This is a genomic window from Caballeronia sp. AZ1_KS37, from assembly GCF_023631165.1.
GTDB lineage: Bacteria > Pseudomonadota > Gammaproteobacteria > Burkholderiales > Burkholderiaceae > Caballeronia > Caballeronia zhejiangensis.
Genome location: NZ_JALQDP010000048.1, coordinates 110,152 through 160,248 on the forward strand (window position 1 = coordinate 110,152; position 50,097 = coordinate 160,248).

Below are 50,097 nucleotides of genomic sequence, written 5' to 3' on the forward strand. Positions count from 1 at the left end.
GCTATCAGGACGAGGCACACCATCCAGGGGATCTTCTCAAGATCTTTGTGCTGCCCCATTTGGGCCTCTCGGTGAGCCAGGCGGCCCGAGATCTCGGCGTGGCTCGTCAAACGCTTCACCGGATCTTCGACGGCAGCGCGAGCATCACGCCCGAAATGGCGGTGCGTCTCGAGGCCTTTTGTGGCGTGCCGGCGATGCACTGGTTGGAACTGCAATCCGCGCATGATGTCTGCGACGCTCGTACTTCGCTCGAGCAGGCGCTGACGAAAATTCCGAAACACAGGCTCTCCCGTGTTGCAATGAAGCAGCTTGGAGCAACAGATGAACGATAGTACCGTAATGCCCCAATACGCTCGCACGGGCGTCCCGGGGCTCGACGACATTCTCGTTGGCGGACTGAGCCGGGGCAACTTGTTCCTTCTCGAGGGAAGTCCGGGCACGGGCAAGACAACCATCGCGCTGAGTTTCCTGCAGGCTGGCGCCGAACTGGGGGAGCCATGCCTTTACATCACGCTCTCCGAGACGATGGAGGAACTGCGCAACGGCGCTTTGTCGCACGGATGGCGGCTCGGTCCACAGATCAGCATCTTCGAAGTCAGCCCGTCCGAAAATCTGCTTGACGCCGATCAGCAGCAGACGCTGCTCTATTCCTCCGACCTCGAGCTGGGCGAGACGACGCGGCTCATCCTCGGCGAGTTCGAGCGCGTGAAACCGAAGCGCGTGGTCATCGATAGTCTTTCGGAGATTCGCTTGCTTGCGCAAAGCTCGCTGCGCTACCGCCGGCAGATCCTGGCATTCAAGCATTACTTCGCGGGCCGCGACGCCACGGTGCTCATGCTGGACGATCTCACCTCCGATGCGGCGGACAAGACCGTGCACAGCGTGGCGCACGGCGTCATCAAACTGGAGGAGTTATCGCCGCAATATGGCGCCGAGCGCCGGCGCCTAAGGGTGCTCAAATACCGCGGTCAGCATTTTCGTGGCGGCTATCACGATTTTGCGATCCGACACGGCGGGGTGGCGGTGTTCCCGCGACTTGTCGCCGGTGAGCACCGAACCAGTTACGCGCGCACGCAAATGACAAGCGACGTCGCGGAACTCGACGCTTTGCTCGGCGGGGGTGTCGAGCAAGGATCCAGCACGCTTATCCTTGGTCCCGCAGGGACCGGCAAGAGCCTCTTCGCGATCCAATTCGTCACGGCGGCCGTGCGGCGGGGCGAAAAGGCTGCGCTCTTCGTCTTCGATGAAGAGCTCGGCCTACTGTTCGACCGTGTGCGCCCAATGGGCATCGACCTCGAAGCCATGAGAGATGCCGGTGACCTGCACGTCGAACAACTGGACGCGGCAGAGCTGTCGCCGGGCGAGTTCGCGCATCGCGTGCGTGCGAGCGTCGACCGCGCGCGTGTAAAGACGGTTGTCATCGATAGTCTGAACGGGTATCAGGCCGCCATGCCTGAGGAAAACGCGCTCGTACTGCACGTGCACGAGTTGTTGCAGTATCTGAATCGGCAGGGCGCGAACACCTTTTTGACTGTCGCCCAGCACGGCCTCGTCGGCGACATGAAGGCGCCGGTCGACGTGACCTATCTTGCTGACACGGTCATCCTGCTTCGTTACTTCGAAGCGATCGGGCGCGTTCGACGTGCGGTGTCGGTCATCAAGAAGCGCACCGGGGCTCATGAGGAATCGATCCGCGAGTTCCGTATCGGTTCGGAGGGGCTCACGCTCGGAGAGCCGCTGGAAGATTTCCAGGGGGTGCTTCGAGGCGTGCCGACGTTCGTCGGAAAGTCGGCGCCTCTGCTGACGCCGAAGACTGCAACCAAGGACTGACGATCGCATGGCCGAAACCGAGCGATGTCCCGTGCTGCTCCTCACCCCGTCGGGACGCGACTGCGTCGTTGCGCAGGCGCTGTTGGGGGCGGCCGGGATCGACGCAGAGCCGTGCAAGAACGTAGCGCAACTCGGCGAGACGTTGAGAGACGACGTCTGCTGCGTTATCGTCGCCGACGAAGCGTTGAACGGCGCCGACCTCGCCACGCTGGCGGGATGGGTGTCGTCGCAGCCGCCGTGGTCGGACCTTCCATTTGTCGTACTCACACAGCGCAGCGGTCCCGTTCGCAGACCGATGGCCGAGCGGTTGATTACGGCACTCGGCAACGTCACGTTCATCGAGCGTCCGTTTCATCCGACGACGTTCGTAAGCGTCGTCGAAACAGCGGTGCGGGGCCGGAATCGCCAGTTCGAGGCTCGGGCTCGAATCCGAGAACTCGATGAGGGCGAAGCGCATCTTCGCATAGCACTCACGGCCGGACACCTCGGCTCCTGGAGCCTCGATCTTTCCAGCAACACGCTGACAGCATCGACGACTTGCAAAGCGATATTCGGCCGCTTGGAGACCGACAATTTTACTTATGAAGAACTGATTGCAAGCACTCATCCCGAGGATCGCGAGCGGGTGCAGGCAGCCATCGCGGTCAGCGCGGAAACCGGCTGCGACTACGCGATCGAGTATCGCAACGTCTGGCGGAACGGGACCGTGCACTGGGTTGAAGTCAGGGCGCGTGTCGTGCACGACGACCGGATCGTTCGGCTCGTCGGCGTTTGCTCCGACGTGACGCTGCGCAAAACGTCGGAAGATCAGCTGCGCCGGGTGAACGAATCGCTCGAAGTCAAGGTGCTGGAGCGCACCGCGCAACTGGAAGACGCGCATCGAACGGTGCTCGAGGAAATACGGCAGCGCGAGCATACAGAGAAGCTGCTGCGGCAGGTCCAGAAGCTCGAGATGATCGGCCAGTTGACGGGCGGCATCGCGCACGACTTCAACAATTTGCTGATGGCGATCATGGCGAATCTCGAACTCGTGCGAAAGGAAGTGCCGCCGGAAGAGCGAGTGGGTCGGTTGGTCGATGGCGCGCTGAAAGGCGCTCAACGCGGCGCCGCGCTCACTCAACGGCTGCTCGCGTTCGCGCGACAGCAGGTCCTTAAGGTCGAGCCTGTCCAGATGTCTGCGCTGGTTCACGGCATGGCCGACCTTCTGGACCGGTCGATTGGCTCGATGATCGAACTCGTCATCGATACGCCCGAAGAAGTGCCGTTCACTCGCGTCGATACAAATCAGATTGAACTGGCGATACTGAATCTGGTAGTCAATGCGCGCGATGCGATGCCCGATGGCGGCGCAATCCAAATCAGCGTCGATACCGCGCATTCTGCGGGCGATGGCGACCTGCGAGCCGGCGACTACGTGCGGGTGACAGTGAGGGACACAGGCACTGGCATGGACGCCGCGACACTCGCCAAAGCGACGGAACCCTTCTTCACGACCAAGGAAGTGGGGAAGGGCACGGGGCTTGGCCTTTCGATGATTCACGGTCTCGCGCGTCAGCTACAAGGCGCGCTTCGTCTAGAAAGCACGTATGGAAAGGGCACGCGTGCATCGCTCTGGCTTCCTGTCACGGATCGCCCGGCTGCCGAGGAGCGTATCGCCGATGACCCGAAGGACGACGGTCCGGCCGCCGACGCCAGCGAGCTGCGCGCCACCGTACTAGTCGTCGATGACGACCCACTTATTTTGTCAAGCACATCTTATCTCCTGCAGGACCTTGGACATGAGGTGATCGAGGCCGCATCAGGGGACGCCGCGCTCCAAGTCCTTCGCGCAGGCCAGAAAGTTGACGTTCTGCTAACTGATTTCTCAATGCCCAAGATGACCGGCGTTGAATTGGCCAATGCGGCGCGGGCACTCAGGCCCGTCCTGCCTGTCATACTCGCAACCGGCTACGCGGAACTGCCGGAGGGCACCGGAGCGGATCTACCGAGACTACGCAAGCCGTATCAACAGAGCCGGCTTCTGCAAGAGATCAGGAACGCCGTGAAAAGCTTGGAATCGCCGCAATCCGGGGCGCAGTAAGCTGTCCATCGCACGAGCCAGCGAACGGGCCGCCTTCCGGACACGTAACAGCCTTGACGAACGAACGACGTCTGCAGAGACGGTTGCCGCTTAACGCATATGGCTGCACGAATTTACTTCCTCACCCTTTCGTTAGCTGGTTGGCCGTTGTGCTAAATTCCGCAACCGGCCGGTTTCTGCCGTTCGACCAAGTCGCAGTGTGACCGCTCCAGCGGCCGGTTCAGGTCGAGACCGGACCGACGCCGGACCGGTGTACATTGGGTTGCATCAACCGGTTGAAACGGCCCCGAACGCGTTCGTTGACAGACGACTGCCAGCTAATCAGCGGATCGGCACGCCAAGATCCTCCTCCAGGAAGCGCAGAATCGCCTCTGCCAGCGCCTCGCGAGGATACGCATTCTGTGTAACGAAGAGCGCCCCGATCGTAGGGTGGGTCCGCGCAACAGGCACCGCGAGCGCCCAGTGATCCGCATTGACGTAGGCGAGAAGCGTGCTGCCGGGGACAACCTGATCGTAAAAGATGACCTGACTGTCGTTCCGCGAGTCGACGCGCGCGAGCTTGTCATAGCTCGACTTCAGGATCGAGGAGATTCGCTCGGGCTGCGGGAACGTCACGACCGAGTAGTAATGCAGATCAGCCGGAAGCGGATGCTGCGCGAGCCACGCTTTGCGAGTCGCAGGTCTCAAACTCTCTACGGCACCACCATCGCCCGATGTGCAGGTTGCGCCCGGAACATATCGCAACAAGTCGGCCTGATATTGGTCGGCGTCGTTGGCGAGCGGGGAGCCGCCGATTGCACCGGCGGCACTCACCACCGCCGCCACGCGGCTTCGTATCTCAGGATAGGCGACCAGTGCTTCCAAAATGTCGGGCGCCCCCTTCGAATAACCAATCAACACGAGCCGCGGCGCGTCCTCCGATGCCGGCATAGCCATGATCGCGTCGCGAATTTGCCGTGCATTGTTAGTGGAACTCGACAGCGCGTCGACGTTGATGAGCGCTGCATCGAAGCCATACTCGCGAAGATGCGTCACGACGGTATCCGGCGTATCCAGCCAGGGATCGAAGCAATCGTAGCCGACGCCATGCACCACCGCCCCAATCAGGTGCCGCCTGGACTGGCCAAGTTCGACGGGCTCGCCGGTGCCAGGGGACTCTGCGCCGACCCGCGTCAGCGCTTGCTCGCACGGGCGGTAGTCGGGTAGCGCTGCACCGCGTGCTTCGAGGACCGCGCAATAAATTTCCCGAAAGCGCCCTCGCTTATCCATGACGCCAGCCTGAGACGCGGGCATGAGAACCATCGGGGGTGTATCGGCCGAGTACGGGATAAGCGGCTTCGCCGCGCATGCGCCGAAGAGAACGCACGACGTGATCGTCGCTAACCAAGCGCTGATCTGGCGGCACGCATCGAAGGCAGCGGCAACCTGACGCTTGAATTGAATGAGCGCCCATCTCGATCTCGAGTCACTGACTCGCATTGCCGGTTGCTCCAGTTTGACGAGTATCTGGCTCTTCCAGATAGGGGACCCACTCAAGAAAATCGACATCCGACAGACTCCGCGGCCGGGTGGCGAAGAACACGACCGCGCGCAATCCGTCCGTATAGTAAGTCGCACCGTCAAGGGTTATACGAGGACGAGTCGGCGGTGCGGGGCCAACACCGTTCACAAATCCGAGCTTTTCGAGGCCGCTCGAATACATCAGGTCCTGCATCAGAAAGTTGCGTGCCTCGTCGACGTTCTCGTGGAGAGTGAGGCGTTTTTTATCGCGGGGTGCAAAGCGCCCGCCGACAGGGCGGCCGACCTGCGCGACGTAGACCAGTTGTCCCTGAAAGCGGATAGGAGCGAGCCATCCCCGGATCCAGTTTGCGGGCGCCCCGGCCTGCGCCTGCTTGCGCATCACAAAGTCCGGTTCCCGACCGAAGACGCGCTGCGCGAGGTCAAACTCCCGCGCATCGCGCCGATAGTCGCGCCGCACCAGCGCTGCGCCGATGTCGGTGAGCTGGCCAATGCCAATGGCATTTAGCGGATCGGCCTGAATAGTCCCGCTCGGGTCGGTGGCACAGCATGGTAGGCGCTCGAGCGCCGCGCGCAGCGACGCCAGGTCCTGGTAGTCCGTGATTCCAGTGGCAGAGGGTGGCAGAGGGATCTGCGACAGCCGTGGATCCATCGTGCCGCCTGGCACACGCAGAAAGATCGAGAAGGGCATCAGCGTCTGGTTTCCCAGCAGATCGACATTGACGAGCTTGATGCCTTGATCGGGGTTGGTGAACAAAATGCCCGATCGTGTCTCCCCCGACGGGATGGGGTTGTTGAACCTGAGATCACGGAAATAGTCGTCCATGCGCTTGTTGCTTGCGCCGCCAAACAGCGTATGCATTGACCATGCGACTTCATGAGGTGAAAAGTAGTCCGGGTCCGTGCCCGAGCGTAAAAGCCACAGCGCCTGCGACGTCCCATTCTGCACTTCGAGCCAAAGCGGCTGCACTCCCGTTCTGTTGACGTCGGCACCATACATCCGCTTGCTGTCTTCTTCGCTAAGCACCGTTGCGCTCACGCGTACGCCGCGACTGGAGGCGCTGACCTCGCGCTGACGCAACGGCTCAGCGTCCGCCTCGGGCGGAACTTGCCATGTCGAGCAGCCGGCCAGCGCGAGCGCCAGGCATAGCGCGAGTCCTGCATTAGACCGTCGCCTGCGCAAGGTCTGCTGGATGGTCATGGCCTCGCTCCTGGCGTCACCCGCAGTACCTTGTACGGAGTGATCCACGGGAAGATTTCGATCTGCGATAACGGCCTCGGCGTGCGATCGAACACCAGCACGACGCGGAAGCCGTCGGTGTAATACGGGTCGGTCGTCAAATTCCTTCGCGGCGCAGCTTCCAACACGGCACCCACTCCCGTCACTAGTCCCATCTTGAACAGGTTCTGGGAATACGCCATGTCTTCGGTCAGCGCAGTGCGTGCCTCATCCACCTCCGGGTCGATCTTGTGTGTCGTGAACGTTGACGAGTGCCACGTCAGGCGAATCCCGATATCGCGGCTGATCTGTCCAACCCACACAGGCTTGTCGTGATAGCGCATCGTGCTGAGCCAGAGCCGCATATGGTTGCGCTGGTGAATGTCGCCCCGCGCCTTTTGAAGCGCGAGGTCTTGGGCGCGTCCGAACAGATGAAGGTCGCTCACCGGCGCGTTGACGTACGCTTGGCCCGACAACGCGGCGCTGATCATCCGCTCGATTGCCCCCGACCACTTTCGTTCCGTGAGGCTCCAGCCCCGCCGCACCAGTGCGGGAAAGGCGTCGTCGAGGCTGCCGACGATCACCAGGTTGAGCGGGTCGCCCTTCTTTGAGCCGTCCTCGTCAGTTGCGCAACAGGGCAGTGCTTCGAGCGCTTCTCGAAAGCTCGCGTCGTCCGTGTAATTTACAGTGGGCTCCTGCGGATCGGTCGCCCGTCTGAAGACCTGACTACGCTTGTAGTCGGCTTCAAACCCAGGTACGGATACGAAAACGGAGAACGTCCGAGCGTGCCCGCTCGCGACGAGATCCAGTTGCACCAGCTTCGCGCCCGCGTTGAAATTCGTCAGCACAAACCCCGCGACCGTCTCTCCGGGACGCACGGGGTTATGAAAAGCGAGACTACGGAAGCGGCGCGCGAGCTCGGAACGCTGGTCGGGCGAAGCATCGCTGCTGAAAGCCTCTGCCGCCTCCGATGCGGGAAAGAAGTTTGGATCCAGGCCGGGTGACAGGAGAAAGTAGTTGTGGCCCTCGCGATTGCGGACCTCGATCCAGACGGGCTGAATTCTTCTTTCGGCAAGCGGGACACCGTACACCGCCGCGCTTTCCTCTGAGGACAGCACGGCTGTTGAAACCTCGATGCCGGCCTCGTCGCGTGTCACGGCCCGGTTTTGGTAAGCCGGTATTGCGGCTTCTGGCGGAACCGCAGCGCAACCGACCACTAGATAGCCGACGGAAATCGCAATCAGCATCCTGGTAACGACGCTGTTCATCAAGTCAACTCCGGGGTTGACACCGTGGCGTTCGGTCGCGCGGATCGGCTAGCTAACTGCGCGCCGCCCTCACTGAGCTTGCAGGAGTACGCTACCCAGTTTAGTAGAGGTTGGGGCGCCGATGGGGTAGCGACCGTGGATCGCATCCGTGCAGCACGGAGTTGATGATCGCAAAGTCTTGATTGCTTTCCGGCCGCGTCCCTAAGCGGCTTGCACGGATCGGCGCCGGCCAAATCAAAGCAGATGGCCCGCGGCGATTTCCGGGGGCGGAAGCACCGGAAAAAGATCGATCTGACAAATTCACTCACTAAGCACTGGCAAAACGCCGCCGACGCGACAGGCGTCGGTTGTCGTGGCTATGCGACAGACCGTCTGCGGATAGCAAAGCGTTGAGAGGGCGAGTGCAGGACGGCGAGTTCGCCGGCTTCCCGTCCCGACTCTGCTACAAGCATTCCTGCGCTTGCTCAGGTAACGCGCACGAACTACCCTTCGGCGAAGAACCACTCCGACATCGTCCGCGCTAGTTCGCGCACGACCTCCGCGTCGGTCCGGCCGGAGGATGCGCGCACGTGAAACGAATGATCTGCGTCGTCCACCACATGCAGCGTGGCGCGCGGCCCCAGCGTCTCGACGACCGACCTCAGCAGGTGAAGCTCGGCCAGCTTGTCGCGCGTGCCCTGCAGGAAGAGAATCGGCACCGTGACGTCCGCCAAGTGCCGCGCCCGCTCGACGCCGGGCGCCCCAGCCGGGTGCAGCGGGAACGCGACGAAAGCGAGGCCACGCACGCCATCGAGCGCGGAGATGGCTTGGGCCTGGGACGTCATGCGGCCGCCGAACGACCTGCCGCCCGCGAAGAGCGGCAGGGCTGGCAGCCGCCGGCGGGCCTCTGCGACGGCTGCCTGCACGGCAGCATGTGCCACGGCCGGCGAGTCCACCCGCCTGGAGCCCCGCTCCATGTACGGAAACTGGTAGCGCAATGTGGCGACGTTCGCCGCGGCAAGCGCGTCGGCGAAAGACGACATGCCGGCGTGCTGCATGCCCGCCCCAGCGCCGTGCGCGAAGACATATAGCGCTCGCGCGTGCTCTGGCACTTGAAGGAGCGCAGAGACCTTAGAGCCGTCGGGTAGTGCGAGCGAAAGCGATTCTGCGTCGTCCATGGTATTCAGGTCGTGTCGGTGTGGTCTTTGCGCCGATTCTGCATCAATGAGGCATCGGGAGACGCTTGTGGCAGCTTCCGGCAAGGCATTGCTCGGGCGGACTTTGCCGGCCGATCCATGGAGCGCGCCCATTGCGAAGGGCGCCGCAGTCGCGATGTGTCGGTTGACGACCGAAAGCCCGACAGCAATGTGATCTGCGCTTCGAGACGTTCGCGTAATAGCACGCCTGCATCATTGTTAGCGAGCTGTTACGACACTGCAAGCAGCGTCAAAGGAAGTTCTCGGAGAGCGGTTCATTTATCGGGCTCCCTGAAAGAGCAGGTCCGGCAGCAAGAAGCTCTTAGTCGACGCATGGTTGGCTGCGTATGGCCGCGACGCGGGTACGTCGCTCGCTAACGCCGGGACCATCGAGCGGCAGCGCGTTCGACGCTGCGCTAGCGTCGGCTCGATCCCGCCTGATGTGCCGCGAACAGACACAGCATCTCGTACATCATCGTTGCGGCGACGAGCGCGGTGTTGCCGCTCGGATCATACGGCGGCGACACTTCAACCACATCGCCGCCGACCCAGTTCAACCCGTCGAGTCCGCGCAGCAACGCAAGCGTTTCGCGCGTCGTCAATCCGCCGATTTCCGGCGTGCCGGTGCCAGGTGTGAACACCGGATCGAGCCCATCGACATCGAGCGAAAGATACACGGGCGCATCGCCGACCACGCGCCGCGCTTCTTCGACGATCGCCGCCGGGCCGCGTTCCTCGAACTCTTCGATGAACACCACGCGCATGCCGTGATCCAACGAATAACGCCAGCCTTCGTCGGTATTCTGCGCGCCGCGTATGCCGATCTGAATCGTGCGCGTGGGATCGAGAAGACCCGCTTCGACCGCGCGTCGGAACGGCGCGCCGTGCGTGAATTTCGAGCCCTTGAACGCGTCCCACGTGTCCGTGTGCGCGTCGATATGCACGAGCGCGAGCGGCTGCTGCGGCGCGATCGCCTGAAAGACCGGATAGGTGATCGAGTGATCGCCGCCCGCGATCAGCGCTATCTTCCCCGCGCGGAATACCGGCTCGAAAAAGCGGCGGATATCGGCGTGCGCGGCTTCTAGATCGTAGAGATGCTCGAAGGGCACATCGCCGATATCGGCCACGCGGCACGCTTCGAACGGATTGAATCGCGTGACGTGATGAATCGCGCGCATCATCGTGGACATGTTGCGGATCTCGCGCGGCCCGAAGCGTGCGCCAGGACGCGCGGTGACACCGCCATCGAAGGGCACGCCCGCCAGCGCGATATCGAGCGCCGCGAGGTCGCGCTCGAACGGCACGCGCATGAAAGTGGGAATGCCGGCGAAGCGCGGCAACTGCATCTGCGAAACATCGGTGCTGGCCATGATGAGTTCCCGCTGATCAGAACGTGGGCGGCGTGTTGACCCAGAGTATGCGCGTGACCGCATCGCCCGGATTGCGATAGCTGTGCGGCTCGGTGCTCGGAAAATAGAACGAATCGCCCGCCTTGAGCGAATAGCTCTGATCGCCGAGCGTGAGTTCCAGTTCGCCTTCGAGCACATAACCCAACTCTTCGCCGACGTGATGAATCTGCTCGTCGCTGCGGGCAAGCGGCTCCAGTACGTGGATGTCGCCCTGAAGCAACTGGCCCGGACTCGGCACGACAAGGCGTTCGAGCATGATGGAGCCCTCGGCACGTCTGCGTTTGCCGGCCGCCGGAGCGGCCCGCGCGCCCGGAAAGCGCACCGAGGGCCGCTCGCTCGCACGCTGAACGGGCGAAGCCGTGAGGGTCGGCGCGGACAGCAGTGCCGCGATGTTGGTGTCGAGCGCAATGGCGAGCTTGTGCAGCATGGCGAGCGAAGGCGTCGCGTGGCCGCCTTCGACCTTCGACAGAAGACTTTCCGAGCAACCCGCCGCTCCCGCGAGCACCTTGAGCGTCATCTGTCGCACCATGCGCGCATGACGCAGACGCGTGCCGAGGCCATCGGCGGCGGACGCCGGCGCGGCGTTGGCTTTAGGTGAAGTACGCGCTGCAGTTGAGGAAGGTCGTTTGCTGGCCACGAATGAACACCATCGAAAAGAAGAAGGGCGCGCTTATGCGAGCACCGTGAACTCGACTTCGAGCGGGTTGAGCGCGTTGATCGGAATGATATCCTGCGGGCACGCCGACATGACCACGACGCAGTCCATCGCGGCCCTGATATCCACGTAATCGCCGGACTTCGACACGGGCGGCAGCCAGTCAATCGAATAATCCGGCTTGACGGGAATGTTCATCCAAAGATTGAACGGCTGGGGCACTTCCTTCGTGCGCAAGCCAATAGCCTTCAGCGCAAGCCGCAGGTTGTCCGCGCAGTTGTCGTGATAGTGCTCGACGCCGAGATTGCGATAGCGGTACAGATCGCACGCGGCGATGAGCGTATCGTGCACGCCCGGCGACGTATCCGTGACGAGTTCGGCAATCGGGCGGCGCTGGTTGGTCACGAGCGGATCGCCCGGCTGCGGAATGATCTTGTCGATGAACGCGCGCGTATGTTCGAACGACAGAAACTCGTTCAGATGCTGCGCGTTGAAGATCCACGTATCGCACACTTGCGTGCCGTGCGGATTGGCGATGCGGATGGTCTGCCCGGCCTTCACGCGCACCGCGCGGCCGCAGCGCGCGGGCACCGTATACGTCATGCCGATTTCAGGCGTGCCGTCCGGCGAGATGGGTTCGTTGAGCGTGGCGTTGACGCCGGTTTCCTGGCCGTTGTCTTCGGTGCTTGCAAAAGTCGTTGCGGATGCGTTCATGTGGGCTCCTTCAGTCGTTGCAGAGTGTGGTGAGGCAATGAGCGAGCGCGCGTGCGCCGAGCACGAGAGGTCCGGCGTCCGTCGCTTCGGCGGGGTTGTGGCTGATGCCGTCTATGCTGGGCACAAAGATCATTCCGCTCGGGCAATGTTTCGCGAGATACATGGCGTCGTGGAATGCGCCCGAGGTCAGATGCAGCGCGCGGGTATCGAGCGCGCGGCAGGCTTCGTCGATGCGCGACAACACGGACGGATTGAACGCGACGGGCGCATGGGCGAATAGCGCTTCGATGCGCGCGCCATGAGATTGCGCGATGGCCTGCGCGTGTTCATCGAACGCGCCGAGCACGCGCGCGTCCGGATGGCGGAAGTCGACGGTGAAACTCACCGCCGACGGAATCGTGTTGATCGAATTCGGCGCGATGTTCCAGCGGCCGAACGTGACGCGCGTATCGGCGCGGCCGAGTTCATGGGCGATGACATCGAGTTCCCGATGCAGCGCGATGGCGAGCGTCATCGCGTCGCGGCGCAGTGGCATCGGCGTGGTGCCCGCGTGGGCGGCGATGCCCTGCACATGGAACGCGTACCAGCGCACGCCCTGAATGCCGCTGACGACAGCGAGCGGCACCTCGGCCTTTTCGAGTTGCGGACCTTGTTCGATATGCAGTTCGACGAAGGCATGCGCGGCGTCTTGCTGCGCGCGCGGCGGCAGTTCGGGGAACGCGCTGACGTGGCGTTGCAGCGCCGCGCTCAGGGTTGTGCCTTCGGCGTCCTGCACGTGCGCATAACGCGCCATCCGCGACGGCTCCACGAAGGCGCTCGATCCCATCGCGCCCGGCGAGAAGCGCGTGCCTTCCTCGTTGGTCCAGATCGCGACTTCGAGCGGGCGGCGCGTGGGCACGTTCGCATCGTTCAACGCGGCGAGCACTTCGAAGCCCGCAAGCACGCCGTAACATCCGTCGAGCTTGCCGCCGGCAGGTTGCGTGTCGATGTGGCTGCCGGTCATCACCGGCGCAAGTGCTGCGTCGCCCTCGCGGCGGAAAAACAGATTCGCGCACGCATCCACATGCACGCTGCAGCCGAGCGCACGCGCGCGGTCGATCAGAAAGCGCCGCGCTTCGATATCGCGTTCGCCGAGCGCGGGGCGGTCCACGCCGCCGTCATCGCGCGCGCCGAATGCAGCGAGGGCTTCGATCGATTCGAGCAGGCGCGCCGCGTTCACGGCATCCGCCACTTGTCTTGCGCTCACGATGTCACTCCTTCGCTCACGAAATCGAGGCTGCGTTCCAGCCACGGTTTGAGAAACTGCTGCAAGCGCGGTGTGCGCGTATTGCCGAACAGTTGCGCGGGCGGTCCGGCTTCGACGATTTTCCCGGCTTCCATGAACACGACCTTGTCGGAGATCTTCGCGGCGAAGCTCATCTCGTGCGTGACCATCACCATCGTCATGCCTTCCTGCGCGAGCGAACGGATCACGTTGAGTACTTCCTCGACGAGTTCGGGATCGAGCGCGGATGTGGGTTCGTCGAGCAGAATCACTTCCGGTTCGATGGCCAGCGCCCGCGCGATGCCCACGCGCTGCTGCTGCCCGCCGCTCAGCCGCGCGGGATACGCGTCCGCCTTGTGCTCGAGACCGACACGCGTGAGCGCGGCCAACGCTTTCGTGCGCGCGTCGCGCCTGCTCATCTTCTTGGCGAGCACGAGCGGCGTCGCGACGTTGTCCAGCGCGTTCATGTGCGGCCAGAGATTGAATTGCTGGAAGACCATCGAAATAGGACGGCGCACGTCAGCGATGCTGGCTTCGCTGTCACGATCTTTCGCCGTGCGTCCTGTCGATCGATAGCCCAGCAACTGGCCTTTGATCCACACTTCGCCTTCGTCATAGGCTTCGAGAAAATTCATGCAGCGCAGCGCGGTGGTCTTGCCCGAACCGGACGGCCCGATCAGCGTGACGATCTCGCCGCGCATCACATCCAGGTCGATGCCCTTGAGCACGCGGTTCTCGCCGTAGGACTTGCCGACGGCGCGCAGCTTGAGTATCGGAAGGTCGCTCATGATGTCTTCTTCAGAAACGGAATGCGGGAAGTCGCGGCCTGCGCGATCAGCGACACGGCTTGCGTCAGCAGCCAGTAACATGCGATCAGCAGCGCATACGGACCGATATACGTGTAGCTCGATGCGACGATATCGCTGGCCGTCATCGTCAATTCGGGCACCGTGATGATCGACGCGACCGCACTCTCCTTGATGACGAGAATCGTCTGGTTCGCGATCAGCGGCGCCGCGAACGCGAGCGCCTGCGGCAGTTCGATGGAGCGGAACGCGTCTCGCCGGCTCACGCCGAAAGCGGCGGCGGCTTCGAGCTGACCGCGCGGAACGCTCGCCCATGCCGCGCGAAAAAGCTCCGCGAAATAAGCGCTCGAATAGAACGCGAGCGAAAGGATCGTGGCCTGCACCGCCGACAACGTCACGCCTAAAACCGGCAGCCCGAAGTACACGATCACGAGCTGCGACAGATAAGGCGTGCCGCGCACCAGCCACACGAACGCGCCATAGACGAGCGCGAACGGACGGCCGAACGCGAGCCGCATCGCATTGATCGCGAAGCCCGCGACGATGCCGATGAAGGCCGCCAGCACGCTCACTTCGAGCGTGATGCCCATCGCTTCGATGAAGCGCGGAACGAGTGCGATGAAGTTGTTCATGCCGATGCCTCACGGACGCCGTGCCACACGCAGCGCGTACACATGACCCGCGCCCGCGAGCAGCGACGTGATTGCCAGATAGAACATCGCCGCCAGCGCGTACACTTCGAGCGGCCGATACGTCGATGACGAAAGCTGCTGTCCTACGCGCATCAGATCCGTTACGGATATCACCGACACCACCGCCGACGCCTTGACGATATCGATCATTTCGGAGACGAGCGCGGGCAGTGTCGCGCGCACGACTTGCGGCACTTCGATATGCCACAAGGTCTGACGCCGCGTGAGATTGAAGGTCGATGCCGCCTCGATTTGCCCCGGCGCGATGGAGCGAAAACCCGCGCCCAGAATCTGCGACTGATACGCGCCCGTGTTGAGCGACAGCCCGATCGCGGCGGCAGCGAGCCCCGGTAACTCGAGCCCGAGCGCGGACGGCACGTAGTAGAACACCAACAGTTGCGCGAGTACGGGCGTGCCGCGCAGCAGGCTCACGTACACGCGCGCCGTGCCGCGCATTAGCCGGCTGTCGCTGACCGACATCGTGTAGACGAACACGCCGACGAAGAAGCCGCAGCCGACGGCAACCGCCGACAGCACGAGTGTCGTCAGCGCGCCGTCGAGCAGTTGCGGCAAGTAGCCGATGCAGCGCGTAAGCAGATCGGGACCGTTCATCGCGATGTCAGATAGACGGTGCGGGAAGCGTGGCCGGAACGTCCATCGTCGAGCCGAACCATTTCTCCTGAAGCTTCTTCATGGTGCCGTCGCTGTTCGCTCTCGCGATGCCATCGCTGAAGAGCTTGAGGAGGGCAGCGCTGTCGGCGTCCTTGCGTGCGACCCAGGCGAAGTAGCTCTTCGGACCGATGGTCTGCGGCAACACCGCGAAAACGCCCGGACGCGACTTCAGCAATGGCCCGAGATTGGCGACGGACTGCGCGACGGCATCGAGCCGGCCGACGGCGAGGTCGGCATAGGCTTCGTCGAACGCGACGTATTGCTTGATCTGCTTGATGCCGGGACCGCCTGCTTCCTTCAGCTTCTTGTCGAGCGCCATCAGCGCCTGCAATTGTGCAGAGCCGGTCTGCGAGCCGACCACCTTGCCGTTCAGATCGTTCGGCGCTTTGATGGAGGTATCGGCGGACCGGGTGAGTACGCCGGTGGTCGCGTCGGCGACGGGAACAGTGAAGGCGAAATGATCGGCGCGGTCCTTGTTGACGGTCACGGCCGTCACGACGAGGTCGAAGCGCTTTGCATCGAGACCGGGCAGCAGACCCTGGAAGGGCAGGTCGAGCTGCTTGACCTTCACATCGGGCAGAGACTTGAGGACGTAGGCCATCAGATCGGCGTCATAGCCGACGATCTTGCCGTTATCGACGTATTCGAAGGGCGCGTAACGCGCTTCCGTCGCGATCGTGATTTCCTTGTTCGATTTGATGCGGGCGAGCAGATCTTCCGCGTGCGCAAGCGACGGCGCGGCGGCGTTGAGCGCGAGCGCGCCCGTCAGTGCGGCCAGCAAATGGCGAAGACGTTTGTTCATGACACTCCCCTTGCGTATGGGCTATGTTGAAGGCAATCGGAATTTCATTCAAGCAACTTGAATGGAATTCATTAGGCATGAAGTGTGCCAACGCGAAGCGCCCGGACCTGCGGGGCTTCGTCTTCCGACATGCACTGAAAGGGGGGTGTCGAAGCGGGCGAATGCACCGCCGCGCACGGCGATGCACCGGTTTGAAGTATGAAGGGAGTGATTGCGAGAGTCAGTGGGGTCCGCAATAGCGACGCAAGACGTCACACGAGCGACAGGGCGTCCGGCGGCCGCGGCTTAACCAGCAGCGGGGACATGGAGATGGATCCTCGATGCGTCGCGCGCAAGGGTTCGACTAGCAAGCTCGCAACGTTTCGTCAGTCTGGAGATTGCGAACTCGGGTACCCGGCGTACGATCGTACGTTCCGCGCGATCGACGCCCATCGTCCTGCTGCAAAATTGGCACTCGGCCGAAAGCTCGGCCGCCGCCAGGGCGGTCGCGACCAGCCGTGCTTGTTCCCGACGATGCGCCGCGACGGAAGAATGCGCGCCGGCTGGTGTCGCGGTGCGGCAGACATCGCGTAAGGCGCAATCGGCGGGAAGCACGGTCTCCAGTTCGTCGCGAACGAATCGCCATGCGCCCTGATTGCGGTCTTCCTCCTGCGCCCAAACGATGCTGCGCAAGCTGGTGAACCGGGCGAGCACGCGCCGGAGTGGGTCATGCGGGAACGGATAGAGCTGCTCGATGCGGATGATCGCCGTCGATTCGTCGCCGGACCCGTCGCGAGCATCGCGCAATTCGTAGTAGAACTTTCCGCTGCATAGGACGACGCGTTCAACCGCACTTGCATCTGCGATGCGTTCGTCGCCCAGTACGCATTGAAATGCGCCATCGATCATCTCGCGCAGCGTCGAGTGCGACGCGACGTTGCCGTAAAGCTTCGACTTCGGAGACATGACGATGAGCGGCGTCCGACGTTTGGTCGTCGCCTGCTGGCGAAGCAGATGGAACCATTGCGCCGAGGTCGAAGGTACGACAATCCGCATGTTTTCGTCCGCGCAAAGCTGCAGGAAGCGGCCGAGATAGCCGCTCGAATGCTCCGGACCGACGCCCTCATGGCCATGCGGCAGCAATACGGCGAGCGCCGACTCATAACCCCACTTGAACTCGCCGGCCGCGATGTACTGATCGATGAAAACCTGCGCGCCGTTGACGAAGTCACCGTACTGCGCTTCCCAGACAGTCATCGTGGTCTTCGTTTGAACACTGTAGCCATACTCGAATCCAAGCACGGCCTCTTCGGTCAGCGGCGAGTTCACGATGTCGAACCGTCCCTGCCTTGCGGCGATGCCACTGAGCGGCACATGACGGTGGTGAGTGCACGTCAAGCACGAAGACGCGGCCGAAGCGCGCGCCCAAATCGCCATAGAGCTTCCCGGTGAGCAACAATTTCAAACAGGAAGCGCGGCTAATTTCCATCCTTGGCTTTACATAATCAACATTATCAGAGTTTTAAGTGTAGGTCCCAAGTTCAAATGTCGTGTTTCTGCTAAGTAGAGATGTCGCGTTTTGGCGTAGGTTCGTCGCCACACAAGCGTTTCAGGAGCGCGGGCGATGAACACGATTGGGACCATCACGATGTCGATGCGTGAACTGGATCGACTCAAGGCGATTCAGGCGGTCGCCGACGCGCGACTCAAACCCGAGCGTACGGCAAGTCGAACGCCTGGTGTGGCGTTACCACGCGGCCGGCGTGGCCGGTCTGGTGTCAGGCAAACGCGGACGCCCGAGCAACCATCAATTGCCCAACGGCGTGGCACAGCGCGCGCTGGCGTCGATCCGCGAACGCTACGAGGACTTCGGGCCGAGCTGGCCGAGGTCGAAGCGGCCTTCGACGCGTACGAGACCGCACTCGTCACGAACGACGTCGCGATGCTCGAACGCTGTTTTTCGATACGCCGCATACGCTGCGCTACGGCGCCACGGAAAACCTCTACGGTTACAAGGCGATCCGCGCGTTCCGGGCTGCACGACCGGGCAAGACACTGGCGCGCACGGTGACCGCGCGCGTCGTGACCACATGCGGCGATGCCTTCGCGTCGCGAACATCGAGTTCCGGCGCGATGGCGATCCGCGCATCGGCCGGCAGACTCAAACGTGCGTGAAGATGCCCGAGGGATGGCGCGTCGTCAGCGCGCATGTAAGCTCGATGGGCGCGTAGCGGCGCGCCTGGCCGACTGCCTGACCAGCAGCGGCCGTTGCGCATCACCGTGAAATGCGTCATTGCGAGGTCAATTCCGTTCGCGCGACGCAACCCGATGAATATTCGATCTGCATCGGAAGCACGTCACTTGCTGCGCAAAGTCCAGCGACGATCGGAAAGAGGGTCGACGTCCGGCAAGTCACGTCGATGCTGTGGCCGATGACCGGCTCGCCGACGTCAATCCAACGCCACGACCGCATCGAGCGCGCCGCCGACCATCGCGCGCAGCGTCGGCTGGATAGCGTCGGCTTTCCCCGGCAGATACACGAACGGCGGCGCTTCATCCATATACGCGGACTGACACATTTCCAGTTGGACCGCGTGAATCCCGTCCTGCGGCGCGCCGTAATGGCGCGTGATGAAGCCGCCCTTGAAGCGCCCGTTCGCGACCCACGTGTAATCGCTTTGCGCGGCCGCATCTGTCACCGCCCTCGTCACCGACTCCGCCGCCGTCCTCCCATCCTGCGTGCCGATGTTCAGGTCTGGCAGCTTGCCGTCGAAAAGACGCGGCAGCACGCTCGCGATCGAGTGCCCTTCCCACAGCAGCACGTTCCCGTGCATGTCGCGCAGACGCACAAGCTCGGCGGCGATCGCATCGTGATACGGCTGCCAGTACGCTGTCACGCGACGCTGCTTTTCGGCGGCATCGGGAGCGCAGCCTTCGCGATTCACCTGCTCGCCGCGAAACGTCAGATCGGGGCACAGGCCGGTCGTCGTCTGGCAAAACCTCATCCCGCAGCCACGCCTCGATTGCGCGGTCACGCTCGCGTAATGCACCAAGCGCAAGGCACATGACTACTTCGGCCGAAAAGAAACGTCGGCGCGTCAGAAAATATGCATCATGCCGATGTACGCGCCCGTCTGGGATTGCCCCGCGAGCGGACTCGTGCCCGGATCGGCGTCGCGCGGCGTGGCGAAGACGGAGAACGTACCGTTCGCGCTGTTGCGCACGTAAGCGACCGTGCTGTACAGAAATGTGCGCTTGGTGAAGTTATAGGTCGTGCCGAGCACATAGAGCATCGCGTGGCTCGCCGGGTCATGCGATGCGTCGCCGCCGCCCTCGCCCACGTGGACATAGAAGCCCGCCGCCGTGACGGCCCAAGCGGGCGTCGCCTGATAAGTCGCGCCGAGCCAATAGTGATCGGCGGTGCTGGAGAGGCCCGCGGGCGTGTCGGGCGCGGAATAGTGCGTGTAGGCGGCCTGCACTTTCCATCGATCCACCTTCAGGTTCGCGCCCACGAAGAGTTCGCGCGACGCCTGAAATACGTTGTTCATCTGGCCATTCTGGCTGCGCAGTTCGTCATAGATGCCGCGCACGTCGAAAAGCGGCGAGTGGTAAGTCAGCATGATGCCGTCGGAGCGGCCGAACTCGCCCGCCGCGCCGGAGTTGAACGCGCCCGCCTGACCGCCCAGCGAGTACTGTCCTTGCACGTCGAACCCATGAAACACGGGGCTGTGATATTCGACGTTGTTGCTCGTCTGCTGCCAGTTGCGTCCGCGCACGAGTGATGCCGATGACACCGCCTGTTGCACGAAGGGATCGAATTCCCAGACGCCGTCGCTGTCAATGAACAGATTGCGGCCCGCCTGCAACTGCCCGAATGTCTTCGAGCTCAGTCCGACATAGGCGCGGCGCGACCAGAGACGTCCGCCCCCCGTGGTGCCGTTCATGATCTGGATCGCAGTTTCGAGATTGAACACCGACGTCAGGCCGCCGCCTAGATCTTCGTTGCCTTTGAGGCCCCACATGCTGGTGCCCCAGTCGCCGCCCTCGGCGCTCCATCGCGCGGATGTGCCGCCGGTACCGTTCGCGATGTGATTCAGATATTCGATGCCCCCGTCGAGGCGTCCATACATCGTGACGCTGGATTGTGCCATGGCGCCCGACGCGACAAAGGTGAAACCGGCCACCGCTTTCCGTACACAACCTTTCATGTTCGGTTCGACTCCGTTGGGGGTCCGCTCGGATGCGCGGAACCGATGCACGCGAACATAGCACCATCGCGAGAACTCGGCACAGATCCAGTAACCGCAACGGTCAAGAACTAGAAGATGATCTCAATCGAAATCCGTTTGCTGCGTCCCGCGCAGCTAGCGATCCAACGGGCAGCCGCGAGCAGCCATACTTCAGCCGGTCGAGGTCGCCATCGGTGATGCTACTTGTTTCGCCAAGCCGGCTCGCTTTCAGTCCCGAACGTCGCTAAGACCTTAGCGCGCACGTCGGACCTCGATGGTCGACACAGCTACGCAGATAAGAGCGTTCCATCCACCCTTTCGTGCTCAAGGGAAGGCCGGTGATCGAGGACACCCTCGACACGCTGAACACACTAGCGCAGGAGGCGCAGAGCCAGCAACGCGCGACAGCCGCCGCCGAGCGTTCACTCAGGATCGCGACGAACCGCTATCAGGCCGGCTCGGTTGACTATCTCAATGTCGCCAGCGCGCAGACCATTGCGCTCGAGAACCAGCGCAACGGCGAGACGATCGAAGCGCGCCGACTGAATGCTAGCGTTCGACTGCTCAAGGCGCTCGGAGGCGGCTGGGATCGCACCGCGCTGCGCGACACGGCGCCCGCAGCGCAATGACACCGTTGTCGTTTTGGCACTAGCTTCTCCGACCTTCAAACCTCCGTACAGACAGGAATTAGCAAATTCCTGCTGTACGTGGAATCGAGGCATGGTCATCGGATCGACGCCTGCATTCGCGTACGCCCTGATGCGCGCCAGCGGCCTCTGACTAAGCAACCTCGGCTTTCGACGGCGCCTCAAAGAATGACCGTTGATATTGAGGGAATGAAGGCGATCGCGATCAATCCGAGAAGCAACATACCGAGGTAAATCCAGATTCGCCTCGAAGCGCAGGCGAGCTCCAGAGCGCCGCGCCGCGCGAGATTTTCATGCTCAGGCTGCCTCCGTCTTGCCGACCATGTGCCCGGATCGCCCTTTGCGCGTCAAGAGCAGCAACGTTGCGACACTGACGAGCGTAAGGATGGCAAGCGGCATGAGCGCGAGGGAGTAACTGCCCGTTGCCTCCTTAACCCAGCCGTAGACGTTCACCATGAGGCCGCCACCAAGCAGATTTGCGATGGCGTTAATCGTTGCGAGGCCCGCCGCCGCCGCGCTGCCGGAGAGCATGTCGCCAGCGAGCGCCCAGAAAGGCCCTTTGAACGCATAAGCACCGACCAAAACGGCACAGAGCAGGCAGATCGTCGGGAGCAAGGCGCCGCTAAGCGACGTGGCGAATAGGCCCATACCGATAAGAAGCATCGGAATGACTGTGTGCCAGCGACGTTCCTTTACTCGGTCAGAGCGTCGGCCCCAATAGACCATCAACACGCACGCCAACGCGTAGGGTACGGAGTTAATGAGGCCTGTCTGCATAACGGTCAGGCCGTACGACTTGAGCAATTGTGGCTGCCACACGTTCAGGGTGCTACCCGCAGCCGACGCACAGGTATCGACAAGAGCAAGGCAAAGGACGTAGCGGTTTCGGAAGAGCTTCGTCAGCGGCATATCCAAGACTTTTTTTGGCGCCTTCGTCTCTGTCGCAAGTTCATTGGCGAGCCACGTGCGCTCTTCCTCCTTGAGCCATCTCGCTTGCTCCGGCTTGTTAGTCAAGAAGAACAGGCACATCAGACCAAGAAGCACAGTCGGCAGGCCTTCAAGGATAAAAAGCCAGTGCCATCCGCGCATCCCTGCGATTCCATCCATTTGCAGAAGCAGTGCGGACAGTGGTGAACCGACGAAGTTACCAAGCGGGATCGCCACCATGAATATAGCAACGATGCGAGCGCGGTACGACGCCGGAATCCAGTACGAGAGGTACAGTAGGACCCCCGGAAAGAAACCAGCCTCGGCAGCACGCATGGTGCCGAGATTCCGTACGTATTCAACACCCCTTCGTTGACGCGCTTGAGTTCATCGGCGTGCACATGGCTGTTCGGTTCGCTCGGCAATCGGAACGCGCGGCTCTCACCTCGCTGCCCGCGTCAAGTTTCTGGATTGACCTCGCCCAGAACGGTCAAATGCCTCTTCCTCCGCTGGTAGCACGCGCTATAACATGCGCTGTCGCGTCTCGCGGAGAATCATCGATACGGGATCGAACAAATCCGTCGTGCCCATGCGAACTGGTTGCGCCGCTCGTCGAAGCTCCGCTGGAAGTGTTTCGGAAGACGGGTGCGGACTGCGCCGTGTCGATGCCTCGCGCCGACGCTCACAGTGAGGCTTGCGGATGCGCGTGTCGCCCAGTCGCGGCGTTATCGCGCGTACTGTTCGAGCGCGTCAGCAAGGGCATCGAAGGTAGCGCGGCAGCGCGGGCTCGCGCGCAGATCTTCGTGCATCGTCACCCACGTTTCGAGCCGGAGCGCGAACGCTTTCGACAGCACGCGTACGAGACCATCACGGCGCGCAATCGCGACATGACATCCGCCGATTCCCGCACCCGCGCGGATCAGTGCGAGTTGCGCGAGATCGCTATCGGCGCGCATCGAAAACAACGCGTGACGAAAACCCGGCAACGTGCGGCTCACATCGCGAATGAACACGTTTGGCTGGTCGTAGCCGATGACCGCGTGTTCTGCGAGCGCCGCCATGCTGCGCGGCGTGCCGTGACGGTCGAGATAATCGCGCCGCGCATGGAGCCCGACCTCGATCACGCCGACTCGCCGCGCGACGAGTTGCGTCTGGCGCGGGCGCACCATGCGCACGGCAATATCCACTTCGCGCCTCAGCAAGTCCTGCACGCGGTTCGACAGCACGAGTTCGACGATCAATCGCGGATGCCGCTCGCGCAGCGCGGCGATGACCGGCGGCAGCACTTCGACCCCGACCACTTCGCTCGCGGATACGCGCACGACGCCCTGCACGCCCGCGCCGTCGTCGCCCGTGTGGCCGCTCGCCGCGCGCTTGAGCGATGCCGCCGTACTCTGCATCGCTTCGGCGTGCGACTGTAATGCAAGCGCAACGTCGGTCGGCTGAAGCCCGTTCTGCGAGCGCGTAAATAGACTTACCTTCAGCGCCCGTTCGAGCGCTTCAACGTGCCGCCCAGCCGTCGGCTGCGTGATGCCGAGCGCGCGCGCTGCACCCGACAGCGAGCCCTCGCGCAGCACTGCGAGGAACGTTCGGTAAAGCTCCCAGCCGATGTCGTCTGCCATACGTTTTTGAATATCGGATCAACGAGGTTCGCCAATTTTAATGTGTCCGCGAAGGGCGGAGAATGGCGTCATCGACAACCTGGGAGGCGTGACATGGCGCAAGGCGAAACGGTTCTGGTACTTGGGGCGACGGGCGGCATCGGCGGGGAAGTTGCGCGGCAATTGCGCGATGGGGGCTGGCGCGTGCACGGGCTGCGGCGTGGCGCGGGGGCATCGAAGGGCGACGGCATCGACTGGATTCACGGCGACGCGATGAACGCGGCCGACGTAATGCGCGCGGCACAGGGCGTATCCGTGATCGTGCACGCGGTAAATCCGCCAGGCTATAAGCGCTGGACCGAACTAGTGCTGCCGATGACCGACAACACCATCGCGGCGGCGAAGGCGCAGGGCGCTACCATCGTGTTGCCGGGCACGGTCTACAACTTCGGGCCGGACGCGTTTCCATTCATCGACGAAGACGCGCCACAGCATCCCGTCACGCGCAAAGGCGCGATTCGCGTGGAAATGGAAGCGCGTCTGCAACGCGCGAGCAAGGAAGGCGCGCGAGTGCTGATCGTGCGCGCGGGCGATTTCTTCGGGCCAAGAGCGGGCAATAACTGGCTCGCGCAAGGACTCGTGAAGCCAGGAAAGCCGGTGGCGAAGGTCAGCAATCCGGGTGCGCGTGACATCGGGCATCAATGGGCGTATCTACCCGATGTCGCTCGCACGATGGTTGAACTGCTTGCGCACCGCCATTCGCTCGATGCGTTCGCGCGCTTTCACATGAGCGGTCATTGGGACGAGGACGGCACCGGCTTTGCCGACGCGATCCGTCGCGTGGTCGCGCGGCGCACCGGGCGGGCGCCCGCTGTCGTCGGCTTTCCGTGGTGGCTGCTCGCGCTTGCCGCGCCGTTCAACGTAACATTCAGGGAGCTTCAGGAAATGCGCTATCTATGGACGACGTCCGTGCATCTGAATAACGCGCGGCTCGTGCAGACGCTCGGGCACGAGCCGCATACGCCGCTGGACGTGGCCGTCGAAAAGACGCTCATCGGACTCGGATGTCTCGCGCCTGATGTTCGAGCTTCGCTATCGAGCCTCGCTCCGTAAAGCGAGCGGCCGTTAAGATCCCCGCAGTACGTGAGCCTGCCGTCCGGCTAAGCATTCTGGCTTCCGCGCAATGCGGACGATGCTCGACTGGTAGCGTATTCAGGAACGGGTTCGCTCGGCTCGAAACTGTCGCACGACGAAACCTTCGAGCCCGCCCCACGAATCGCGTGTGCCTGACCGAGGGTGATTCTTCGGGCGGTTGATTGTCTTGCCCCCTTCTCAAAGGCATATCCTGAAGATGGTGACCTGAGATGTTCTTGAAGGCGGACGGAAACGCAGACGATTAGTTGCGCTCTGTGTTTCCTCGCGATTGTCGCCGGTTCACCAGCCATGGCCGAGTGGCAGGCGCCGGGCTGTTTCGACCGGCACATGCCTTGTGTCCTCAAGCGAATCGCCGGTGGAACTACCTGGCCCCACACAAGAGCGGACGTTGAACTGGAATCGACGCAATCGCGCCCTCGGAGAATCGCCCGTCTCCGCCCGCCACGTCTCACCGGTCATACCCCGGTGGCCGGCTCAAATCCACTGGTCGTTCGCGACAGTACGCTCGCTTGCCGCGCCGTCGCCTGTGTTCACGACACCTCGCGGCTCGATAAGCAGCAGCTTGACTTCTGCGTTTGCACAGGGCTTGTGCTCGACTCCCTTCGGAACGACTCCCAACTGTCCGGCACGTCGTATCACGACGCCCTTCAGGAAGAGCTGACGCGCCTGCGCAGCCAGCATCGGAATGTGCTGCTCTGGGAAGCGCACTCGATCGCGAGCGTGCTGCCGCGCCTTTTCGAAGGCAAGCTTCCGGACTTCAACATCGGTACGCAGGATGGCCGCACCGCCGCGCCCTCCGTGCAGGAAGCAATACAGCGCGTCGCCGCGGCGAGTCCGTTCACATGGATTGCGAACGGCCGCTTCAAGGGCGGCTTTATCACGCGGCACGCCGGCGCGCCGCAGGACGGCGTGCATGCGGTGCAACTGGAGATGTGCCAGTCCACCTATATGAGCGAAAACGCACCGTTCCACTATCTGCCCGAGATCGCGAAGAAAGTGGAGCCGGTGGTACGCGGCATGGTGAATGGCGCGCTCGACGCAATCGTCAAGCTGACTGCGAACGCCTCGCGGGCGAAATGAGCGCGAGACGTCCTTGCAGGACGTCTCGGCAATACCTTCTGAACACCGCGACCAGAGACGCTCTGGCCAATACACGCTTGCCGAGCTTCATCAGCGCTCGGAGCAGGCGATCAGGCTGGCGGGCGACGAGCCAACCGCATTCAACGCGCCGTGTACCCGCAGATTCATTCGTCGTGTTTCCATTTCCGATGATAGGTGCCTACTTCTTCCCATCCACGACGGCGACGACCTCGTCGCGCGTGTACTCCTTGTTCGCCAATGCACCAACCGGCGTTTTGGCCAGCACCGCGTCGAGTTCCTCCGGCTTCACTTCCAGAACCGGCATACGGATGTCGTGCGGCATCTTCTTGCCGGCGAGAAGCTGCTGCGTCACCCAGAAGGCGAACGAGGACGCGCCCGGCGGAATCGTCACCGACATCGTCTCGTAACCGCTCTTCTTCTGTTCGGCCCACCAGGCGAGTTCTTCCTGCCGGTTGCCGAGAATGATGATCGGCGTCGGCCGCCCCGCGGCCTTGAGCGCCTGCGCGGTGCCGAAGCCGTCGCCCCCTTGCGTGAGCACGCCGTCGACCTTCGGCAAAGTCGGCAGGATGCCCGCGACCTGCTTCTGCGCGACGGTCTGCGTCCAGTCCCCGTGCACCGAACCGACGATCTTCATCCCCGGATACTTCTTGAGTTCGTCAACGATGCCCTGATGAATCTCGTCGTCCACGGAGACGCCCGCGAGTCCGCGAATTTCGAGCAAGTTGCCCTTGCCGTTCAGCCGCTTCGCCAAGTAATCGACCTGCATGCGGCCCATGCCCTGAAAATCCACGGCAATGCGATACGCGCACGGCTCGGTTGCGATGCCATCGAACGATACGACCGTCACGCCCGCGCCGCACGCCTGCTTGATGACGCCGTTGAGCGCCGTGGGCGAAACGGCATCGACGGCGATGGCCTTGAAGCCTTGCAAGATGAGATTCTGGATCTGCTGAACCTGCTCTGTCGCCTGGCTTTCGGCTGTCGTGAAGCTGGGCGCCGCCGCGACGACCTTCTGCTTCACGGCCGGATCGGCGACGTTGGCCCAGCTCTTGAGCATCTGCTGGCGCCAGCTATTTCCCGCGTAGTTGTTCGACAGCGCGATCTTCATCGACGACGTATCGCCCGTCGCGACCTGCGCCGACGCGCCCGCCGATGCCGCGACCAGGCACAGCGCCACGGCCAGTGTTGTGATTCTCATGCTCGTCTCCTGTTATTGATGTTTTTACCGTCCCGCGCCACGCACGCCGACATGCAGCGAATAGATCGATGACGTCGCCGTAATGAACAGGCGATTTCGATGGATGCCGCCGAACGTCAGGTTCGCGACGACCTCGGGAATGAGGATCTTGCCGAGCAGCGTGCCGTCGGGTGCGTAGCAGTGCACGCCGTCCTCCGCGCTGGTCCAGACATTGCCGTGCTCGTCGACCCGCATGCCGTCCGGCACGCCGCTCTGCATCTCGATGAACACGCGTCCGTTACGCAATACGCCATCGCCCGATACATCGAACACGCGGATATGACGCGGCGCTTCTTCGTCGTGGGAAGCGGCCGAATCCGCGATGTAGATCTGCGATTCGTCCGGAGAAAACGCGAGGCCGTTGGGCTTCGCGAAGTCGTCGCAGACGAGATGCACACGCGCGCCGTCGGGCGATAGGCGATACACGTTGCATCGGCCGATCTCGCTCTCTGCGCGATAGCCTTCGTAGTCGCTCAAGATTCCGTAGTCGGGATCCGTGAACCAGATGTCGCCCTTCGAATCAACGACGACATCGTTCGGCGAGTTCAGCCGCTTGCCTTCGAAATGCGATGCAAGCACGGTCACGCTGCCGTCGTGCTCCGTGCGCGTCACGCGCCGCGCGCCATGCTCGCAACTCACGAGCCGCCCTTCGCGGTCGCGCGTGTTGCCGTTGCTGTAGTTCGACGGCGCGCGAAACACGCCGACGCCCATTCCCGGCGCCCAGCGCAGCATGCGGTTGTTCGGGATGTCGCTCCAGACGAACAGGTCCGTGGCCGGAAAATAGACCGGTCCTTCCGCCCAGAGGCATTCGTCCGTCACTTTGGAAAGGAACGCGTTCGGCTGCAGCAGCAGCCTGAAACGCGGATCATGCACTTCGAAATCGCTGGGTTTCATGTCTCCTCGTCCTTTGTGGATTGCGTGTCAGCGCGCCGGTTTTCCGCCGGCGGCGACCGTCACCGCGATGATGAGCACGCCGTACACGATCGAGCGCACGCCGGCATCGGCGCCGACCGCGTTGAGCGCGGCGTTGGTGAGAAACAGGAACATCGAGGCGCCCCATACGCCGACGATCGTCGCCTTGCCGCCCGTGACCAGCGTGCCGCCGATCACGACCACGGCGATCGAGATCAGCATGTACTCGACGCCCATATCGAGCGACGCGCCGCCTGATGTCGCCGCGAGCAGCAGCGCCGTGAGCGCCGCGATCATCGACGAAAGCACGTAGGCAAGGCAGCGCGTGCGATGCACGTTCACGCCCGCGAGCCACGCGGCGCGGGCGTTCTGTCCGATCGCCGAAAGCCTGCGGCCATACACGGCGCGATGAAGCAGCACCGCGAGCGCGACCGACAAGGCGAGCGCAACCAGCGCGATATACGGCACGTTGAAGAGCCGGCTCGTGGCGAATGCGCCCAGCGCGGGCGGCGGCGGCGGAAGCTGGCGCCCTTGCGTAATGGCGATCGACTGGATGATGAAGCTCGACGACAGCGTCGCGATGATCGGCGGAATGCGCAGCAGCCGGATCAGCATGTAGTTCGCGATCCCGACCGCGACGCCCACGCCGAGCGCCGCCGCGACGCCGAGCGCAATCTGGCCGTTGGAGCCGCCCATCGCGTGCATGCCGACGACGCCCGCGAGCGCGATCGTCGACGGCACCGAGAGGTCGATGTTGCCGACACCCGACGTGATGACGAGCATCTGCCCGAGACCGACCAGCACCATGAACACGCCGTAGGTGAGGGCCGTCTGCGCGACATTGCTCGCGATGCCGAAGCCGAAGATGCCGACGATACCGAACCACACGAGCACCGTGCCGACGAAAGACCACGCCCAGGGCGCTTGAACGCCCTTCAGCCGTTCCCACGCGGTATCGTTGTTGGCGAGCGCTTCACCGGAAGTCTGCGATTTCATTGCCGTTCCCCGCGTTGCAGCAGCACGCGCAAGGACAGCACGACGATCAGGATCGCGCCCTGCATGCCGACTTGCCAATCCGCCGAGATGTTGAGAAAGGCGAGGAACGACGCCGCGAGCGTGAGCGTGATGGCACCGAGCACCGCGCCGATGACCGATACGCGCCCGCCGACGAATTCGCCACCGCCGAGAATGACCGCCGCAATCGAGAGCAGCGTGTAGCGCAGCGCAAGGTTCGCGTCGGCGGAGGTCGTGAGCCCGAGCAGCGAAAGACCCGACAGCACGCCGAACACGCCCGCGATGCCGTAAAGCGTCGCCTTGCTGCGCACGAGCGACCAGCCGAAGCGCCGCATCGCGCGCGGATTGCCGCCCGCGCCGCGTATGCGCACGCCGGCCGAGGTGCGCATCAGCAGAATGTGCCCTGCGATGGCAATGAGCACCGACCACACGATCGGCGCGGCGATGAACGGCGTCTGATAGCTCATCGCCGTGCCGAGCCAGCCGGGGCTCGCGCCGCCCGGCGAAGGCAGCAGCACGATCGCGAGCCCGCTCCACACGAACGACAGCCCGAGCGTCACGACGATGGACGGAATCTGCCGCAGTTCGATCAGCGCGCCGACGGCTGCATACGCGAGCACACAGGCGACGAGCGCGAGCGCGCCGAGCCACGGCTCCTTGACGAGCAGCGTCGCGCCGATGCACGCGACGAGACTCACGAATGGACCGATGGACAAGTCGAGATCGTTGACGGTGATGATCGCGAGTTGCGCAAGCGTGGCGAGCACGATCGGCACGGCCAGATTGAGCAGCAGGCTCGACCCGAAATAGCTCATCACGGCGGGCTGCATGACGAGAATCGGCACGAGCACCGCGACGAGCGAGATGGCGGGAAGCAGCGCGCGCAGACGCGCTTGCGTGTCCCGGAACGTGATGCGCGCGGGGGTCATGCGGCCTGCTCCTCGAAGCTCGCAGCGAGCAGCGCTTCTTCCGTGCATTCGTCCGCATGCAAGACGCGCGTGACCGCCGACGAGCGAAAGACATACGTGCGGTCGCAATGCGACAGCTCGTCGTTTTCTGTCGTGTACCAGATGAACGTGCGGCCTTTCGCGGCTTCGTCGTGAACGAGCCGGTAGATGTCGCGCTTGGTGCCCACATCGACGCCGCGCGTCGGATCGTCCATCAGAATGAGCTGCGCGTCCGACGACAGCGCGCGCGCAAACAGCACCTTCTGCTGGTTGCCGCCCGAGAGCGACAGGATGCCCGCGCTCATCGGCGCGCCGCGTATGCCGATCTTCGTGCGCCACGCTTCCACGAGCGCGCGCGCCGCCGCGCGATCGACGAGTCCGCGCTTGCGCTTCGCACCGCCGAGAAGCCACCGCAAATCGAGATTCTGCGCGATGGACCACACCGGGAACACGCCGTCGCGCCCGCGATCGCCGGCAACGAATGCGGCTTTCATGCGGCCCGCGCCGTGGCTCGTCGCTGCCTCGTAGATGGCGAGCAGCGCTTCGGTCTGACCTTGGCCCGCGAGTCCGGCGAAGCCGACGATCTCTCCGCGCGATGCCTCGATCAGCGTATGTTTCCTTCCGCCGACGTTCCAGCGGAACGGTTTGTCATCGCTTTGTGCGTTGCGTATGCGGGCGGCCGCCGGCGTTTTCTCCGCTTCCAGATGCTGGCCCATCGCCTGAATGATCGACGCACGGTTCGCCTCGTTGCCCGGCAGCACGCCGACGATGCCGCCGTCGCGCATCACCATCACACGATTCGCGACGCGCTCTATCTCGCCGAGCATGTGCGTAATCAGCAGACAGGTGATGCCGCTCTCTGCCGCGCGCCGGACGAAGGCAAGCAGTTGATCGGCGGTATGGGCATCGAGCGACGAGGTCGGCTCGTCGAGGATCACGAGACGCACGGGCGCGTCCGTCACCGTGAACCCGCGCGCGATCTCGACCATCTGCTGTTGGGTGAGCGTCAGATCGGACACGAGTTCGTTGCCCTTCAGTCCGTTGCCCGGAAAAATCTCTTCGAGCTTGTCGCGCATGAGCGCCGTTGCCGTGCGCCGCCAGCCGCGCCCGCGCAATTGCGGATGCACGATCGTCATGTTTTCCGCGACCGTCAGGTTCGCGCACAGCGAGAGTTCCTGAAAGACGCAGCGCACGCCGGCCTTGCGCGCGGCGTTGGCGTCGTAGTGCGGCGCGCTTTGGCCGTCCACTTCGATACGGCCCTGCGTCGGCGCATACACGCCCGCGAGCACGGCCATGAGCGTCGATTTGCCCGCGCCGTTGTGTCCCGCGATGCCGACGCATTCGCCGCGCGTGAACGCGAAGTCGATGTCCGCGAGCGCGCGCACCCGGCCGAAGGTCTTGCCGACGCCTTCGAAGCGAATCAGCGTGCGCTCGTCCTCTGTATTGATAGTTGCGCCCATTCACATGCCTCCATGCGTGGCGTCATCGAATGCTTATTTCTTGTCGAGCAAGGCCACGGTCTGCGGCAGCGTATAAGTGACGTCGGCGATTCCACCCGGCGGCGTCGCGGCGAGCCTCGCCGGCAACTCCTGCTGCGAGATGGCGAGCAGCGGCACGTTAATGGTGACTTCCTTCGGAATCTTCTTGCCCGCGAGCACTTGCTGCGCCACCCAGAACGCGAACGAGACCGCGCCCGGCGGATTCGACAGCGAGCGCGACTGATAACCGGTCTTCGCCTGCTCGCTCCACCATTGCAGTTCGGGATAGGTGCTGCCGATGACCATCGGCGGCGCGGGACGATTGGCGGCCTTGAACGCCTGCGCGATACCGAACGACATCTCGCCTTCGGTCGCCACGCCATCGACTTGCGGTAGCGTCGGGAGAATGCCGGCCACAGCCTTCTGCGCGACCGATTGCGTCCAGTCGCCGTTCACCGAGCCGACGAGCTTGAGCCCCGGATGCTTCTTGAGCCCTTCGAGCACGCCTTCGTGCATGAGGTTGTCGACGGAGATGCCGGCCACGCCGCGCACTTCCAGTATGTTGCCGTGGCCATTGAGCTTCGTCGCCAGATAGTCGACGCCCTGCTCCGCCCAGCCCTTGAAGTCGAAATTGACGCGATACGCGCACGGCTCGTCGACGACGCCGTCGAACGAGACGACGACGACGCCCGCGGCGCATGCCTTCTTGATGGTGCCGTTGAGCGCGGTCGGCGAAACGGCGTCGATGACGATCGCGTTATAGCCTTGCAGGATCAGGTTCTGAACCTGCTGCGCCTGCTCCGTCACCTGATTCTCGGCGGTCGTGAAAGCGGGCGCGGCCGCGATCTTCTTGTCCGCCACCGCTTGCTGGGCGACGGCGTTCCAGCTCTTGAGCATCGACTGCCGCCACGCGTTGCCCGCGAAGCTATTCGACAGGGCGATTTTTTTCTGCGTGGTGTCGCCCGTTGCGACCTGCGCGTGCGCGGCGCCTGCGAGCATGCAGACGGCGAGCGCGAGCGCGGCTCTTGCCTGCACTCCTTCACGGAACATCGGGTTGTCTCCTTTCATTTTTCTTGTGGAGAGGCGCTGCGCGACTTCATCTACAGCACGCCCCTTCCAGGCGCATCGGGCGCGGTGCCGATGCGACGCTTCCAGTCAGTCTGCTTGATTCGTCCTGCGGTCAGGCCAATCGCGGTGGTCAGGCCACTCGATCGCGGAGCCAGTATAACGACAGTTTCGCGATTCGTGCAATTGCGCGCGTTACCGGTAACAGCGTGGCGCAGCGGCTTCGCCCCGGCTCACCAATCCCGCGGCATTGACGACGTGGATATTCTTCAGGAACGATGCCTCGCCGGGCCGCTTCTCCACATATTCGAGCGCATCGTCGCGTTCGTCGGATGCGGGCGTGTAGCGGTCGCGCCCAAGCAGCACACGATGGGCGATGCCGGCGAGTTCGGGCCGCGCATGCAGATCGACCGTGTAGCCCGTGCCGCGATCACGAAATCGAATTCGAACGTGCCGTCTTCCGCACGCGCGCGCACGCGGTTGTCATCGACGACGGCTTCGTGCCAGGGCGCAACCCGATGCAGATGGAAGTTCGCATGACGCGCCACGCGTTCGATGGCGTCGGCGGGTGCAGTCGAGCCCGCGCGACGGAACCGCAGCGCCTGGCGCCAGCGCACGGCATCGCGGAAAGTTATCGTATGCGCCGGGATACGCGCGTGCGCGGCTCACCGGGACCGCAGTCCATGTTTGAAGCACTCACAAACTCGGGCGAGGTGCACAGCGCACGCTCTTTCGAGTTAAGACCGAGTCTGTGCCCGTCTGCATGCAAATGCCGGGCGCTTTGGATTAGAAAACCAATCCTTGGTACGCTTCTTTTATTGCGATCGAGTCCATCGGGAAGCGCTTCCATAGCTGCGTACCTCGTCCCCCAAGGGCAGCACACGCGTCACAAGCAACTCGACGTGCCTTGCGCCGAGCGCGATGTGGGCATCGCGCAAAGCACTCGTCACGCGAGACATATCGAACTCGGTAAGGCCCCCGCAATTTCCCTTGCTACCAATCCGAAGCCGATATTAAATAGCGATGCATTCCTCACGTCTTTTGCAAGGTGCTCGTCGCATCGAGTGCGCGCCACGCTCGACGCACGCTATGGCTCTCGCGACACCTCATTCAATGCTAACTCCCGGCGCCTATATTTCGTTGCAATCCGAAGCACGAACGAAGGGAGCAACAGCGTGGACAATCCATTCGACGACGATCAGGGCACATTCCGTGTGCTGATCAACGAATTGCAGCAGCGCTCGCTTTGGCCCGCTCATCTCGAGGTTCCGGACGGCTGGACGGTGGAGTATCCAGATTGCTCACGCAGGCAATGCCTGGACTACATCGAACAGAACTGGACTGCACGGTCCTGATGATTCTCGATCTGGGAGTGGGAAATGGCCAAGCGCATTGTGAAAGTGATCGACCTCGTTCCGGGACGCAGCGTTCAGCTTCCGTCCATCGATAATGAAACGCTCAGACACGGACAATTCTGGAGCGACCATGTCTGCGCTCAGAAACCTGTTGTCATCAGTGGAGCGGTGCGCAACTGGCCTGCTCTCCGGAAATGGAACGCACCCGGCTATCTCGAAGCATTGACGGATAGCGAAGTCGGCATCTCGGATGCGTTCAACGCCTCGCCCACCGGTCTCTGGTATGCAAATCTCCCGAAGCTGAAACTCAATCAGGCCATTACGCGTCTGCGCGACGCAGGGCCGGACGAGACGCATGCGATCCGCGCGCTCCCTATTCCGTCGGAATGGAAACCCGATCTCGGCCATTATGAGTTTCTCGAAAGAGAGCACGATCGACCGCCGCGCGCATATGCACAAGACCGGCTCTTCATCTATCGGAATGCTTCGACCGAATGGCACTACCACACGACCGACGAGACGCTAACCACGCAGATCATCGGCACCAAGCGCATTTCCATGTTCAGGCTGTCCAGTGAAAACTGGCAAGCGTATGCCGTGCCGATCAAGTCCAATCTTCATCACATGAATGACGGCGCGCGCTTCTTTCCCGCGGACGGTGCACTGACGAAGTTCGAAACCACGCTTGCGCCCGGCGACGTTCTCTATATCCCACCGTTCTGGTGGCATGGCGTCGATCCCGCCGATAACGATTTCGGCATCACACTCGCTCATTGTTTCAGAACGCCGCTCAATCGCCTCGGTTCACTGAGCGATCCCGCGGTGAAAGACGTCATCCGCGCGCAGCACAGCGCCATGCTCGCGTTCCGGATGAGAGCGTTCGTCGCCCTCGGTTCGCTTTCGAGGCTCGTGACTCCCTGAGTTTCACATTCATACCCGCGGCCAATCGAGGCGCGTTTGCGTCGCTTTACGCCGCCGCATCAGTCTGACGAACACGCAAGGACCTGTGCCAGATGCAACCACGCGCGAACGCGCGTGCGCTTCTTCCACGCGTTCCGATGACGACGTTCTCGACTATCGCTTTCAGAGCACGCGCGTGCTCTCCACTACGGATCGACGCCATGCACGGTTTTCCCATCACGCCCGCTCAATCGGGCATCTTCTTTCGACAGCAACTCGATTTGCGCGATCCGCGCTTCAATCTTGCTCAACTCACGGAGATCATCGGACCGCTCGATGTCGATGCGCTTCAGGCAGCGCTGCGGCAAACCATCGACGAAGCCGAAGGCATGCGCGTGCGCCTCTTCGTCACCGACGGCTTGCCGCGTCAGACCGTTCCCGATGAGCCGTTGCACTTCACACTGCGCGTGGTCGATGTAAGCGATGCACCCGATCCGCTGGAAGCGATCGATCGCGCTGTGCAGATCGCGCTCGCCACCGCCTTCGACCTCGGCCATTGGCCGCTATTCGATGGGCAGCTCTTTCAGGCGAGCCCCACGCGCTTCTTCTTCTTTCAGCGGATTCACCATGTAGCGTTCGATGGCTTTTCGTTTTTGCTGTTCACGCAGCGGCTCGCAGCCATTTACTCGGCACTGATCCAAGGAGACGATCCCGCACCGTCCGGCTGGGCGCGTCTTGCCGATCTCCTCGATAACGACGCCGAGTATCGCGCGTCCAGCGCCTTCGAAAACGATCGGCAGTTCTGGCACGAATACATGGCGGGTTGCCCCGAGCCTGTGATCCTCTCGGCATGCATGGCGCCCGAGCCGATGCCCGCAGAAGCCTATTCGCAGGCGAGCGCGCGGATCCGTCTGTCGCCCGACACGACCGCGCGCATGCGCGATATGGCCGAACGCAACGGCACGACCTGGCCGCAAATCATGACGGCGGTCATGGCCGCCTATGTCGCACGTCTGAGCGGCCAGCCCGAAGTGGTGCTCGGGTTGCCCGTCACCGCACGCGTCGGACGTCTGGCGAGAAGCGTGCCGGGCATGTTGTCGAATGCGCTGCCGTTACGAGCGATCGTCGACGAACGCACGACCATCGTCGATCTTCTCGATGCCGTAACACGGCAAAGCCGCCGCGTACTGCGTCATCAGCGCTATCGCGTGAAAGATATCCGGCGCGATGTCGGCCGCATCGAAGCCGACAGGCCGCTCTTCGGTCCCACGGTGAACATCATGCCGGAGTACAGCCGTGCGCTGAACTTCGCGGGCTGCATCATCGGCTCGAATCGCTCGTTCTATGGCACGCCCGATGATCTCGCGCTGATCGTGCATGACCAGGGCGATGAACTTGGCATCGAATTGATGTTCGATGGCAATCCGTTGCTCTATACGCCCGAGTCCGTCGAGGCGCACTCGCGCCGCTTCACACGTCTCCTCGAACAAGTGCTCGATCGGCCCGATGCGCCGCTGCATACGCTTCAGCTCGTGTTACCTGAAAGGCAGGCGCTCCTCGAACGCTGGAACGACACGACCGCGCCGTATCCGGAGCATGAGTGCATTCAGCGGCTTCTCGAGCAGCAGGCACGGCTCACACCCGACGCCGTCGCACTCGTCTGCGATGGCGCATCGCTCACGTTTGCGCAGCTCAATGCGCGCGCGAACCGGCTCGCGCATCGGCTCATCGCGCTCGGCGTGCGTCCCGAAGGTCGCGTCGCCTTGTGTATGGAGCGCGGCATCGGCGCGATCGTCGCGTTGTTCGGCATACTCAAGTCGGGCGGCGCTTACATCCCGCTCGATCCAGCTTACCCGGGCGAACGTCTGAGTTACATACTCGGCGATGCCTCGCCTCGGTTGCTCGTCGCCGATGCAGCGGGCCGTCACGCGCTCGGTGATATCGGCGCGCTTACGGTGCTCGATCCGGATGCATCGCTCGACGATGCGCTGCCGAACGACGATCCGCATGTGCCCGCCCTCGCCTCGCATCATCTCGCGTATGTCATCTACACGTCGGGGTCCACCGGCAAGCCCAAGGGCGTGATGGTCGAGCACCGGCACGTGATGAACCTGCATCATGCGTTGCAGTCGACCGTGTTCGCGCAGTGCGCGCCGCATGCGGGCGTGACGCTGAACGCAAGCATCGCCTTCGATGCGTCCGTGCAGAATCTGACCGCGTTGCTGTCCGGGCATCGGCTCGTCATCGTTCCCGCCGATGTGCGCACCGACGCGATGGCGCTCGTCGATTTTCTCGACACATCCGGTATCGACGTTTTCGACTGCACGCCGACGCAACTCGAATCGCTGTTCTCGGCCGGTCTGCTCGAACGACGGCAAGCGCCACTGACCGTGCTCGTCGGCGGTGAACCGCTCACGCCGCAGACGTGGAGCCGTCTTGCGCGCGCACAAGGCATACGTGCGTTCAACGTCTATGGTCCGACCGAATGCACGGTAGATGCGACTTTCGCGGAGATCACGCATGAACAGGCGCGACCGGTTATCGGCAAGCCGCTCGCCAACACGCGCACGTATGTGCTCGACGCACGGCGTCGCACGGTGCCGCCTGGCGCGGTGGGCGAGCTGTATATCGGCGGCGCGGGTGTCGCGCGCGGCTATCTGAATCGTCCCGAGCTCACGGCCGAGCGCTTTCTCGACGATCCGTTCGTGTCCGGCGCACGCATGTACCGCACCGGCGATCTCGCCCGCTTTCATCTCGACGGCAATATCGAATTCCTCGGACGCAATGATCTGCAAATCAAGATTCGCGGCTTCCGCATCGAGCCCGGCGAGATCGAGACGCAGATCGCGAGTCATCCGGCCGTGCGCGATGCGGTGGTGATTGCGCGTTCGCGCACGCCCGGCTCGCAGGATCAGCAACTCATCGCCTATGTCACCGCACGCGATGAATTCGGCATCGACGCAAGCGACTTGCGCGAACATCTGAGCACGCGTCTTCCCGACTATATGACGCCCGCCGCGTTCGTTGCGCTCGATGCGCTGCCGCTTACGCCGAGCGGCAAGCTCGATCGCCGCGCGTTGCCCGATCCGCAAGCCGACGCCTTCGCGCTGCGTCCCTTCGAAGCACCGCAAGGTCGCACCGAAAGCGCGCTTGCCGAACTGTGGGCTGAACTGCTGGGAATCGAACGTGTCGGTCGGCATGACAATTTTTTCGCGCTCGGCGGCCACTCGCTGCTCGCGGTGACGTTGATCGAGCGCTTGCGGCGCATCGGGCTGCAAGCGAGCGTGCGAGATCTCTTCGCGACGCCCGTGCTCAGCGCATTCGCCGATGCCATCGATTACGCCGCGCCGAAGTCCGACATTGTCGTGCCGCCCAATGTCATCACGCCCGCGAACAGCGCCATCACGCCGGACATGCTGCCGCTCATCTCGCTGACGCAGACGGATATCGATCGCATCGCCGATCAAATGCCTGGCGGAATCTCTAACGTTCAGGATATCTATGCACTCGCGCCGCTTCAGGAAGGCATCCTGTTTCATCACATGCTCACGACGGAAGGCGATCCGTATCTGCAAACCGCGCGCCTCGCGTTCGACAGCCGCGCCCGTCTCGATGCATGGGTCGATGCGTTGCAACAGGTCGTCGCGCGGCATGACATTCTGCGCACTGCGTTCGTTCACGAAGGCGTGACGACGGCGGCGCAAGTCGTCCTGCGTCATGCGCCCGTGACGATCGTCGAAGTCGACGATCTGACGCATCATTTCGATGCGCGCACGCAGCGCCTCGATCTCGCTCGCGCGCCCCTGATGCAGATTGCAATCGCACGCGACGCGAGCGGGGATCGCTGGCTGATGCAATTGAACTGGCATCATCTGATCGGCGATCATGCGACGCTCGAGGTCATGCATGCGGAAATCGGCGCGATTCTCGATGGCCGCGCGCACGCGTTGGGCGCGGCGCAACCATTCCGCGACCTTGTCGCGCAGGCCCGGCTCGGGGCGAACCATGACGCGCAGGAAGCCTTTTTCCGCGACATGCTCGCCGATGTCAGCGAGCCCACGTTGCCGTTCGGCTTGACCGATGTGCATCACGACGGCTCGGCCGTCGCCGAAGCGCACATCACGCTGCCCGCCGAACTCGATGCGCGTCTGCGCGCGCAGGCCCGGCATATCGGCGTCAGTCTCGCGAGTCTCTGTCATCTCGCGTGGGCGCGCGTGTTGAACGCGGGCAGCGCACTGGATTCCGATGGGTGCGTGGTATTCGGCACCGTGTTGCTCGGACGCATGCAGGCGGGCGTCGACCAGGCGCTCGGGCTCGTAATCAACACCTTGCCGGTTCGCTTCGACATCGACGACGCTTCCGTCGCTGACAGCGCGCGTCTTGCGCATGACCGTCTCGCCGCGCTGCTGCAGCATCAGCATGCCCCGCTCGCGCTCGCTCAACGATGCAGCGGCGTCGCCGCGCCCGCGCCGCTCTTCAATGCGCTGCTCAACTATCGTCATAATCGCGCATCCGACGACCGGCACACGGCCTTCGACGGCATCGAACTGCTCGGCGCCGAAGAGCGCACCAATTATCCGCTGACGTTGTGCGTCGATGACAACGGCGATAGTCTCGGTCTCATCGCGCAGACCGTTGCGCCGCTGTCGCCCGCACAGCTCTGTGGATATATGGCGCAGGCTTTGTCGAGCCTTGCGCACGCACTCGAAGAAGCGCCGCAAACGCCGGTGAATCAGCTCGACGTCGTGCCGCCCGACACGCATGAGCTGCTGGTGAAGACATGGAACGACACGGCTTCGTATCCATCGGACATGTGCATTCACCAGCTTTTCGAGCAACAGGCCAGGCGCGTGCCCGACGCGGTGGCGCTCGTCTTCCAAGATCAATCGATGACCTATGCGCAACTCAATGCGCGAGCGAACCGGCTCGCGCATCGTCTGATCGCGCTGGGCGTGGGACCGGAAGATCGCGTCGCGTTATGCGTGGAGCGTGGCATCGGCATGATGGTCGCGTTGCTCGCGATCCTCAAGTCCGGTGGCGCTTATGTGCCGCTCGATCCCGCTTATTCGGGCGAGCGCCTGAGCCACATTCTCAGCGACTCGACGCCGCGCCTGTTGCTCGCCGACGCCCCCGGCCGCGCGGCGCTCGGCGATACGGGCGAGCTTACCGTGATCGATCCCGATGCATTGCTCGACGACGACATCTCGCAAGAGGATCCGGTCACGGCCGTCGCTCCGTCGCATCTCGCATACGTGATCTACACGTCCGGTTCTACCGGCAAGCCCAAGGGTGTGATGATCGAGCACGCGCAGATCGTTCGCCTCTTCGATGCGACGCACGACTGGTTCAATTTCGATGAACGCGACGTATGGTGCCTGTTCCACTCGTTCGCCTTCGACTTCTCGGTCTGGGAAATGTGGGGCGCGCTGCGTTATGGCGGCAAGCTCGTGATCGTGCCGCAACAGCTTGCGCGCTTCGCGCCCGACTTTCTTCGACTGCTTCAGCGGGAACGCGTGACCGTACTGAATCAGACACCGAGCGCGTTTCGCGCATTGATTCAGGCGCAGGAGACGAACGATGCGCCCACCGCGTTGCGCTATGTGATATTCGGCGGCGAGGCGTTGAATCCTTCGATGCTGGAGGCGTGGTACGCGCGTCATTCGGATCGGCATCCGCGCCTCGTCAACATGTACGGCATCACCGAGACGACCGTGCATGTGACTTATCGACCGCTCGATCGCGAAGACTGCGCGGACAGCCACAGCCCGATCGGCGTGCGCATTCCTGACCTCACGATCTATCTGCTCGATGCGCAACAGCGGCTCGCGCCTGTCGGTGCGGTCGGCGAGTTGTATGTCGGCGGCGCGGGCGTGGCGCGCGGCTATCTCAATCGGCCCGAGCTGACCGCGGAGCGTTTCATCGACGATCCCTTCGTTCCGGGCGCGCGGCTCTATCGCACGGGCGATCTCGGACGGTATCGTCCCGATGGCAGTCTGGAGTTTTTCGGGCGCAACGATCATCAGGTCAAGATTCGAGGCTTTCGTATCGAGTTGGGAGAGATCGAAGCGCAGATCGCCAGTCATCCGGCGGTGCGCGAAGCCGTCGTCATCGCGCGCGCACGCGATGAAGCGACGCAGGATCAGCAACTCATCGCCTATATCACCGGCGTTTCCGACATCGACACGAGCGACCTTCGCGAGCATCTCGGTTCGCGTCTGCCGGATTACATGGTGCCGTCCGCGTTCGTGACGCTCGATGCCTTGCCGCTGACGACGAACGGCAAGCTGGATCGACGCGCGCTGCCTGATCCGCAATGGCAGAACCTCGCCGTGTATGTCGCGCCGCGGACATCGCTCGAGACATCGCTTGCCGAGTGCTTTGCCAGCGTGCTCGGCCTCGAACGCGTGAGCATCTTCGATGACTTCTTTGCGCTTGGCGGGCATTCGCTGCTCGCCACGCAACTCGTCTCGCGACTGCGCGAAGCCCTGTCGATCGAATTGTCCTTGCGCACGCTGTTCGATGCGCCGAGCGTCGCCGCGCTCGCCGACGCGTTGGAGGACACGGCTCATCGCGCCGGGGCGCGCCCGCCGTTGCAAGCGTTGCCGCGTCCCGCGCAACTGCCGCTGTCGTTCGCACAGGAACGCTTGTGGTTCCTCGATCAACTCGATCCGGGACAATCGACGTACAACATACCCGTCGCCGTGCGCCTTTCCGGCTCGCTCGATGTTCACGCATTCGAAACCGCGTTGAACGCGCTCGTGGCACGTCACGAGAGCCTTCGCACATCGTTCGTGGAGCACGACGGCCAAGCGATGCAATGCATAGCGTCCAGCCTGAAGATCGCGCTGCCGATCATCGAACTCGATGAACGCGTCGCCGATGAGCAAAGCGCCGAGGTCCGCCGTCTCGCGCAGATCGAAGCCTCGCGCGCCTTCGATCTTCAACATGGACCGCTGCTTCGCGCGCGATTGCTGCGGTTGTCATCCGCTGAACATGTCCTGTTGTTCACGATGCATCACATCGTCTCGGACGGCTGGTCTATCGGCGTGCTCGTTCGCGAACTCGGCGCATGCTATACGGCTGCCGTGCGCAAGGAGCCGGTTGCGCTTCCGCCCTTGCCCGTGCAGTACGCCGACTTCACGATTTGGCAGCGTGCCTGGCTCGCCGATGCGGAACTGGAACGCCAGACGCAATACTGGCGCGGTCGTCTTGCCGATCTCGCGCCGCTGGACTTGCCTCTCGACCGTCCACGCCCCGCACAGATCAGCGGACGCGGCGCGACCTTGCCTTTCGCGCTCAGCCCCGCGCTGTGCGAACGGCTGTATGCGTTCGCGCAGCGGGAAGGCGTCACGCCTTTCATGCTGCTACTCGCCGTGTTCCAGACGCTGCTTGCGCGCCTGTCCGGACAGAACGATGTCGCCGTCGGCTCGCCCATCGCCAATCGCACGCATGCACAGATCGAGCCACTCATCGGCCTCTTCGTCAATACGCTCGTGCTGCGCGCCGATCTTTCGGGATCGCCGTCGTTGCGTACGCTGCTCACGCAAGTCCGCGAAACGACGCTCGCTGCTTACGCGCATCAGGATTTGCCGTTCGAAAAGCTCGTCGAAGCACTCGCGCCGGTTCGGGACACTAGCCGCCCCGCGTTGTTTCAGGTGATGTTCGTGTTACAGAACGCGCCGCTCGAACCACTCGCGATGCCCGGCCTCACGCTGGAACCGCTGCCACCGGCCGAAGCCGGCGCCAAGTTCGATCTCACGTTGGACCTGACTCATACGCAAGACCATCTGACCGGCAGCCTGAACTACGCCACCGACCTCTTCGATGAACGCACCATCGCGCGCTTCGGCGAGCGCTTCGCGCGCTTGCTCGAACAGGCGCTCGATCAGCCCGATGCGCCGCTCTTTGCGCTCGACATCGTGCTGCCCGAGGAGCACGCGCTCCTCGAACGATGGAATGACACGGCAACGGCTTATCGCGACGATGTTTGCATTCAGCAACTCTTCGAAGAGCAAGTCCGGCGCACGCCGGATGCCCTCGCGCTCATCTTCGCGGACCAGTCGCTCACGTACACGCAGCTCGATGCGCGCGCGAACCTGCTTGCGCATGGGCTGATCGCGCTCGGCGTGCAAGCGGAAGATCGCGTCGCGTTCTGCATGGAACGCGGCATCGGAGGAATCGTCGCGTTGATGGCGATACTGAAGGCAGGCGGCGCGTACGTGCCGCTCGATCCCGCTTATCCGGGCGAACGCCTGACGCATATCCTCACCGATGCGATGCCTCGTCTGCTCATTGCCGATGCCGCCGGTCGCGAAGCATTGGGCGACACGGGTTCGCTCACTGTCATCGATCCGCAAGCAGCGCTCGACGACGCGTATCCGCAGGATGATCCGCGCCCGAACGTCAGCCCGAACAACCTTGCTTACGTGATCTACACATCGGGTTCGACCGGCAAGCCCAAAGGCGTGGCGATCGAGCACGGAACGCTCGTCGCGTCCACCTTCGCGCGGCACCGGTTCTATGAGCGCGCACCGAACGAACGCTTCCTGCTGCTGTCGTCGCTCGCGTTCGACAGCTCCGTCGCGGGCCTATTCGGCACACTCACGAACGGAGGCTGTCTTGCGCTCGTCGATCTCGATACCGCGCGAGACCCGCACGCGATCATCGAACTGGTGCGGCATCGCGACATCACGCGTGTGTTGTGCGTGCCGTCGCTCGGTCAGGCCATTCTCGACAGTATGTCGTCGAGCGATGATCATAAGCTTCGCGAGATCATCGTAGCGGGCGAAGCGTGCCCGCCCGGACTCGCGAAGCAAAGCTCCACGCTGCCTCGACCGGTCCCCCTCTACAACGAATACGGTCCGACGGAAGCGACGGTTTGGGCGACCGCGTATCGGTGCCTGCCGGAAGAGTCGAACCCGGTGCCGATCGGCGGTCCCATCGCGAACACGCGCATCTATCTGCTCGACGCCGAGCGCCGCCTGATGCCTGTCGGCGCCGTGGGCGAACTCTATGTCGGCGGCGCGGGTGTCGGACGCGGCTATCTGAACCGTCCCGAACTCACCGCCGAGCGCTTCGTCGACGATCCCTTCGTACCGGGCGGGCGCATGTATCGCACCGGCGACATCGCACGCTATCGCGCCGATGGCAACATCGAATTTCTCGGACGCAACGATCATCAAGTCAAGATTCGCGGTTTCCGTATCGAACTCGGCGAGATCGAGGCGCAGATCGCGAGTCATCCGTCGGTGCGGGAGGCTGTCGTCATCGCGCGCGCGCGGCATGAAGCGACGCAGGATCAGCAACTCATCGCGTACGTCACCGGTACGGACGAGATCGACGCGGGCATGTTGCGCGAACATCTTGCATCGGGCTTACCCGATTACATGGTGCCCTCGGCGTTCGTGGTGCTCGATGCCTTGCCGCTGACGCCCAACGGCAAGCTCGATCGTCGCGCATTGCCCGATCCGCAGTGGCAGGATCAGGCCACATATGTCGCGCCGCGCACATCGCTGGAAGAAACCCTCGCGCAATGCTTTGCCAGTGTGCTCGGCCTTCAACGTGTCGCCGTGTTCGACAACTTCTTCTCGCTGGGCGGTCATTCGCTGCTGGCCACGCAACTCGTTTCGCGCGTGCGCCAAGCGCTCTCCATCGACTTGCCGCTGCGTGCCTTGTTCGATGCGCCAAGCGTTGCAGCGCTTGCCCAAGTGCTTGCGCTCGATGAGTCACGCCGCGTCGCGAGCGCCTTGCCGCCTCTGCAAGCACGCGAGCGACCCGCTCATCTGCCGCTTTCCTTCGCGCAGGAACGTATGTGGTTCCTCGAACAACTGGATCCCGGACAATCCGCGTATAACATTCCAGTCGCGGTGCGTCTGAACGGATCGCTCGATGTGCCGTCATTCGAGACCGCGCTGAACGCGCTCGTGGAGCGTCACGAGAGCTTGCGAACCACGTTCGCGCAATACGACGGACAGGCCGTGCAATGCATCGCGCCGCACTTGCACATCGTGCTGCCGGTCATCGCGCTCGATGCGCTTGCATCTGGTGCGCACGCCGCCGAACTGCGTCGACTCGCGCAGGACGAAGCCACGCGGGCATTCGATCTTCAGCGCGGTCCGTTGCTGCGCGCACTCCTGCTGCGCGTTGCACAAGACGAACATGTGCTGCTGTTCACGATGCATCATATCGTCTCGGATGGCTGGTCGACGGGCGTGCTCGTGCGTGAACTCGGTGCGGGCTATGCGGCTGCGTTACGCAATGAGCCTGTTTCACTGCCGCCGCTGGCCGTGCAATACGCCGACTTCACCTTGTGGCAGCGCGATTGGCTGGCGGGTGCAGAACTCGACCGTCAGACGCAATACTGGCGCAATCAGCTCGCCGAACTCGCACCGCTGAACCTGCCCGCCGATCGCCCACGTCCATCGCAAATGAGCGGACGCGGTGCGAGTGTGCCATTCGCGGTAGGTGCCGCCTTATGCGAACGGATCGACGCGCTTGCGAATCGGGAGGGCGTCACGCCGTTCATGCTGCTGCTCGCCGTGTTCCAGACGCTGCTCGCGCGACTGTCCGGTCAAAACGACATCGCCATAGGGTCGCCGATCGCAAACCGCACGCATGCGCAGACGGAACCGCTCATCGGCCTGTTCGTGAACACGCTCGTCTTGCGCGCCGATCTTTCGGGATCGCCGTCGCTGCGTGAACTGCTCGCGCAAGTGCGTGAGACCACGCTCGCCGCTTACGCCCATCAGGACTTGCCGTTCGAGAAGCTCGTCGAAGCGCTCGCGCCGGTTCGCGACACCAGCCGCACGGCGTTGTTCCACGTCATGTTCGTCCTTCAGAACGCGCCGATGGAGCCGCTCTCGCTGCCCGGCCTGACGCTGGAAGTGATGCGCCCCGCCGATGCCGGCGCGAAGTTCGATCTCACGCTGAATCTGACGCATACACAAGATCGATTCCAAGGCACGCTCGCTTATGCGACCGACCTGTTCGATGAACAGACGATCGTGCGCTTGGGCGAACGCTTCACGCGTCTGCTCGAACAGGCGCTCGATCAACCGGATGCGCCCTTGCACGCGTTCGAACTGGTGCTGCCTGACGAGCATGCGCTGCTCGAACGATGGAACGACACGGCCGAGGCGCATCCCGAAGATGTATGCGTCCATCGTCTGTTCGAGCAGCAGGTTCGGCGCTCGCCTGAAGCGACCGCGCTGGTATTCGAAGGCGAATCGCTCACGTATGCCGAACTCAATGCGCGCGCGAATCGGCTTGCGCATCGAATGATCGCGCTCGGCGTCCGGCCGGACGATCGCGTCGCGCTGTGCATGCAGCGCAGCATCGGCATGATCGTCGCGTTGATGGCGATACTCAAGGCAGGCGGCGCTTACGTGCCGCTCGATCCGGCTTATCCGGGCGAGCGCCTGAACCATATCCTCACCGATGCCGCGCCGCGTCTGCTGCTCGCCGATGCCGCGGGCCGGGAAGCATTGGGCGACACCGGCGCGCTCGACGTACTCGATATCGATGCATCGCTCGATGAAGCGCTCCCACAAGAGAACCCGCAAACGAACGTCGCACCGCATCATCTCGCCTACGTCATCTACACCTCCGGCTCCACCGGCAAGCCCAAGGGCGTGATGGTCGAACATCGCCATGTCGTGAATCTGCATTACGCGCTGCAATCGACGGTGTTCGCACGTTGCGCCGCGCGCTCCGGCATCGGTCTGAACGCGAGCATCGCGTTCGACTCTTCATTGAAGAGCCTCACGGCGCTGCTTGCAGGTCATCGACTGATCGTGATTCCCGCGGACGTGCGCACCGATAGTGCGGTGCTCATCGACTATCTGAACAACGCCGATATCGACGCGCTCGACTGCACGCCCACTCAACTCGATGTCATGCTCGCCAGCGGCTTGCTCGAACGCCGGCGGTCGAAGCTGACCTTGCTTATCGGCGGCGAAGCGATCACACAACAGACGTGGAATCGACTGGCGAACGCTGAACAGATTCGCGCGTTCAACGTCTACGGTCCGACCGAATGCACCGTCGATGCGGCGCTTACCGAGATCACGGCAGACCAGGTGCAGCCGGTCATCGGCAAGCCGATTGCCAACGCGCGCATCTATCTGCTCGATGCGCACCTTCGGCGGGTCCCGCCGGGCGCGATCGGTGAGTTGTTTATAGGCGGCGCGGGTGTGTCGCGTGGTTATCTGAACCGGCCCGAACTCACGGCCGAACGTTTCATCGATGATCCGTTCATCGCGGGCGCGCGCATGTATCGAACCGGCGATATCGCGCGTTATCGCGCCGATGGCAATATCGAGTTCCTCGGACGCAACGATCATCAAGTCAAGATACGCGGCTTCCGTATCGAGCTCGGCGAGATCGAAGCGCACGTCGCCAGTCATCCGTCGGTGCGCGAGGCTGTCGTCATCGGCCGCATGCGGCATCAAAAAACGCTGGATCAGCAACTCGTCGCTTATGTTACGGCAACCGGCGATATCGACATCGAGGCACTTCGGGAACATGCACGTTCTCGTCTGCCCGACTATATGGTGCCGTCGGCTTTCGTGCTGCTCGACGCGCTGCCGCTGACACCCAACGGCAAGCTCGATCGTCGCGCGTTGCCCGATCCTGAATGGCAAAACCTTGCCGCGTATGTCGCGCCGCGCACCTTGCTCGAACACACGCTCGCGAAGTGCTTCGCCGATGTACTCGGCCTCGAACGCGTGAGCGTCTTCGACAACTTCTTCTCGCTCGGCGGCCATTCGCTGCTTGCTACGCAACTCGTCTCGCGTTTGCGTCAGACGCTTGCGATCGAGCTGCCCTTGCGGACGCTGTTCGATGCGCCTGGCGTCGCTTTGCTTGCCGAAGCGCTGACGCTCGATGCGCCTTCGGATCGCGCGAGCATCTTGCCGCCTTTGCAGACGCGCGAGCGCCCCGCGCATCTGCCGTTGTCCTTCGCGCAGGAACGTTTATGGTTCCTCGAGCAACTCAACCCGGGTCAGTCCGCGTATCACATTCCAGTGGCCGTGCGTCTCACCGGATCGCTCGATGCTCGGGCGTTGCAGACCGCGATGAACGCGCTCATCGATCGGCATGAAGTCCTGCGCACTTGCTTCGCGCAACACGACGGCGTTCCGGTTCAACGCATCGCAATGCAAGCGCAGGTCACCGTGCCGCTGATCGCGCTCGATACGCTCGATGCCGATGCGCAGGCCACCGAAGTCCGCCGCCTCGCACAAGATGAGGCAACACGCGCATTCGATCTTGAACAGGGTCCGCTGCTCCGAGCGAGATTGATGCGCCTGTCCGCGCGAGAGCATGTCCTGCTGTTCACGATCCATCACATCATCTACGATGGCTGGTCGACGGGCGTGCTCGTGCGTGAACTCGGCGCGTGCTACACGGCGGCGTTGTCGAACGCGCCTGCTGCGTTGCCGCCGCTCGATGTGCAGTACGCCGACTTCACCTTGTGGCAGCGCGATTGGCTCGCCGGCGCCGAGCTCGAAAGACAGACTCGGTACTGGCGCAATCGGCTCGAAGGCCTCGCGCCGCTCGATCTGCCGACCGATCACCCCCGGCCCTCGCACATCAGCGGGCGCGGTGCCAGCTTGCCCTTCGCCCTCAGCCCGGCGCTTTCCGAGCGGCTGATCGCGCTCGCGCAACGCGAAGGCGCCACGCCCTTCATGCTGCTGCTCGCCGTCTTCCAGACGCTCCTCGCGCGTTTGTCCGGGCAAACGGATATCGCGGTGGGCTCGCCGATCGCCAATCGCACGCATGCGCAAGTCGAGCCGCTCATCGGCCTGTTCATCAATACGCTCGTCATGCGCGCGGATCTCTCCGGCTCGCCTTCGTTGCGTACATTGCTCAGGCAAGTTCGCGATACGACGCTCGCCGCGTACGCGCATCAGGACTTGCCGTTCGAGAAGCTCGTCGAAGCACTCGCGCCCGCTCGCGATACTAGCCGTACGGCGCTCTTCCAGGCGATGTTCGTGTTGCAGAACGCCCCGACGGAGCCGCTCGCCTTGCCCGGACTCACGCTCGAGTTGCTGCCTCCTTCCGAAGCCGGCGCGAAGTTCGATCTCACGTTGAAGCTCGCGCACACGCAAGGGCGCTTTACCGGTAGCCTGAGCTACGCATCCGATCTTTTCGACGAGCACACGATTGCGAGGCTCGGGGAACGCTTCGCGCGTCTGCTCGAACAAGCGCTAGAAAAACCCGATGCGCCTCTGCACGCGTTCGACATCGTGCTACCCGAAGAGCATGCATCCCTCAGGCGATGGAACGACACCGCTGCTGCGTATCCCGAGCACTTGAGTATCCATCAACTTTTTGCCCAACAGGTCCGACGCTCGCCCGATGCGATCGCGCTCGTTTTCGAAGACGAATCCCTCACGTATGCGCAACTCGATGCGCGCGCTAATCGGCTTGCGCACCATCTCATCGCGCTTGGCGTCGAACCGGAACATCGCGTCGCATTGTGCATGGAGCGCGGCATCGACATGATCGTCGCGTTGATGGCGATACTCAAGGCAGGCGCTGCGTATGTGCCGCTCGACCCCGCCTCGGTCGCCGAGCGCCTCGCGTACATGCTCGACGACGCCGATGTATCGCTGCTCGTGACTCAGACATCGCTGCTCGACGGTCTTTCACGGGTCGCGCTTAACGTCTCGATCGTTTGTCCCGACGACGAAGCGTGCCGTATCGAAGCATGTCCCGATATCGATCCCGCCATTGACCTGCAGTCGCACAGCCCCGCGTATGTGATCTACACGTCCGGCTCGACCGGCAAGCCCAAGGGCGTCGTGCTGAGTCATCGGAATCTATCGAACTATCTGAGCGGCGTGCTTGCGAGGATGAACGTGCTCGCGCCGTGCAAGATGGCCCTCGCTTCAACCATCGCGACCGATCTGGGCAATACGATTCTGTTCGGTGCGCTGGTCGCTGGCCACGAGCTGCATGTGCTGTCGAACGACCGCACCACTGATAGCTATCTGTTCGGGCAGTACATGCGTCAGCGCGGAATCGATGTGCTCAAGATCGTGCCCGGACATTTGCGCGCGCTCGTTGACGTTACGCTCGACACCGCGCCTGCATTGCCGACGCAATTGCTCGTGCTAGGCGGGGAAGCGACGCGCTCCGACTGGATCCGCCGCGTGCAGGCACTGAAGCCCGGCATGCGCATTCTGAATCACTATGGCCCGACCGAGACGACCGTGGGCGTGTTGACGCATGCCTATCACGATGACATCGCATACGGCATGTCGATTCCCATCGGGAGACCGTTGGCCAACACGCGAGCCTATGTTCTCGATGAATTCCTGCGTCCTGTGCCGCTCGGCGTGACGGGTGAGTTGTATATCGGCGGTACGGGTCTCGCGAGCGGCTATCTGCGGCGCGCGGCGCTCACCGCGCAGCGCTTCGTCGCCGACCCCTTCACTTCTGGC

At 63.0% G+C, this 50,097-nt stretch carries 29 protein-coding genes and 7 pseudogenes (1 of these 36 only partly in view); 11 read left to right on the forward strand and 25 right to left on the reverse strand.

Features of this window, described 5'->3' with window-relative positions; all coding sequences use genetic code 11:
* The 3 genes in view from NCS00_RS32910 to NCS00_RS32920 are tightly spaced (at most 7 nt apart) and all read left to right on the forward strand, a layout consistent with a single transcriptional unit that may run on beyond the window.
* Positions 1–332: the 3' portion of a HigA family addiction module antitoxin gene (locus NCS00_RS32910; RefSeq protein WP_008345543.1), read on the forward strand. 31 nt of this gene lie to the left of the window's left edge; the window shows 332 of its 363 coding nt (coding positions 32–363); its start codon lies beyond the left edge, outside the window; the stop codon is at positions 330–332.
* Positions 322–1,830 carry an ATPase domain-containing protein gene (locus tag NCS00_RS32915; protein ID WP_033535654.1) on the forward strand — a complete coding sequence of 503 codons (1,509 nt, stop codon included), beginning with the start codon at positions 322–324 and terminating at the stop codon, positions 1,828–1,830. The genes NCS00_RS32910 and NCS00_RS32915 overlap by 11 nt, the downstream gene beginning before the upstream one ends.
* A gap of 7 nt (positions 1,831–1,837) precedes the next feature.
* Positions 1,838–3,910, forward strand: a complete 2,073-nt coding sequence (locus NCS00_RS32920) for a hybrid sensor histidine kinase/response regulator (RefSeq protein ID WP_250442247.1) — start codon at positions 1,838–1,840, stop codon at positions 3,908–3,910.
* A gap of 321 nt (positions 3,911–4,231) precedes the next feature.
* Here NCS00_RS32920 and NCS00_RS32925 read toward each other — a convergent pair whose 3' ends face one another.
* From NCS00_RS32925 to NCS00_RS32985, 13 genes and pseudogenes are all read right to left on the reverse strand, one after another.
* Positions 4,232–5,389, reverse strand: a complete 1,158-nt coding sequence (locus NCS00_RS32925) for a lipase family protein (protein WP_008345539.1) — start codon at positions 5,387–5,389, stop codon at positions 4,232–4,234.
* Complete coding sequence (locus NCS00_RS32930; RefSeq protein WP_250442248.1) at positions 5,376–6,629, reverse strand: LssY C-terminal domain-containing protein; 1,254 nt, start codon at positions 6,627–6,629, stop codon at positions 5,376–5,378. The genes NCS00_RS32925 and NCS00_RS32930 overlap by 14 nt, the downstream gene beginning before the upstream one ends.
* Entirely contained in the window at positions 6,626–7,915 is a 1,290-nt protein-coding gene (locus tag NCS00_RS32935) for an LssY C-terminal domain-containing protein (protein WP_250442249.1), read from the reverse strand. The genes NCS00_RS32930 and NCS00_RS32935 overlap by 4 nt, the downstream gene beginning before the upstream one ends.
* 482 nt (positions 7,916–8,397) lie before the next feature.
* The gene (locus tag NCS00_RS32940) at positions 8,398–9,072 is read right to left on the reverse strand and encodes an alpha/beta hydrolase family protein (protein WP_250442250.1); all 675 of its coding nucleotides are present in this window, start codon (positions 9,070–9,072) and stop codon (positions 8,398–8,400) included.
* A gap of 434 nt (positions 9,073–9,506) precedes the next feature.
* Complete coding sequence (gene speB / locus NCS00_RS32945; protein ID WP_250442251.1) at positions 9,507–10,460, reverse strand: agmatinase; 954 nt, start codon at positions 10,458–10,460, stop codon at positions 9,507–9,509.
* Positions 10,461–10,476: 16 nt separating this feature from the next.
* Positions 10,477–11,028, reverse strand: coding sequence for a cupin domain-containing protein (locus NCS00_RS32950; RefSeq protein WP_008345534.1), 552 nt, complete (start codon positions 11,026–11,028; stop codon positions 10,477–10,479).
* Positions 11,029–11,169: 141 nt separating this feature from the next.
* Positions 11,170–11,868, reverse strand: coding sequence for a DUF1989 domain-containing protein (locus tag NCS00_RS32955; protein ID WP_250442252.1), 699 nt, complete (start codon positions 11,866–11,868; stop codon positions 11,170–11,172).
* Positions 11,869–11,878: 10 nt separating this feature from the next.
* Positions 11,879–13,114, reverse strand: coding sequence for a M20 family metallo-hydrolase (locus NCS00_RS32960; RefSeq protein ID WP_250442253.1), 1,236 nt, complete (start codon positions 13,112–13,114; stop codon positions 11,879–11,881).
* On the reverse strand, positions 13,111–13,920 hold the full coding sequence (locus NCS00_RS32965; RefSeq protein ID WP_008345531.1) for an amino acid ABC transporter ATP-binding protein: 810 nt from the start codon (positions 13,918–13,920) through the stop codon (positions 13,111–13,113). The genes NCS00_RS32960 and NCS00_RS32965 overlap by 4 nt, the downstream gene beginning before the upstream one ends.
* Entirely contained in the window at positions 13,917–14,570 is a 654-nt protein-coding gene (locus NCS00_RS32970) for an amino acid ABC transporter permease (RefSeq protein WP_008345529.1), read from the reverse strand. The genes NCS00_RS32965 and NCS00_RS32970 overlap by 4 nt, the downstream gene beginning before the upstream one ends.
* Before the next feature lie 9 nt (positions 14,571–14,579).
* Entirely contained in the window at positions 14,580–15,242 is a 663-nt protein-coding gene (locus NCS00_RS32975; RefSeq protein WP_250437917.1) for an amino acid ABC transporter permease, read from the reverse strand.
* A gap of 7 nt (positions 15,243–15,249) precedes the next feature.
* Positions 15,250–16,104, reverse strand: coding sequence for a transporter substrate-binding domain-containing protein (locus NCS00_RS32980; protein ID WP_175982111.1), 855 nt, complete (start codon positions 16,102–16,104; stop codon positions 15,250–15,252).
* A 471-nt stretch (positions 16,105–16,575) separates the two neighbouring features.
* Positions 16,576–17,463, reverse strand: a pseudogene (locus tag NCS00_RS32985) (2-oxoglutarate dehydrogenase E1 component); the annotation flags it as partial.
* 244 nt (positions 17,464–17,707) lie between these two features.
* Here NCS00_RS32985 and NCS00_RS32990 point away from each other — a divergent pair.
* Positions 17,708–17,963, forward strand: a pseudogene (locus NCS00_RS32990) (ISNCY family transposase); the annotation flags it as partial.
* Positions 17,963–18,314 (forward strand): annotated as a pseudogene (gene hpxZ / locus NCS00_RS32995) (oxalurate catabolism protein HpxZ). The pseudogenes NCS00_RS32990 and hpxZ, both read left to right, overlap by 1 nt.
* 219 nt (positions 18,315–18,533) lie before the next feature.
* Here hpxZ and NCS00_RS33000 read toward each other — a convergent pair.
* Positions 18,534–19,076, reverse strand: a pseudogene (locus NCS00_RS33000) (N-formylglutamate amidohydrolase); the annotation flags it as partial.
* Between the two features lie 105 nt (positions 19,077–19,181).
* Positions 19,182–20,291, reverse strand: coding sequence for a porin (locus tag NCS00_RS33005; RefSeq protein WP_284508242.1), 1,110 nt, complete (start codon positions 20,289–20,291; stop codon positions 19,182–19,184).
* Positions 20,292–20,656: 365 nt separating this feature from the next.
* Between NCS00_RS33005 and NCS00_RS33010 the strand changes: the two are divergent.
* Positions 20,657–20,941: pseudogene (locus tag NCS00_RS33010) on the forward strand (TolC family protein); the annotation flags it as partial.
* 315 nt (positions 20,942–21,256) lie between these two features.
* On the opposite strand, the pseudogene NCS00_RS33015 reads toward NCS00_RS33010, so the two are convergent.
* Positions 21,257–22,216, reverse strand: a pseudogene (locus tag NCS00_RS33015) (MFS transporter); the annotation flags it as partial.
* Positions 22,217–22,611: 395 nt separating this feature from the next.
* A complete protein-coding gene (locus tag NCS00_RS33020) occupies positions 22,612–23,508 on the reverse strand; it encodes a LysR family transcriptional regulator (protein ID WP_250442255.1) in 897 nt (298 codons plus the stop codon).
* A gap of 93 nt (positions 23,509–23,601) precedes the next feature.
* Between NCS00_RS33020 and NCS00_RS33025 the strand changes: the two genes are divergently transcribed.
* The gene (locus tag NCS00_RS33025) at positions 23,602–24,600 is read left to right on the forward strand and encodes an NAD-dependent epimerase/dehydratase family protein (RefSeq protein ID WP_250442256.1); all 999 of its coding nucleotides are present in this window, start codon (positions 23,602–23,604) and stop codon (positions 24,598–24,600) included.
* 516 nt (positions 24,601–25,116) lie between these two features.
* On the opposite strand, the pseudogene NCS00_RS33030 reads toward NCS00_RS33025, so the two are convergent.
* Positions 25,117–25,287, reverse strand: a pseudogene (locus NCS00_RS33030) (cupin domain-containing protein); the annotation flags it as partial.
* 42 nt (positions 25,288–25,329) lie between these two features.
* Between NCS00_RS33030 and NCS00_RS33035 the strand changes: the two are divergent.
* Positions 25,330–25,722 (forward strand): N-formylglutamate amidohydrolase, encoded by a 393-nt coding sequence (locus NCS00_RS33035; RefSeq protein WP_502801619.1) that lies wholly within the window; start codon positions 25,330–25,332, stop codon positions 25,720–25,722.
* A 199-nt stretch (positions 25,723–25,921) separates the two neighbouring features.
* Here NCS00_RS33035 and NCS00_RS33040 read toward each other — a convergent pair whose 3' ends face one another.
* The 7 genes from NCS00_RS33040 to NCS00_RS33070 form a co-directional block, all read right to left on the reverse strand.
* A complete protein-coding gene (locus NCS00_RS33040; protein ID WP_008345505.1) occupies positions 25,922–26,941 on the reverse strand; it encodes an ABC transporter substrate-binding protein in 1,020 nt (339 codons plus the stop codon).
* A gap of 24 nt (positions 26,942–26,965) precedes the next feature.
* Positions 26,966–27,874 (reverse strand): SMP-30/gluconolactonase/LRE family protein, encoded by a 909-nt coding sequence (locus NCS00_RS33045; RefSeq protein ID WP_008345503.1) that lies wholly within the window; start codon positions 27,872–27,874, stop codon positions 26,966–26,968.
* Positions 27,875–27,901: 27 nt separating this feature from the next.
* The gene (locus tag NCS00_RS33050) at positions 27,902–28,888 is read right to left on the reverse strand and encodes an ABC transporter permease (protein ID WP_008345495.1); all 987 of its coding nucleotides are present in this window, start codon (positions 28,886–28,888) and stop codon (positions 27,902–27,904) included.
* On the reverse strand, positions 28,885–29,835 hold the full coding sequence (locus tag NCS00_RS33055; RefSeq protein ID WP_008345494.1) for an ABC transporter permease: 951 nt from the start codon (positions 29,833–29,835) through the stop codon (positions 28,885–28,887). Before NCS00_RS33055 ends, NCS00_RS33050 begins: the two co-directional genes overlap by 4 nt.
* A complete protein-coding gene (locus NCS00_RS33060; protein WP_250442257.1) occupies positions 29,832–31,313 on the reverse strand; it encodes a sugar ABC transporter ATP-binding protein in 1,482 nt (493 codons plus the stop codon). The genes NCS00_RS33055 and NCS00_RS33060 overlap by 4 nt, the downstream gene beginning before the upstream one ends.
* 33 nt (positions 31,314–31,346) lie before the next feature.
* A complete protein-coding gene (locus NCS00_RS33065) occupies positions 31,347–32,381 on the reverse strand; it encodes a substrate-binding domain-containing protein (RefSeq protein WP_008345492.1) in 1,035 nt (344 codons plus the stop codon).
* A gap of 284 nt (positions 32,382–32,665) precedes the next feature.
* The gene (locus tag NCS00_RS33070) at positions 32,666–33,013 is read right to left on the reverse strand and encodes a hypothetical protein (protein WP_250442258.1); all 348 of its coding nucleotides are present in this window, start codon (positions 33,011–33,013) and stop codon (positions 32,666–32,668) included.
* Between the two features lie 558 nt (positions 33,014–33,571).
* Between NCS00_RS33070 and NCS00_RS33640 the strand changes: the two genes are divergently transcribed.
* From NCS00_RS33640 to NCS00_RS33085, 3 genes are all read left to right on the forward strand, one after another.
* On the forward strand, positions 33,572–33,751 hold the full coding sequence (locus NCS00_RS33640) for an MbtH family protein (RefSeq protein ID WP_008345490.1): 180 nt from the start codon (positions 33,572–33,574) through the stop codon (positions 33,749–33,751).
* Positions 33,752–33,775: 24 nt separating this feature from the next.
* On the forward strand, positions 33,776–34,672 hold the full coding sequence (locus tag NCS00_RS33080) for a cupin-like domain-containing protein (protein ID WP_250442259.1): 897 nt from the start codon (positions 33,776–33,778) through the stop codon (positions 34,670–34,672).
* A 200-nt stretch (positions 34,673–34,872) separates the two neighbouring features.
* Positions 34,873–50,097: non-ribosomal peptide synthetase (locus tag NCS00_RS33085; protein ID WP_250442260.1), on the forward strand; the 15,225-nt coding region annotated here is incomplete at its 3' end.

Coding starts and splice junctions, on each gene's coding strand:
- NCS00_RS32915 (WP_033535654.1), top strand. CDS start 322: ATGAACGATAGTACCGTAATGCCCCAATACGCTCGCACGGGCGTCCCG.
- NCS00_RS32920 (WP_250442247.1), top strand. CDS start 1,838: ATGGCCGAAACCGAGCGATGTCCCGTGCTGCTCCTCACCCCGTCGGGA.
- NCS00_RS32925 (WP_008345539.1), bottom strand. CDS start 5,389: ATGCGAGTCAGTGACTCGAGATCGAGATGGGCGCTCATTCAATTCAAG.
- NCS00_RS32930 (WP_250442248.1), bottom strand. CDS start 6,629: ATGACCATCCAGCAGACCTTGCGCAGGCGACGGTCTAATGCAGGACTC.
- NCS00_RS32935 (WP_250442249.1), bottom strand. CDS start 7,915: ATGAACAGCGTCGTTACCAGGATGCTGATTGCGATTTCCGTCGGCTAT.
- NCS00_RS32940 (WP_250442250.1), bottom strand. CDS start 9,072: ATGGACGACGCAGAATCGCTTTCGCTCGCACTACCCGACGGCTCTAAG.
- speB (WP_250442251.1), bottom strand. CDS start 10,460: ATGGCCAGCACCGATGTTTCGCAGATGCAGTTGCCGCGCTTCGCCGGC.
- NCS00_RS32950 (WP_008345534.1), bottom strand. CDS start 11,028: ATGGTGCGACAGATGACGCTCAAGGTGCTCGCGGGAGCGGCGGGTTGC.
- NCS00_RS32955 (WP_250442252.1), bottom strand. CDS start 11,868: ATGAACGCATCCGCAACGACTTTTGCAAGCACCGAAGACAACGGCCAG.
- NCS00_RS32965 (WP_008345531.1), bottom strand. CDS start 13,920: ATGAGCGACCTTCCGATACTCAAGCTGCGCGCCGTCGGCAAGTCCTAC.
- NCS00_RS32970 (WP_008345529.1), bottom strand. CDS start 14,570: ATGAACAACTTCATCGCACTCGTTCCGCGCTTCATCGAAGCGATGGGC.
- NCS00_RS32975 (WP_250437917.1), bottom strand. CDS start 15,242: ATGAACGGTCCCGATCTGCTTACGCGCTGCATCGGCTACTTGCCGCAA.
- NCS00_RS32980 (WP_175982111.1), bottom strand. CDS start 16,104: ATGAACAAACGTCTTCGCCATTTGCTGGCCGCACTGACGGGCGCGCTC.
- NCS00_RS33005 (WP_284508242.1), bottom strand. CDS start 20,291: ATGAAAGGTTGTGTACGGAAAGCGGTGGCCGGTTTCACCTTTGTCGCG.
- NCS00_RS33020 (WP_250442255.1), bottom strand. CDS start 23,508: ATGGCAGACGACATCGGCTGGGAGCTTTACCGAACGTTCCTCGCAGTG.
- NCS00_RS33025 (WP_250442256.1), top strand. CDS start 23,602: ATGGCGCAAGGCGAAACGGTTCTGGTACTTGGGGCGACGGGCGGCATC.
- NCS00_RS33040 (WP_008345505.1), bottom strand. CDS start 26,941: ATGAGAATCACAACACTGGCCGTGGCGCTGTGCCTGGTCGCGGCATCG.
- NCS00_RS33045 (WP_008345503.1), bottom strand. CDS start 27,874: ATGAAACCCAGCGATTTCGAAGTGCATGATCCGCGTTTCAGGCTGCTG.
- NCS00_RS33050 (WP_008345495.1), bottom strand. CDS start 28,888: ATGAAATCGCAGACTTCCGGTGAAGCGCTCGCCAACAACGATACCGCG.
- NCS00_RS33055 (WP_008345494.1), bottom strand. CDS start 29,835: ATGACCCCCGCGCGCATCACGTTCCGGGACACGCAAGCGCGTCTGCGC.
- NCS00_RS33060 (WP_250442257.1), bottom strand. CDS start 31,313: ATGGGCGCAACTATCAATACAGAGGACGAGCGCACGCTGATTCGCTTC.
- NCS00_RS33065 (WP_008345492.1), bottom strand. CDS start 32,381: ATGTTCCGTGAAGGAGTGCAGGCAAGAGCCGCGCTCGCGCTCGCCGTC.
- NCS00_RS33080 (WP_250442259.1), top strand. CDS start 33,776: ATGGCCAAGCGCATTGTGAAAGTGATCGACCTCGTTCCGGGACGCAGC.